The sequence below is a fragment of the Bradyrhizobium nivariense genome (assembly GCF_029846695.2).
Classification (GTDB): domain Bacteria; phylum Pseudomonadota; class Alphaproteobacteria; order Rhizobiales; family Xanthobacteraceae; genus Bradyrhizobium.
Window position 1 is genome coordinate 1 of the sequence record NZ_JARWCR020000058.1, and the last position, 57,671, is coordinate 57,671.

The 57,671-nt window shown below is 64.7% G+C and carries 46 protein-coding genes and 1 pseudogene (1 of these 47 running past the window's edge); 27 read left to right on the top strand and 20 right to left on the bottom strand.

Annotated elements, in window-relative coordinates:
* Positions 1 to 167 precede the first annotated feature (167 nt).
* The 5 genes from QCM77_RS33625 to QCM77_RS33645 all read left to right on the top strand — a co-directional run bounded on the left by QCM77_RS33625 (position 168) and on the right by QCM77_RS33645 (position 5,435).
* Entirely contained in the window at positions 168 to 662 is a 495-nt protein-coding gene (locus QCM77_RS33625) for a tripartite tricarboxylate transporter TctB family protein (protein WP_279686341.1), read from the top strand.
* Positions 663 to 666: 4 nt separating this feature from the next.
* Positions 667 to 2,181, top strand: coding sequence for a tripartite tricarboxylate transporter permease (locus QCM77_RS33630; protein WP_279665036.1), 1,515 nt, complete (start codon positions 667 to 669; stop codon positions 2,179 to 2,181).
* 51 nt (positions 2,182 to 2,232) lie between these two features.
* Positions 2,233 to 3,222 carry a methylmalonyl Co-A mutase-associated GTPase MeaB gene (meaB, locus tag QCM77_RS33635; protein ID WP_279665034.1) on the top strand — a complete coding sequence of 330 codons (990 nt, stop codon included), beginning with the start codon at positions 2,233 to 2,235 and terminating at the stop codon, positions 3,220 to 3,222.
* Entirely contained in the window at positions 3,219 to 3,866 is a 648-nt protein-coding gene (locus tag QCM77_RS33640) for a pyroglutamyl-peptidase I (protein ID WP_279665032.1), read from the top strand. The genes meaB and QCM77_RS33640 overlap by 4 nt, the downstream gene beginning before the upstream one ends.
* A gap of 198 nt (positions 3,867 to 4,064) precedes the next feature.
* Positions 4,065 to 5,435 carry a TIGR03808 family TAT-translocated repetitive protein gene (locus QCM77_RS33645; protein WP_279665030.1) on the top strand — a complete coding sequence of 457 codons (1,371 nt, stop codon included), beginning with the start codon at positions 4,065 to 4,067 and terminating at the stop codon, positions 5,433 to 5,435.
* 131 nt (positions 5,436 to 5,566) lie between these two features.
* On the opposite strand, the gene QCM77_RS33650 is transcribed toward QCM77_RS33645, so the two are convergent.
* From QCM77_RS33650 to QCM77_RS33665, 4 genes are all read right to left on the bottom strand, one after another.
* A complete protein-coding gene (locus tag QCM77_RS33650) occupies positions 5,567 to 6,181 on the bottom strand; it encodes a TIGR03809 family protein (protein ID WP_279665120.1) in 615 nt (204 codons plus the stop codon).
* Positions 6,182 to 6,691: 510 nt separating this feature from the next.
* Positions 6,692 to 8,398 carry a S8 family serine peptidase gene (locus QCM77_RS33655; protein ID WP_279665028.1) on the bottom strand — a complete coding sequence of 569 codons (1,707 nt, stop codon included), beginning with the start codon at positions 8,396 to 8,398 and terminating at the stop codon, positions 6,692 to 6,694.
* A 15-nt stretch (positions 8,399 to 8,413) separates the two neighbouring features.
* A complete protein-coding gene (locus QCM77_RS33660; protein WP_279665026.1) occupies positions 8,414 to 9,109 on the bottom strand; it encodes a hypothetical protein in 696 nt (231 codons plus the stop codon).
* Complete coding sequence (locus tag QCM77_RS33665; RefSeq protein ID WP_247349887.1) at positions 9,106 to 9,675, bottom strand: sigma-70 family RNA polymerase sigma factor; 570 nt, start codon at positions 9,673 to 9,675, stop codon at positions 9,106 to 9,108. The genes QCM77_RS33660 and QCM77_RS33665 overlap by 4 nt, the downstream gene beginning before the upstream one ends.
* Positions 9,676 to 10,110: 435 nt before the next feature.
* Here QCM77_RS33665 and QCM77_RS33670 point away from each other — a divergent pair, with 435 nt between their 5' ends.
* Positions 10,111 to 11,268, top strand: coding sequence for a GGDEF domain-containing protein (locus QCM77_RS33670; RefSeq protein WP_279665024.1), 1,158 nt, complete (start codon positions 10,111 to 10,113; stop codon positions 11,266 to 11,268).
* 63 nt (positions 11,269 to 11,331) lie between these two features.
* Positions 11,332 to 12,435 carry a DUF2336 domain-containing protein gene (locus QCM77_RS33675; protein WP_279665023.1) on the top strand — a complete coding sequence of 368 codons (1,104 nt, stop codon included), beginning with the start codon at positions 11,332 to 11,334 and terminating at the stop codon, positions 12,433 to 12,435.
* A gap of 42 nt (positions 12,436 to 12,477) precedes the next feature.
* Here the strand turns inward: QCM77_RS33675 and QCM77_RS33680 are convergent, their stop codons facing one another.
* From QCM77_RS33680 to QCM77_RS33710, 7 genes are all read right to left on the bottom strand, one after another.
* A complete protein-coding gene (locus tag QCM77_RS33680; protein WP_279665022.1) occupies positions 12,478 to 16,419 on the bottom strand; it encodes an autotransporter outer membrane beta-barrel domain-containing protein in 3,942 nt (1,313 codons plus the stop codon).
* 501 nt (positions 16,420 to 16,920) lie between these two features.
* The gene (locus QCM77_RS33685) at positions 16,921 to 17,652 is read right to left on the bottom strand and encodes a sulfite exporter TauE/SafE family protein (RefSeq protein ID WP_279665021.1); all 732 of its coding nucleotides are present in this window, start codon (positions 17,650 to 17,652) and stop codon (positions 16,921 to 16,923) included.
* Positions 17,653 to 17,741: 89 nt separating this feature from the next.
* Positions 17,742 to 18,095: a hypothetical protein gene (locus tag QCM77_RS33690; protein WP_279665019.1), complete on the bottom strand. Its 354-nt coding sequence runs from the start codon at positions 18,093 to 18,095 to the stop codon at positions 17,742 to 17,744.
* A 128-nt stretch (positions 18,096 to 18,223) separates the two neighbouring features.
* Positions 18,224 to 19,993 (bottom strand): hybrid sensor histidine kinase/response regulator, encoded by a 1,770-nt coding sequence (locus QCM77_RS33695; protein WP_279665018.1) that lies wholly within the window; start codon positions 19,991 to 19,993, stop codon positions 18,224 to 18,226.
* A 57-nt stretch (positions 19,994 to 20,050) separates the two neighbouring features.
* Entirely contained in the window at positions 20,051 to 20,701 is a 651-nt protein-coding gene (locus QCM77_RS33700) for a response regulator (RefSeq protein WP_279665017.1), read from the bottom strand.
* Between the two features lie 199 nt (positions 20,702 to 20,900).
* Positions 20,901 to 21,539, bottom strand: a complete 639-nt coding sequence (locus QCM77_RS33705) for an NrsF family protein (RefSeq protein ID WP_279665016.1) — start codon at positions 21,537 to 21,539, stop codon at positions 20,901 to 20,903.
* A gap of 2 nt (positions 21,540 to 21,541) precedes the next feature.
* Complete coding sequence (locus QCM77_RS33710; protein WP_279665015.1) at positions 21,542 to 22,087, bottom strand: sigma-70 family RNA polymerase sigma factor; 546 nt, start codon at positions 22,085 to 22,087, stop codon at positions 21,542 to 21,544.
* A gap of 290 nt (positions 22,088 to 22,377) precedes the next feature.
* On the opposite strand from QCM77_RS33710, the gene QCM77_RS33715 reads away from it, so the two are divergent.
* The 6 genes from QCM77_RS33715 to QCM77_RS33740 all read left to right on the top strand — a co-directional run bounded on the left by QCM77_RS33715 (position 22,378) and on the right by QCM77_RS33740 (position 27,993).
* Positions 22,378 to 23,043, top strand: coding sequence for a hypothetical protein (locus QCM77_RS33715; protein ID WP_279665013.1), 666 nt, complete (start codon positions 22,378 to 22,380; stop codon positions 23,041 to 23,043).
* Between the two features lie 147 nt (positions 23,044 to 23,190).
* Complete coding sequence (locus tag QCM77_RS33720; protein WP_007608148.1) at positions 23,191 to 23,970, top strand: enoyl-CoA hydratase; 780 nt, start codon at positions 23,191 to 23,193, stop codon at positions 23,968 to 23,970.
* 188 nt (positions 23,971 to 24,158) lie between these two features.
* Positions 24,159 to 25,589 (top strand): TolC family outer membrane protein, encoded by a 1,431-nt coding sequence (locus tag QCM77_RS33725; protein ID WP_462676055.1) that lies wholly within the window; start codon positions 24,159 to 24,161, stop codon positions 25,587 to 25,589.
* Positions 25,590 to 25,614: 25 nt separating this feature from the next.
* Positions 25,615 to 26,172 (top strand): P-loop NTPase family protein, encoded by a 558-nt coding sequence (locus QCM77_RS33730; RefSeq protein WP_279665011.1) that lies wholly within the window; start codon positions 25,615 to 25,617, stop codon positions 26,170 to 26,172.
* Positions 26,173 to 26,218: 46 nt separating this feature from the next.
* Positions 26,219 to 27,181, top strand: coding sequence for an amidohydrolase family protein (locus QCM77_RS33735; protein ID WP_279665009.1), 963 nt, complete (start codon positions 26,219 to 26,221; stop codon positions 27,179 to 27,181).
* 488 nt (positions 27,182 to 27,669) lie between these two features.
* Positions 27,670 to 27,993: a LysE family transporter gene (locus tag QCM77_RS33740; protein ID WP_279665007.1), complete on the top strand. Its 324-nt coding sequence runs from the start codon at positions 27,670 to 27,672 to the stop codon at positions 27,991 to 27,993.
* A gap of 9 nt (positions 27,994 to 28,002) precedes the next feature.
* On the opposite strand, the gene QCM77_RS33745 is transcribed toward QCM77_RS33740, so the two are convergent.
* From QCM77_RS33745 to QCM77_RS33755, 3 genes are all read right to left on the bottom strand, one after another.
* Complete coding sequence (locus QCM77_RS33745; protein ID WP_279665006.1) at positions 28,003 to 31,119, bottom strand: efflux RND transporter permease subunit; 3,117 nt, start codon at positions 31,117 to 31,119, stop codon at positions 28,003 to 28,005.
* 29 nt (positions 31,120 to 31,148) lie between these two features.
* Entirely contained in the window at positions 31,149 to 32,393 is a 1,245-nt protein-coding gene (locus tag QCM77_RS33750) for an efflux RND transporter periplasmic adaptor subunit (RefSeq protein ID WP_279665005.1), read from the bottom strand.
* A gap of 173 nt (positions 32,394 to 32,566) precedes the next feature.
* Complete coding sequence (locus QCM77_RS33755; RefSeq protein WP_279665004.1) at positions 32,567 to 33,979, bottom strand: CoA transferase; 1,413 nt, start codon at positions 33,977 to 33,979, stop codon at positions 32,567 to 32,569.
* Positions 33,980 to 34,033: 54 nt separating this feature from the next.
* Here QCM77_RS33755 and QCM77_RS33760 point away from each other — a divergent pair, with 54 nt between their 5' ends.
* Complete coding sequence (locus tag QCM77_RS33760; RefSeq protein ID WP_211379005.1) at positions 34,034 to 34,321, top strand: hypothetical protein; 288 nt, start codon at positions 34,034 to 34,036, stop codon at positions 34,319 to 34,321.
* A 196-nt stretch (positions 34,322 to 34,517) separates the two neighbouring features.
* Entirely contained in the window at positions 34,518 to 35,288 is a 771-nt protein-coding gene (locus tag QCM77_RS33765) for an SDR family NAD(P)-dependent oxidoreductase (RefSeq protein ID WP_279665003.1), read from the top strand.
* A gap of 184 nt (positions 35,289 to 35,472) precedes the next feature.
* On the opposite strand, the gene QCM77_RS33770 is transcribed toward QCM77_RS33765, so the two are convergent.
* The 3 genes from QCM77_RS33770 to QCM77_RS33780 are packed head-to-tail and all read right to left on the bottom strand — an operon-like array spanning position 35,473 to position 41,118.
* Positions 35,473 to 38,847, bottom strand: coding sequence for an error-prone DNA polymerase (locus QCM77_RS33770; RefSeq protein WP_279665001.1), 3,375 nt, complete (start codon positions 38,845 to 38,847; stop codon positions 35,473 to 35,475).
* Positions 38,844 to 40,433, bottom strand: coding sequence for a Y-family DNA polymerase (locus QCM77_RS33775; protein WP_279665000.1), 1,590 nt, complete (start codon positions 40,431 to 40,433; stop codon positions 38,844 to 38,846). The genes QCM77_RS33770 and QCM77_RS33775 overlap by 4 nt, the downstream gene beginning before the upstream one ends.
* Entirely contained in the window at positions 40,324 to 41,118 is a 795-nt protein-coding gene (locus QCM77_RS33780; protein ID WP_279664999.1) for an ImuA family protein, read from the bottom strand. Before QCM77_RS33780 ends, QCM77_RS33775 begins: the two co-directional genes overlap by 110 nt.
* A gap of 165 nt (positions 41,119 to 41,283) precedes the next feature.
* On the opposite strand from QCM77_RS33780, the pseudogene QCM77_RS33785 reads away from it, so the two are divergent.
* A pseudogene (locus QCM77_RS33785) lies at positions 41,284 to 42,693 on the top strand (UdgX family uracil-DNA binding protein).
* 98 nt (positions 42,694 to 42,791) lie between these two features.
* On the top strand, positions 42,792 to 44,420 hold the full coding sequence (locus tag QCM77_RS33790; RefSeq protein WP_279664997.1) for an inorganic phosphate transporter: 1,629 nt from the start codon (positions 42,792 to 42,794) through the stop codon (positions 44,418 to 44,420).
* A gap of 75 nt (positions 44,421 to 44,495) precedes the next feature.
* On the opposite strand, the gene QCM77_RS33795 is transcribed toward QCM77_RS33790, so the two are convergent.
* Positions 44,496 to 45,668: a M20 aminoacylase family protein gene (locus tag QCM77_RS33795; RefSeq protein ID WP_279664996.1), complete on the bottom strand. Its 1,173-nt coding sequence runs from the start codon at positions 45,666 to 45,668 to the stop codon at positions 44,496 to 44,498.
* Between the two features lie 175 nt (positions 45,669 to 45,843).
* On the opposite strand from QCM77_RS33795, the gene QCM77_RS33800 reads away from it, so the two are divergent.
* From QCM77_RS33800 to QCM77_RS33835, 8 genes are all read left to right on the top strand, one after another.
* The gene (locus tag QCM77_RS33800; protein ID WP_279664995.1) at positions 45,844 to 47,463 is read left to right on the top strand and encodes a GMC family oxidoreductase; all 1,620 of its coding nucleotides are present in this window, start codon (positions 45,844 to 45,846) and stop codon (positions 47,461 to 47,463) included.
* Positions 47,464 to 47,475: 12 nt separating this feature from the next.
* The gene (locus QCM77_RS33805) at positions 47,476 to 48,363 is read left to right on the top strand and encodes an alpha/beta fold hydrolase (protein WP_279664993.1); all 888 of its coding nucleotides are present in this window, start codon (positions 47,476 to 47,478) and stop codon (positions 48,361 to 48,363) included.
* Between the two features lie 151 nt (positions 48,364 to 48,514).
* Positions 48,515 to 49,459, top strand: coding sequence for a metallophosphoesterase family protein (locus tag QCM77_RS33810; RefSeq protein WP_279664992.1), 945 nt, complete (start codon positions 48,515 to 48,517; stop codon positions 49,457 to 49,459).
* Between the two features lie 23 nt (positions 49,460 to 49,482).
* A complete protein-coding gene (locus QCM77_RS33815) occupies positions 49,483 to 49,821 on the top strand; it encodes a cupredoxin domain-containing protein (protein WP_279664991.1) in 339 nt (112 codons plus the stop codon).
* Positions 49,822 to 49,936: 115 nt separating this feature from the next.
* Entirely contained in the window at positions 49,937 to 50,485 is a 549-nt protein-coding gene (locus QCM77_RS33820) for a sigma-70 family RNA polymerase sigma factor (protein ID WP_279686342.1), read from the top strand.
* Positions 50,482 to 51,246: an anti-sigma factor family protein gene (locus tag QCM77_RS33825; RefSeq protein ID WP_279686343.1), complete on the top strand. Its 765-nt coding sequence runs from the start codon at positions 50,482 to 50,484 to the stop codon at positions 51,244 to 51,246. Before QCM77_RS33820 ends, QCM77_RS33825 begins: the two co-directional genes overlap by 4 nt.
* Positions 51,247 to 51,318: 72 nt before the next feature.
* Positions 51,319 to 51,600, top strand: coding sequence for a type II toxin-antitoxin system RelE/ParE family toxin (locus QCM77_RS33830; RefSeq protein ID WP_279664987.1), 282 nt, complete (start codon positions 51,319 to 51,321; stop codon positions 51,598 to 51,600).
* Between the two features lie 11 nt (positions 51,601 to 51,611).
* Complete coding sequence (locus QCM77_RS33835) at positions 51,612 to 51,917, top strand: HigA family addiction module antitoxin (protein WP_279664986.1); 306 nt, start codon at positions 51,612 to 51,614, stop codon at positions 51,915 to 51,917.
* A 9-nt stretch (positions 51,918 to 51,926) separates the two neighbouring features.
* On the opposite strand, the gene hpnO is transcribed toward QCM77_RS33835, so the two are convergent.
* Entirely contained in the window at positions 51,927 to 53,318 is a 1,392-nt protein-coding gene (gene hpnO, locus QCM77_RS33840; RefSeq protein WP_279664985.1) for an aminobacteriohopanetriol synthase HpnO, read from the bottom strand.
* 141 nt (positions 53,319 to 53,459) lie between these two features.
* Between hpnO and QCM77_RS33845 the strand changes: the two genes are divergently transcribed.
* Positions 53,460 to 54,092, top strand: a complete 633-nt coding sequence (locus tag QCM77_RS33845) for a DUF2147 domain-containing protein (protein WP_279664984.1) — start codon at positions 53,460 to 53,462, stop codon at positions 54,090 to 54,092.
* Here QCM77_RS33845 and hpnN read toward each other — a convergent pair.
* Positions 54,060 to 56,648: a hopanoid transporter HpnN gene (gene hpnN, locus QCM77_RS33850; RefSeq protein WP_279664983.1), complete on the bottom strand. Its 2,589-nt coding sequence runs from the start codon at positions 56,646 to 56,648 to the stop codon at positions 54,060 to 54,062. The two genes, QCM77_RS33845 and hpnN, sit on opposite strands and share 33 nt — an antisense overlap.
* 467 nt (positions 56,649 to 57,115) lie before the next feature.
* Between hpnN and ispH the strand changes: the two genes are divergently transcribed.
* On the top strand, positions 57,116 to 57,671 hold the 5' portion of the coding sequence (gene ispH / locus QCM77_RS33855) for a 4-hydroxy-3-methylbut-2-enyl diphosphate reductase (RefSeq protein WP_279664982.1). It continues 371 nt past the right edge of the window; 556 of the gene's 927 nt are visible here — the first part of the coding sequence; it begins with the start codon at positions 57,116 to 57,118; its stop codon lies off the right edge, out of view.

Below are 57,671 nucleotides of genomic sequence, written 5' to 3' on the forward strand. Positions count from 1 at the left end.
GCTGCGCACTCACCTCCGGCCAATGATCCAAAATCTCAGGACGAATCTTCATCCCAAGCTTGAATCATATCGAGATTCTTTGTGTCCAGAGCTAAACCTAGCGCGAATGACCCCAACCCTCTCCCCGCAAGCGGGGCGAGGAGAACAGACTTCACAGGATTTCTCCCATGCGCCTTCCCGACTCCGTCACGGGATCGTTTCTCGTCGTGCTCGGCGCAGCTTCTGCCTATGGCGGCTGGCTGCTGCCGCCGGTGCCGGGGCAGCCGGTCGGCCCCAATGTGTTTCCGCTCGTGATCGGCACGAGCCTTGCGCTGTGCGGGCTCGCGATCGTGTTCGGTATCGGCCACACCTTCGAGGAGGCGGAAGAGCTGATCCCGCTCGAGGATGGCCAGGCAGCGGCTGCCCCGTCGCCGCAAGGAAAGTTCTACGGACTGCGCGCGCTGCTGCCGCCGGCGCTGCTGCTGTTCTACGTGGTCGCGGCCGACCGGCTCGGCTTCATCATCACCGCTGCGATCATGGTCTACGTCACCTCGACCGCGTTAGGGGCGAAGTGGAAGCTGGCGCTGCCGCTCGCAGCGCTGTCGCCCTTCGCCATCCACCTCATCTTCGGCAAGCTGCTGCGCGTGCCGCTTCCCGCTGGCCTGTTGCCGACGCCCTGGTGATCCGATGCTGAAAACCCTGATCGAAGCGTTCGCGCTGATCTCCACCTGGGAGGTCATCATCGCGATGTTCGCAGCCTCCGTGTACGGGCTCGTGATCGGCTCGCTGCCAGGCCTGTCGGCGACGATGGCAACCGCCCTGCTCGTCCCCGTTACCTTCTATCTCTCCCCGATCGCGGCGATTGCGACCATCGTGGCGGCGTCCTCGATGGCGATCTTCTCCGGCGACATCCCCGGTGCGCTGCTGCGCATCCCCGGTACGCCAGCCTCCGCCGCCTATGCGGACGAGGCTTACGCCATGACCCGCAAGGGACAGGCCGAGCTGGCGCTCGGGGCCGGCGTGTGGTTCTCGGCCGTCGGCGGCATCGCCGGCGTGCTGTCGCTGATGATCCTGGCGCCGCCGCTGGCCGAGATCGCGTTGTCGTTCTCGACCTTCGAATATTTCTGGCTGGCGCTGCTCGGCCTGATGTGCGCGACGCTGGTGGCGCGCTCCTCGCCGGTGAAGGCGATCGCGGGCATGTTCCTCGGCCTGCTGGTCTCCTGCATCGGCATCGAAAATCCCGGCGGCGTGCCGCGCTTCACCTTCGGCCTCACCGATTTGTTCGGCGGCATCGAGCCGATCCCCGCGCTGGTTGGCGTGTTCGCGGTGGCCCAGGTGATGCGCGCGATGCTGACGCCAGAGCCTCCGCCGCTGCCGCGGCGAAAATTCGGAAGCATCATGGCCGGCCAGTGGATGCTGACGAAGAAGTATCATTGGCAGATGACGCGCGGAAACATCGTCGGCATCATCATCGGCGTGCTGCCCGGCGCCGGCGCCGACATGGCCGCCTGGGTCTCCTACGCGATGTCAAAGCGCTTCTCCAAGGAGCCGGAAAAGTTCGGCACCGGCCATGTCGAGGGCCTGGTCGAAGCCGGCGCCAGCAACAATGCCAGCATCGCCTCGGGCTGGGTGCCATCATTGCTGTTCGGCATCCCCGGCGACACCATCGCCGCGATCGCGATCGGCGTGCTCTACATGAAGGGCCTTAACCCGGGGCCGACGCTATTCACCGAGAAAGCGTCGAGCATGTACGCGATCTACCTGATGTTCATCATCGCGAACATTTTGATGATCCCGCTCGGCATCGCCATGATCCGGATCGCCGCCTACATCCTGCTGGCGCCGCGCTCCGCCATCATGCCGATCATCATGCTGTGCTGCGCGGTCGGCTCGTTCGCGATCGGCAACAACATGTTCGGCGTCGTCACCGTCGCCGCCTTCGGCATCATCGGCTATGTCATGGAGGCGAACGGCTATCCCGTCGCCGCGATGGTGCTCGGCATCGTCATGGGCACCATGGTCGAGCAGGCCTTTGTCACCTCCCTGATCAAGTCCGACGGCAGCATCCTGCCGTTCTTCGAACGCCCGGTCGCCGCCATCCTCGCCGCCATGGCGATCGGGGCGCTGCTGTGGCCGGTGATGGTCTGGGTGTGGCGGAAGGTGAAACCGGTGCGGACGGGGGCGGCGGCGACATCCCGGTGATATCGGGCGAGCAACCCTCGCCTGCTCCGCGCGGGCGTTGTAAAGCAGGGCATGGTTGAGAAAAAGCCTTCGCTGGACATCAAATCCCTCGCCCGCGACCTCCGTGCGGGCAGCCGCGCGGCGCTGGCGCGGGCCATCACGCTGGTCGAGAGCCGGCGCGGCGACCACCAGGCGCTGGCACGCGAGCTGGTGCAGATGCTGTTGCCCGACACCGGCAAGGCGGTCCGCGTCGGCATCACTGGCTCTCCCGGCGTCGGCAAATCCACCACCATCGACGCGCTCGGCACCCATCTGATCGAGCAGGGCCACAAGGTCGCGGTGCTCGCGGTCGATCCGTCCTCGGCGCGCAGCGGCGGCTCGATCCTCGGCGACAAGACGCGGATGGCCCGGCTCTCGGCTTCCGACGACGCCTTCATCCGCCCCTCGCCGTCGTCGGGCACCCTCGGGGGTGTCGCGGCGAAAACGCGCGAGGCGATGCTGCTGTGCGAGGCAGCCGGCTTCGACGTCGTGCTGGTGGAAACGGTCGGCATCGGCCAGTCCGAGACCGCGGTCTGCGACATGACCGATTTCTTCCTCGCCCTGATGCTGCCGGGCGGCGGCGACGAGCTCCAGGGCATCAAGAAGGGGCTGGTCGAACTCGCCGACATGATCGCGATCAACAAGGCCGACGGCGACAATCTCAAGCGCGCCAACATCACCGCCGCGGACTATCGCGGCGCGCTGCATATCCTGACGCCGCGCTCCGAGCACTGGCATCCGCCGGTTGAGACCTATTCGGCGCTGACCGGCGACGGCATCGCGAAGATCTGGCAAAAGGTCCTCGATCACCGCAAGGCCATGAACGCATCCGGCGATTTCGCCGCGCGGCGGCGCGAGCAGCAGGTGAAGTGGATGTGGTCGATGCTGGAGCAGCGCATGCTGGCGCGGTTGCGCAGCGAGGCCTCGGTGCGGACCAAGGTGCGGAAGATCGAGATTGAGGTCGCCGATGGCCATCTCACGCCGGCCCTCGCCGCCGAAAAGATTTTGGAGTTGCTGCAATGAGCGACAAGCTCCGCATTCTCCTCACCGGCTTCGGCCCGTTCCCCGGCGCGCCCTACAATCCGACCCAGCCGCTGGTTGCCCGGCTGGCGCAATTGCGCCGTCCCGCACTCGACGATGCCGAGATCTCCAGCCACATCTTCCCGGTCACCTATGCCGCGGTGGACCGGCAATTGCCGGAGGTGCTCGCGAAAGAGAAGCCGGATGCGCTGCTGATGTTCGGCCTCGCGGCACGCACGCCCTATCTGCGCATCGAGAGCCGCGCGCGCAATGCTGTCACCATGCTCTGGCCCGATGCCGCCAACACCCGATCGAGCAAGCGCGGCATCGCCGCCAATGCGGAGACAATGACGTTCGGGCCGCACACCGCAAGGCTGCTGCGCGCCGCGCGCCTCACCGGCATCGACGCACGCGCCTCGCGCGATGCCGGCGCCTATCTCTGCAATTATCTGAGCTGGCGCGCGATCGAGAACGTCAGGGCCGGCGGGCCGAGGCTTGCGGTGTTCATCCATATTCCCCTGCTTGCACGCAGCGGCGCCGTGCGCCGCAAGGGGGCGCCGAGGATCACGCTGGAGGAACTGGTAGATGCCGGCGAGGCGATGCTGATGGAAATGGTGCAGTTGGCACGGAAGAGACGCGCTTCGTAAGGTGGGCAAAGGCGCTCTTCCGCCGCGCCCACCATGTATCCGCATCCGTGAGGACGGTGGTGGGCACGCTACGCTTTTGCCCCCTACGGCACTTTCGCTTGCGTAAACATTTAACCCTACCGCAAACAATCCTCACGCGACCAGCCGCCCTGCGCTACCTAACCGTCGCGGACCCCCGCGTCCGCCGGAGGACGCATCATGGACCTCAATCGCCGCCATCTCATCGGAGCTTCGACCGCAGGCATCGCCGGCGCGCTCGCGATGCCTGCCGACGCCGCGCGTGCGGCGCCGCTGACGTCGCTGCTCGGCCGCGATGCCACGCAATATGGTGTCCGACCCGGCAGCAGCGAGGATCAGAGCCGCGCGCTCCAGCGTGCGATCGATGAGGCCGCGCGGGCGCAGATGCCGCTGGCACTGCCACCCGGCATCTACCGCGCCGGACTGTTGCGCTTGCCAAATGGCGCGCAACTGATCGGCGTGCGTGGCGCGACCAAGCTCATCTTCACTGGCGGGGCCTCGGCAATCCAGAGCGACAACTCCGATTCGATTGGCCTCACCGGCATCACCTTCGATGGCGGCGGCATTCCGCTGCCGACGCGGCGCGGGCTGATCCATGTCCTCGGCGGACGCGACGTCCGCATCACCGATTGCGAGATCACCGGCTCCGGCGGCAGCGGCATCTGGCTCGAGCAGGTGTCCGGCGACATCTCCGGCAACATCTTTACCAAGATCGCGGTGACGGCGGTGGTGTCGTTCGACGCCAGGGGTCTCAGCGTCTCCCGCAACACCATCACCGGCACCAACGACAACGGCATCGAGATCCTGCGCACCGCCATCGGCGACGACGGCACGCTGGTCACCGACAACCGCATCGAGGACGTCAAGGCCGGCCCCGGCGGCTCCGGCCAGTACGGCAACGCCATCAACGCCTTCCGCGCCGGCAACGTCATCGTGCGCGGCAATCGCATCAAAAACTGCGATTACTCCGCCGTGCGCGGCAACTCGGCCTCGAACATCCACATCACCGGCAACAGCGTCAGCGACGTGCGCGAGGTCGCGCTCTATTCGGAGTTCGCGTTCGAGGCCGCGGTGATCGCCAACAACATTGTGGACGGCGCCGCCGTCGGCGTCTCCGTCTGCAATTTCAACGAAGGCGGCCGCATCGCCGTGGTCGAGGGCAACATCATCCGCAATTTGATCCCGAAGCGGCCGATCGGCACCGCGCCGGATGATGATGCCGGCATCGGCATCTACATCGAGGCGGATTCATCGGTCACCGGCAACGTGATCGAGAACGCGCCGTCCTACGGCATCGTCGCCGGCTGGGGCAAATATCTGCGCGATGTCGCGATCACGGGCAACGTGATCCGCAAGGCAATGGCCGGCGTCGGCGTGTCCGTCGTGCCCGGCGCCGGCACCGCGCTCGTCAACAACAACATGATCTCGGAAACCCCGCGGGGGGCCGTGGTCGGGCTCGATCACGCGCGCGCCGTGACGTCTGACCTGTCGGCGGACGGCGCCCAGCGGTTTGCGCAATTGGTGGTCGGCGGAAATGCGGTGCGGCGGTAGCTGCCGCTCCTCGCCTCTGGCTCCCAAACGCTAAAGCACGATCCGGAAAAGTGCGAAGCGGTTTTCCGAAAAGATCATGCTCAAACAACAACCTAAAGCGCGATGATGATTCATCCTCATCTCATCGCGCTTTAGAACGCGTTCCGCAGCAGCGGGTACTTCGCTTGGAGGCCGTCGAGGCTGAAGGTGAACTCAACCAGGCGCTCGGGGGCTGCGACAATTTCGCCGGCGGGCGGAGAGAACTGCGGCAGAAGCGCCGCCATCGCGGCAGGCGCCTTGGGCCCTGTCATCGCAGCGGGCGCGGTGGGCGGCGCCATGGCAGCTGGCACTTTGAGCGGCGCCATCGCGGCAGGCGCGGCGACCGGCGCGATCGGGGCTTCGGAGATTTCGGCGAGAACGCCCGGCTTGGGATCGAGCCTGACCGGCACGGCGGTCTCCGGGGCGATGTGCACGGCCTTCGGTTGCACGGTCTGCGCCTGCTGCTCGCGCGGAAACAGGCGGGGCATCGTCGCCGGCGACCAGCCGAATCCGGGCGACACGCTGGCGGCCGCCGTGGCGACATCAGCGCCGGTGGCAAGCGCGCGCCAGGTCTGGACGGCGCGCTTGGCTTCCTGGATGTTTTCGAGGAATGCGAGCTCGGAGTGATAGCGGCGCCAGCGCCCGGTCTCGAACATTTCGGAGAGATGCACCAGCCGCTGCTCGGCGAGAGCGCACCAGCGTGCCGCAATGTCGCGGCCAATAGCCACGTCGCGAACAGCCTCTTGGCGATGTGTCATAAACCAGCCCGTCAGGAGATAAATACGGACGCGACGCAACGCACACGAATCAATTTAGACGCGACATGAATATTTTGTGGAAAAGTTTTGACTTGTCCAGCAACGACAACGTTTTCGTCGTCAAACTCCGTAGTGGTGCGGAGATTCAAGGGGTTTTCGAGTCAAGCTTCGCACAAGCATAGCGCGCCTGCGGGGTGCCGGCAGAGCGATGGCGATGAGCGAGACGCGACCTCTCAACCAGAAGCTGATCTTGCGCAGGGCTTCGAGGAATCGGATGCCCCAAAAGAAAAGACCCGTCCGGGGGGACAACCGGACGGGTCGAGCCATATGGGCGCTTGGGGTGGATGGGCGCTCGCGCCTGATATGACTTATGGGGAGGGATAACCGCTCCCACATAATTTGGTCGTTGCAGCCGGCTGAACGTTCAATGCGGCGTCTGATTTTTCGACCTTCGCGCCACGCGCAAAGTTGCCGCAGCCGTTATCGCCTCGCCGGCCTATCCGCCTGAGAAACCGTGGATTTATCGCCGGTGCTCGACAACGAGGGTTGCTCTATTGCGCGGATGCCAGGCTCGTCGCGACGCTTCTCGAAATCTTCACGTTTAGTTGTACCGGACGCGGCAGCGACTGGCGTCGCGCTGTCGGCGGGAACGGCCATGACTGCGGCAAATGCATCGGCCTCGCCATCGCCGAAGAGATCATCACGCCCGGGTGAACCGAGGTCGCGTGCCGTCTTCGCCAGCGTCATACGCAGCGCTTCCGGCTTCAATGCATAGTTGCGCTCGAGCAGCAGCGCCGCGACGCCGGAGACATAGGCCGCCGAGAACGAGGTGCCCGACGTCATCTGGTATTTGCCGTCCGGCGCCGGCAGGAAGATATCGACCCCGGGCGCCGCGACCGCGATGTAGTTGCCACGGTTGGAGGCGGCGAACAGCCTGTCCTGCTGGTCGGTCGCGCTGACCGCGATCACGTTGGGGTTGGCGGCCGGATAGAGCGGCGGCGACTTCGCGCCGGCATTGCCGGCGGCCGCGATCAGCACCAGGCCACGCGCGGCGGTCGCCGCGATGGCCCGCTCGATCACCGCGTCTTTCGGGCCGGCAAAGCTCATGTTGACGATCTGCGCACCGTGCTCGGCGGCATAGTTCAGCGAGCGCAGGATGATGTAGGACGAGCTCTCGGCCCCTCCGGTGGTGCCGCCGAAGGCGCGGATGGCGATGATGCGCGCCTCGGGCGCGCTGCCCATCAGCTTGGCGTGCGCCACGATGGCGCCGGCAATGCCGGTGCCGTGAACGTGCGGCCCCTCGGCGCTGCCGAGCGCATCGAAATTGTCGGCAATGGAATTGGCAAGTTCCGGATGTTGGGCGTCGATGCCGGAATCGATCACGGCAACCGTCACATTGGCGCCATGCGCCAGCGTATGCGCCTGCGGCAGGCGGAGCTTGGCCAGCGCATATTGCGCGGGATCGCCCTCGGTCGGCACCGACGATTTCTGGTCCTGGAGCACGTAGCGGAAGTTCGGCTGGACCGAGCGCACGCTGCCGTCGGCGGCGAATTCGCGCCGCACCGTCTCGGAGGGCCGGCCGTCGGCGATGCGGAACAATCCGAACATTGCCCCGATCAGCGGAAAATTCTCGGAGGACACGCGCGTCAGGCCATGGCGGCGCGCAAGCTCGTCGGCCTCGGCCAACGACAGCCCGCCGTCGATCTCGGCGACGAATTCGTCGGCGAAGGTGCGCAAGTCCACGGCGACCGGCGTGTTGTTGCCACGCCCCTTGCCGGCGGTCTTCTTGCCCGATTTGCCCGAACCATCGCCGCCTGCGTTCGGCTGCGCCAGGCATTCGCCGGCGGCGTCGCGATAGGGCGCGGTACAGGCCGGATAGAGGTTCGGGGAGTAGCGCGCATAAGGCAGCACCGGCGTCGGCACCATTCGCGCCGAGATCCGTGCAGTCGTAATCGTTCGCGGACCGCGATCGACGCTCACGACCCTGGCGGCAACGCCCGGACTGACGCGCGCGGCGACGCTCGGAGAGATGGTCGGCGTGCGCGAGGGCACGCTGATCGCGGGCGTCCGCATGATCGCCTGCGCGTGCGCGACCTCGACGCCGAGACAGCCGGCGAGCAGGAGCGCGGCTCCGACCGACGAAGCATAGGCCCCGGCTCTTACCCCACTCTCGGACTTGCGCGTCATGATCTCGGAGGCGCCTTACGGCGCCGCAACGGCGAGGTTGACGAACTTTTCGCGCTGCATCTTGCCGAGCAGCGAGGCGAGTTCGTCCTGGCTCATCGCCTTGTCGAACTGGAGGCGGAACATGCCGCCCTTGGCATCACCGATGATCGAAGCCTGGTAGCTGTCGAGCAACGCAGTGATGTCGGCGACGCGCGCCTCGGGCGTGAAGCGCACCAGCGCGCGCGACGGCGCGGCAGTCGCTCCGAGCTCGCGCGTGATCGGCGCGCTGGTCGAGAGCGAAGCGGTCTGGAAGGTCGCCGTCTGGGTCTTCGTCAGCACGGCACCGATGATTCCGGCCTGCAGCACCAGCGCGATGGCGCCAAGGCTCGCCGACCAGGCCAGCGTGCGCGGCGACAGGCTTGCGAAGAAGGTCGAGATGCGCGCCGACAGCGGCAGCGAACCGGCCGCCCGCGCCGGCTCGGCGTCGATCGCGGCGAACAGCTTCTGCATCGCGCGCGCCGACGGAGCACCCAGGCTCTCGTTCAGATGGATGGTCTCTTCATACTCGCCGCGGATCGCGGCATATTGCTTTGCAAGCTGGGGATCGCCCGCGAGCGCTTCTTCGACGCGGCGCGCATCGCGCGCGTTCAGCGTGCCGGCCGCGTGCCACGGCAGCAGCAGTTCAATTTCACTGGGCTCTTGCTCCAGCATCTTCTTGCTCAAAGCCATCATGGCCAGCCTCGCTCAATGCCGGCTGCCTTCAGCAGTTCGGCCAATTTCTTGCGCGCATAGAACAAGCGCGTCTTCACAGTGTTCTCCGGGATGCCAACGATTTCGGCCACCTCTTCCACGGACTTTTCGTGGTAGTAGACGAGATCGACGATTTCCCGATGGTCCGGCGAGAGGCCCGTCAGACACTCCCGCAACGCTTCACTGGTATCCTTCTTCTGCACCACCGTTTCCGGATTGTCGGACGTGTCCTCGATCGCGTTCGCGGCGTCGTCGTCCAACTCAAAATCCTTCCTGCGCCGGAGCGCAGACAGGGCCTTGAATCGGGTGATTGCCAGCAGCCAGGTGGAAACGGCGGATCGGCCCTCGAACTTGCCGGCTTGACGCCAGACGTCGAGAAACACCTCGCTGATGAGGTCTTCCGCCGCCTGCTCGTCCCGCACGAGCCTGAGGCCGAACCGATACACCCTGACGTGGTGCCGCCCGTACAGCACCTGCATGGCGAGCCGGTCGCCTTGAGCGATCCTGGCGATCAGGACCTCGTCCGAAGCTGCTTGTGTCACGCTCAAAGGCCGTCTCGCAAGGTTGGTCGGGTCGATGCGGCAGACGGTTCGACGGGAGGGGCAAAATTGTTCAGCCTACCGCACTCATACGGGGGGCTGTGTGATCTACCCCACATACGCGAAATTTCCTTTTGCCACCCGCGGCTGGGCGCCTCGCTCAAGAACGGTAACATGGTAATGAAGCACTTTCCTGCGCAATGCCGTCCCAGCATAGACGGCCCGACGTGCATGGAACCATAGCAGCCTAGCACGACGTATGTCTTCCGAAGCCCTGCTTTGGCTCGACCGCATCGCACACGATGCCTAATCGCCGGCAAATTCCGCGGCCCGATCGACGTCCCCCACCCCGCGCTGCACATGTGCGAATTCGGCTTCGAAGGATACCAAACCTAAAGGCTTGCCACGTAGATTTTTGGGCTGACATCTACCATTGGCGGGACCATGAGCACGGCCGCGACGTCCTTTCCCGAGAGGAATGCCGCTGAGGTCGCGGATCTCGTCCTCACGCCCGAGGTGGCGGCACCCGAAGTCCTGGTGCGCCGGGTCCGGCAGCGCCGCCAGATGTATATCGGCCAGGTCGCGAGCTACTCGCTCGGCGCCTCCGTCCTGCTGCTCTACGCCTTTGACGGCGTGATCTCGATCGACATTGCCTCGCTGTTCTGGTTCGGCGGCCTGTTGATCATCGGCACCTTCGCCGTGCTGTCGGAAGCCGGCGTCGGTGACAGATTCACGGATCACTATCTCACCGTGTTCCAGATCTCAGCGCATATGGCGCTGCAATTCGTGTTCCTGCTGTCGGTACCGGTCATCGGCGTCGCCTTCATCAGCGTGCTGTTCCTGATCTTCGCCTTCGGCACACTGCGCATGACCTCGGCCCAGGCGATGCTGACCTGGGCGATCGCGACAGCCGGCCTCGCCGCCGTCTTCCTCGCCTCCGACCTGCCGATCGGCATGCCCGTTGCAACGCGGCTGCAGCGGAGCGCCTCGATGCTCTGCTTCGTGCTGGTGATCGGCCAGTGCGCCTTCCTCGGCCTGTTCGGCGCCACGCTGCGCAAGATCCTGTACCGGCGCAGCATCGAGCTGAAGGCCGCCTATCAGCGCATCGAGGAGCTGGCCGAGCTCGACGAGCTCACCGGCTCCTACAATCGTCGCTGCATCATGCGGCTTCTCGACGCCGAGGTCGAAAAATCGCGGCAGACATCGACGCCTTGCGCGATCGCACTGATCGATCTCGACTGGTTCAAGCGCATCAACGACGCCCACGGCCATCCCGTCGGCGACGAGGTGCTGCGCACCTTCGCGATCACCATTTTCGCCAATATCCGCCCGGCCGACTGCTTCGGCCGCTACGGCGGCGAGGAATTTTTGCTGCTGCTGCCGGGAACTGACGGCGAGGCGGCGTCGCGCATGCTCGATCGGCTGCGCGGCATCGTCGCCGATCTGGACTGGAGCGCATTCTCCCTGGGCATGCGCGTGACTATTTCCGCGGGCGTCGTGACGCTGCGCGACAACGATACTGCCGACACGTTTCTCGTGCGCGCCGACAGAGCGCTTTATTCCGCCAAGGCGCAAGGGCGCAACCGCATTGCAACGAGCTGACCAATCCATTTTCTCCCGGCGCGACAGAAGCCGCCGCCGGGCCGAACGCTCCAGGACAGGGCAATGAGATCAAAATCCGCAAAATCATCCGAGAATCTGCTCGAGGAATTGCAGGCTGCGCTCTCGCACGGCACCGTTGCGCACCGGGTCGAGACGCTGCGCCGCGTCACCGATCTCTTCGTGGGCAACGCGGTGGACTATTCCGACGACCACGTCCGCGTGTTCGACGACGTGTTCCAATGCCTGATCGAGCAGATCGAGACGTCTGCCAGGGCGCTGCTCGCCGACCGCCTCGCACCGATCGCGGCTGCGCCGCCGAAGATCATCCGCACGCTCGCGCTCGACGAGGTGATCGAGGTCTCCGGCCCCGTGCTGTCGAAATCGGAACGGCTGGACGAGGCGACCCTGATCGAGATCGCGCGCACCAGGGGGCAGGCGCATCTCAAGGCGATCTCGCTGCGGCGGGTGCTGTCGGAAGCGCTGAGCGACGTGCTGGTGACCCGCGGCGACGAGGGCGTGGTGCAATCGACCATCAGCAATCCGGGCGCGCAGCTGTCCGAGGGAAGTCTCACCGATCTCGTTACCCGCGCCGAACGCGACGACGACCTCGCCGCCTGCATCGGCATGCGGCCCGACCTGCCCCGCCACCATTATTTGAAGCTGGTCGCGAAGGCGTCCTTGACCGTGCGCAGGAAGCTGGAGGCCGCGCATCCGGAGCTCGCGGACGACGTGTCCAGCGTGGTCCAGGAAGCGGCCCAGCGGGTCCGCGCCGCCACCATGACCAGGCAGACCGAGATGGCGCGGGCGCTGGTGAAGTCGCTGCACGAGGACGGCCGCCTCACCGAGCTCCAGGTCGCCACCTTCGCCGAGCAGGGCAAGTTCGACGAGACCAATGCGGGGCTCGCTGCGCTTGCGGGCGTCGCGGTCGAGACCGCCGAGACCATGATGATCGAAAGCCGGACCGAGGGCGTGATGATCCTCGCCAAGGTCGCGGCCATGCAATGGTCGAGCGTGCGCGCCATCATCGCCCTGCGCGAGAAGCTCTCAGGCGGCTCGCAGACCGACATGCTGACGCTGCGCGACGCTTACGAGGCGCTGCGCGGCTCGACCGCGCAGCAGGTGCTGCGCTTCCACCGCATGCAGCAGGGCGCGACGCCGGCTGCCTGAGGCATTAGCGTCCCCGCATCGAGGACAACAATCGCCCGGCCTTCACCAGGCGTACCGCACCACGCCCTTGCCGGCGTAGCTGCGGCTGACGTCGGAGAACTCGCCTTCGAAGGTGGCGGCCAGCGACAGGCCGTTTCTGAATTTCATTTCCGCTGATGCGGTGGCGAGCGCCAATTCGTGCGCCTGCGCCGCGCCGTTGACCACGAAGCTCGCGCCGGGCAGCGCCTGGAAGGTGGCGGCGGCGATGCGGTCGGTGTTGAAGTCGTGCGCCCACGCCGCGCGACCGCGCAAAGTCAGAATCGCATCGTTCACCACGAAGGATCTATCGGCGCGCAGGCCGAGTTCGCTGCGGGTATCGGTGACGCTCTTCGAATTGTAAGCGAGCGCAAAGATGTTGCTGCCGACGATCGCCTGCTCGGCATAGCTCGGCAGCTCGAAGGTCGTGAACTGACCGGCGGCATAGGGCGCGAGGCCAAAACCTTGCGTCACAAAACGGTATCCGCCTTCGAGCCGGCCCGACCAGGCATTGGCCTTGAACTCGGCGCGCAGCCGATCGGCGCCGGCGACTGTCACCGTGCGGTCCGTGGTGATGTCCTGCCAGCCATAGGCCAGCGCGCCGGTGAGATACGCCGCGCCGGCATTGTGACGAATGAATGCGCCGGCCTGGAACAGGTCGGAGCGCCCGCCGCCGAGATTACTTGCAACCGAGAAATTGGTGCCGCCGCCGGCGATCGCAAAGCCGGCCAGCGTGTCCGGCGAGACGCGATAGTCGGCGCCGACAGCCGTGCCATAGATGCTGCTGGTGGTGTTGTTCGATCCGAGTGCCGCATTGCCGTCAGTGCTCTGTGATCCGCCAAATGCTGCCGCCCACACGCTCCATCGTTGTTCGAACGCAGGCGCGGTCAGCGGTGCCTTGGTGTAGATCGCAGCCAATGCGTCACCCGGCTTGCGCTTTTGCGCGTAGGCCAGGGCTTCCTCATCGGCGTAACCGGAGGCCGTGCCGCCGGCCGAGACCCCATCGGCGCGTCCGGCGACGAACGGGTCGGTCATCACGCCGATGAACTGATTCATCGCATTGAAGGTGGTCTGCTGCGAGCCGGTGCCGGCTTCGCCCGAAAGCTGCGTCAGTCCGGCCGGCGTCAGGGAGCCGAACACGATCGGAATGCCGCCAGTGCTGTTGAAGAAGTTGACGATGGCATTGCCGACGTTCTGCTGGTTGGTGTTAAGACCTGTGCCCGGCGGAACGAAGCTGAGCGCGAGATCGAGATACGCGTCGTCGATGCCATAGCTGAGACTCGCCGTGAAGCCCGACGGCAGATCGGTGTTGACCAGCGACGAAAACCTATCGTGCACCCCGGCATCCGCATGGACGATGGTGTATTGCTTCGCGACATAGGCGCCCGGCGCAAAGCTCGCATTCACCGTCGCGCCGCCAAGCGTCGCGGCACCCGTCACGTTGGTGCGATCGGCGCTGGCAGGTGAAACCTGCACCATGTAGCTCGCGGCCGCGTTGAAGGTGAGACTGCCCTGCACGGTGAGCAAGCCGATCGAATTGCCGGGCGCCAGCGCGCCGCCATTGATGGTGGTGTTACCGACGATACCATTGCCGCCGAGCGTTCCGCCGGCATTCACGGTCACGTCGCTGACGATCGAACCGTTGACCGACAACAAGCCGCCATTCACGATGGTGGCACCGGTATAGGCATTGGGGCCGGTCACGGTGGTGACGCCGCCAGTCGTCGTCAGGCTCATGCCGCCGCGGAGGCCGTCCAGCGTGCCTCCGGTCGAGGTCACCGCGCCGTTCAACAAGCCACTCTTCAGCGTCCCGCCCGCCAGCGCCACCGCGTTGATCGTCTGCGCGGTGCCGCCGAGATTGAGGGTGCCGCCGGTGTTGATCGTCATCGCGCTGGCGGCGCTGAACGAATTGTCGACGACGCTGAACAGGGTGGCTCCGTTGTTGACCACGGTGGCGCCGGTATAGGTGTTGACGGCGAGGAACATGGTGGTGCCGCCATTCGCGGTCAGGTTCATGCTGCCGCCAACGCTGGCGATCGCGCCGCCGGTCGAGGTCACCGCACCGGTCAGGAATCCGTTGCTCAGCCTGCCGCCCGCCAGCGCCACCGAATTGATCGTCTGCGCAACGCCGCCGAGGTTGACGACGCCGCCGATGCCGATCGTCGTCGAACTTGCGGCGCTGAAGGCATTGACACCCGAACCCGTCAGGGTCGCGCCGTTGTTGACCGTGGTGGCGCCGGTATAGGTGTTGGTGCCGCTAACGGTGGTGGTGCCGCTGTTCGTCGTCAGGCTCATGTCGCCGCCGACGTTGACCAGATCGCCGTCGATCGAGATCACCGCGCTGGTCAAGGCGCCGTTGCGCAAGGTGCCGCCTGCCAGGGCCACATTGTTGATGGCCTGGCCAAAGCCGCCAAGATTAACGGTGCCGCCGGTGTTGATCGTCGTCACGCTGGCGGCGCTGAACGCATCGGGGCTGGCGCCAAGCAAGGTTGCGCCGTTGTTCACCGTGGTCGCGCCGGTATACGTGTTGAGGGTGATGATATGGGTGACACCCCCGTTCGCCGTCAGGCTCATGCTGCCGCCGACGCGGCTCAGCGTGCCGCCGGTCGAGGTCACCGCGCCGGTCAACGCGCCGTTGCTCAACACGCCACCCGCCAGCGCCACATTGTTGATGGTCTGCGCAGTGCCGCCGAGGCCGACAGTGCCACCGTTGATCGTCATCGCACTGGTGGCGCTGAACGCGCCGGCGTTGCCGGCGAGCAGGGTCCCGCCATTGACGACCGTCGAGCCGCCAAAGGTGTTCGTGCCGGTCAGCGTCCACGTGCTGGAGCCTGCTTTCTCGAAAATGCCGAAGCCGCGATACTGGGCTGCCGCACCCATCGTGGACACGTCAAACGTCGCATTCGTGCTGCCGCCGAGCCGGAGCGTATCGGCGCTGCTGAACGCCACCACGTTGCCGGTGATGGTCGATCCCGCGCGCAGTTCCAGCGTATTTGTGCCGCCGGTGAAGGCGACGGCAAGTCCGCCGGAGCCGCCGGCGATCGTCCCGCTATTGACGACCGTGATGTTCGCGCCCGAGGCTCCGGTGCCGCCGACACCACTGACGCCATTGGCGCCATTGAAGAGCCCCGCTCCGCCAAGTCCGCCCGCACCGGCCGCACCGCCGGTGATCGTGCCTGCGTTTGTCAGGGTGCCGCCACTGACCATCAGCACGCCCGTACCGCCGTTGCCGCCATTGCCACCGTTGCCGGCAACGTCGTTTACGGAGAAACCGGCGGCGCCGCCGGCACCGCCGGCGCCGCCCTGAACCGTTGCCCCCGCACTATTGGTGAAGTTCGCGCCAGCGGTCAGCGCCACGCCCACGCCGCCGGCGCCGCCGCTGCCGCCCGAACCCGAAGTAAAAAAACCGTCGCCGGTATCGCCGCCGTTGCCGCCATTGCCGCCGGCAATGATCGAGGCGTTCGAGCTCGCGGCGCCTCCCGTAAACAGGAGGCCGCCACCGCCTTCGCCGCCGCCACCGCCACCGCCGCCACCAGGGGCACTGTTCCCGCCGGCGCCGCCGACCGTTCCGGACACTGAACTCACGTTCGGCGCCGATGGTATGACCAGGCCGAAATTGCCGCCGCTGCCACCATCGCCGCCGGCCGAACCGCCGCTACCGGACTGGACGGTGCCGCCGGTGCCTCCAGCGCCGCCAGCACCCGTGCTGAGGCTGACGCCGCCGCCACCACCACCGCCGCCGCCAAATATGGTTACAAGGTCCTCATCGCTTCCATGACCGCCAGTTGGAGCTGTCGCGGTACCGCCGGCGCCGCCAGAACCGCCGAGCGCTGGCGCGCCGCCTTGGCCGCCATCGGCAAACGCCGGCATGATCGCGAGAGGTGCCGCAACGAATGTGCCGGTGAGGGTCAGCCCCACCACCCCGGCCCGCATGATGGCCGAGCTCGCCAGCGCCGCCTTGATCGACAAACGGCGATTTCTTTGCCCTGAGGCATGGGGACGCAAGCGGAGCGCGCGTATCGGCTCATTCATCTCTCTATCAGAACCCTTCAGCTTCACCGCCACGTACGAGACTTCCCGAAGCGAAGCTGCTCGTCTTGACAGGCCCGTTGATGGCATGCTCCTGCACCAACTGCCGAATTCAAGACCGGCTGTTGTTCGAGCGCGTCCTGTTGGGGTGAAAGATATCGCCGGGTCGATTCGCGAGCGATACGGCAGATGTCGTATTTCGTCGTTGGTAAGGAGACTAAAAGGCCCCACGCCGCCAAGGGCCTCGATTGCGTCCAGGCCGGTCGTACCATCTCCGAAACCGATAGTCGGCGATGATCAGATCGACCGGCGCATCGCCGGCCACCGTCGCCTCCGCATGAATCTGCTGCACCTCGGCGGCCTCATCGTATGAAATGGCTACTCTCGCGCTCTCAGATGATGTTCAGCCCGAAACCACTCACACCTTTCCAAAGACCCGATCTAGATCACAAGGCAAAGTCCCGAAAACAGCAACAAGCCCAGGATAATTCGTTTGAAGGCTGCTTCGTTGATCCGTCCGAACAGGACGATACCTACAGCCGTTCCAGCAACTAAGGCGGGCAGAGAAATGCCAAAGTCGATCAAGACCTTTAACGAGAGGCTTTGGTGCGAAAGCATAAGAGCGAGGGCAAAACACTGCATGACCGCTATGTAGGGTTGAACCAGGCCGCGCTGCTGATTTTTCGGGAAACCATGGATGTCGCACCAGATCGCAGGAAGTGCCCCGGGCATCGCGGTCAACCCGCCGACCAGTCCCCCACCAAACCCTACCAGCGCGTTCCTGCTCTGGCTCTCCATCTGACGCAAGTAGGCAGCCGTTGGCCGCAACAAGGCATATGTCGCGTAAAGCGATACGAGTGCTCCAAAGCCCAGTCTGAAGGTCGCAGTATCCACGTTCTGCAGGAGATAGATCGCGATCGGAATGCCTAACAATCCACCAGCGATGAAAACGAGGCTGGTTTTCCATTGCATGCTTTTGCGTAGTACAAACAAATTGGCCGCTTGCACGATGATGCTGCAAGCCATCATCAATGGCACAGCCTCTGTAGGCGGAAAAACGTGTAGCAGGATAGCGCCGGCGACCGCCGAGAACGCAAACCCAGCAAGGCCGGAAACGACCGCCCCCGCAAAGACCGCCCCACTTAGCGCCAGATAAGCCGCTATGTCTGACATGATATCGCTTCCTGGAAAACGGTGATTGCCATCAATAGCCGGAGAGCATGGGCTCGTCCGACCTATGCAGGTGAAGACAGCCAATCGATCTAGTCGCCGTCGGTCGCGATTGCTGCCGTCTCGGTGGGTCGGATATTCGCAGCGTGATCCAGCATGTATCCTCCGGCGACGTGCAAAATGCCGAAGCCAGCCAAGACAGCGATTGCCCACGCCTTGAAAGGTGGCGATGGTCGCCGGGCGTGGGAGCGATCGGTAATTGCCATATCCAAATTACTTTCCAGTACGCGTTCGAAGCGAAGGTGCTCGTCTTGATAGCCCCTGCGGATGGCACTGCTCCCAACTGCCGGATTCAAGATCGGCTGCTGTCCAAGCGCGTCCAGGCTGGGTGAAAGATATCGCTGGGTTGATTCACGAGCGATACGGCAGATGTCGTATTTCGACATCAGCAGGGAGGCCAATGTCGAAAGGCCCTGCGCCGCCGCAGGTGATGGCGCAGTGGGAGATCAGCGCCGAGACACAATCTCGACCATGGCCGGATGATCGTCAGTCCGGGGGGAAGTCGCACATCCCTTTAGCACCCACGATCGATTGATTCCGTGGCGCCGACACAGGCAGCAACGATCGCTTCGTGCAATTCCTCGTCGGTGATCGGCTTGTGCAGAATACGATGACCGCTGGCGGTGGCCTCCTTGATGCGCGACGGCGAGGTATCGCCGGTCACGATCACGGCAGGGAGCGGGCGGCCGACGTGGGTACAAAGAGCCTCGATTGCGTCCAGGCCGGTCGCGCCATCGCCGAGCCGATAGTCGGCGATGATCAGATCGACCGGCGCATCGCCGGCCGCCGTCGCCTCCGCATGAATCTGCAGCACCTCGGCGGCCGATCGGCCGGCATAGACGCGATGCCCCTGCAGCGTGAGCAACTGCACCATGACATCGAGAACATCGCTCTCGTCTTCCACGACCATGATGCTGACGGTGATGCCTGCGGGTAATGCCCTGTTATCGGGCAAGGGAACTGCCATCGCACTGGCTTTCGGAACCGTAACGGAAAACATCGAGCCGCGCCCAGTAACGGAGACCAGCTTCAGCGGATGCTGCAGCAGCGCGGCGGTGCGGCGAACGATGGCGAGGCCGAGGCCAAGGCCTTGCGTACGATCCCTCGCCGGGTTGTGCAATTGAACGAACTCCTCGAAGACCATTGCCTGCTGATCTGCCGGGATGCCGGGGCCGGTATCCCATACCTGGATTTCCACCGAAGCGCCGCGCCTGCGGCAGCCGAGCAGAACGCCGCCGGATCTCGTGTATCGAAAGGCGTTCGACAGCAGATTGTCCAACACCTGTTTCAGCATCATGGGATCGCTGTCCACCAGCAGACGGCTTTCGACAACACGCCAATCAAGGCCGCGATCCTTCGCCGCCGAAGCGAATTCATTGCTTAGCTGCGAGAACAGTTGGAACAGATTCACCGTCTCCCTCGCAACAGTGACGACGCCGGCATCAAGCCGGGAGATGTCGAGCAGTCCATTCAGAAGGGCGCTGAGGTTGCCGACAATGGATTTTGCCTTGCCGGCCAGATCACGTGCATCGCCGGATTGGACGGCGCCGCGGTGACCCAGCGCCGCGAGCGTGGCGATCAGCAGGCTCAAGGCATGGATCGGCTGGCGCAGGTCATGACTGGCGGCCGCAAGGAAACGCGTTTTCGCACGATCGGCCGCCTGCGCGCGGTCGCGTTCTTCCTGCAGGTGGCCGACCAGCTCGACATTTTCCAGGCGCAACCTGATGGTCTCACGCAGCATGCGGTGCGTTGTGCGGCAGTAGTAGAAGTTGATGGCCACAAGCCCTGTAAGCAGGGCGAGATATGCGCCGGAGGTATCACCTCCATTGATAAAGGAGCGCGCCATGACCGGCAGCACCGTTGCGATGATCGAGCCGACCAGAGCCGGTGGAAAGGCCGAGAGCGACGGAACCGTGCCGCAGACCAGACCGGTCAAGGCAACAGCGGTGAATAAAAAAGGAACGGGCTGTTCAGGAACGAACCCAACCCAGCCGAGCATTCCCCACAGCAGGCCCGACACGCAGGAAAAAGAAGCCGCCAGCCACGCCCATCGCAACACAGACGCTGGTTCTCGATTCCGGCTGAAGAACTGGCGCGCCGCCAGGACGCGTATCGCGGTGAGCAGATACAGCGCACCGAGCCATCCGACCAACCAGCTCGCCGGTACGGTCTTCCTCAGGACGTACGCCGCCGCCAGGGAGATCAGGACGTTGGAGGCCACCACCCCATAGGAATTGCGATACAAGAGCTCGACGAGCGCCGCGCGGATCTTGTCTTCTTGCATCGAAACCTCTCCGCGCGCCGGCAAGTGCGGCGGCTTCGTTCGCGAATTGCGATTGCGCTAGCCCGCCGGAAGGCCGAGCCGAATGGCGTAGGCTGTCAATTCAGCACTGCTGTGCAGATCAAGCTTCCGCATCAGATTCTCACGATGTTTCCGAGCGGTCAGCGGGCTGATGCCGAGGCGGCTGGCGATGTCGCGGCTGGTGGCACCGTGGGGGATCATCCCCAGGATTTGCCGCTCACGCCTTGTGAGCGTGACCGGAGACATTATCGCCGCCGTGGGCTCCGGCGCCTCGTTCGGGCCGTCATGCCGGTCCACCGCAAAGCGAACCTCCTCCGCGACATAGGCGGTGCCATTTCTGATGGCATCGATTGCAGTGATAAGTTCGGATGGATCGCCGCCCTTGGTCAAATAGCCGTTTGCGCCCGCGGAAAAAGCTGCCCGGACGGAACGTGGCTCAACGTTGGCGGTGAGGACAAGAATGCGCAGCTCCGGCCATTGGGTTCTCAGGTCAGCTATGAACTGAAACCCGCTGACGCCCGGCATGCCGAGATCGAGTATGAGAAGATCGGCGGAGGTTTCGTTCAGCAGCCGATGAACAGCTTCAGCGTCCGCAGCTTCTCCACTGACAGTAAGCTCGTCCACGGTCGAAAGAAGCTGTTTCAGACCTTCCCGCATGATGGCGTGATCGTCGGCAATGATCGTCTTCACCAGCCCGCACCTTTGTCGCACCCGGCAATGGCGGTATTAGGGTATCAGTCACCTCTAATCAAGATTGCACCGGTCGAGATCGGCGGTCACAGGCCGAAGGCGATTTCGGCTGAGCACGCGGTTGCTTCGAAAGGCGGCAACCCGGACGGTCGAGGCGGTCCGCGCTGCAATCGGTAAGGATCTTCGCGAAGCCGTCGCGTCAGTACCGAAGGACCCTCGCCCCCACCAGCGCGCCAATCGCCGTCACCAACGCGGTCGCGAGCGTGTACCAGGTCGCGACAAACAGCGGCGAGTCATCGGTGCAATGTGAGGCATACAGCGTCGCGGCAAGCCCGGCCGACACCAGGCCGGCGAGCGCGCCTGCGAGCGCGGGGCGCGACGGCGCGCCGTGGCGAAGGCCAAACAGCACACCCGCAAGCAGCGGCAGCGACATCGCCGGGATCGCGAACAGGCACACCCTGGAATTCTTGCCGACCATCCGCATCGTCATCGGCATCGCCGGCGCCATCATCGCCTCACTGCCGATCGCGACCGCGAGCAGCCCGACGGGAAGCAGCAGCAGCCAGCCCCAGCCGCGCATCAGGGCTTCGGGCCGCGACAGATGCAGGCTGATGATGAACGCCGGGATCGCGAGCGACAGCGTGACCGCGAACTTCATGTCGAAGAACGGATTGTGCATCGCTGTCATCACGTCGTGACGCACACCGAGGAAGGTGGCGAAGATCAGGATCGACAGGGGCGCGGCAACCAGCAGCGCCATGGTCAGCACCGCCCCGACGCGCGGCGCCCGATGGGCGTTGTCGGCCGCGAGCGAGCGAATGAGTTGATCGGTATCCATGACTAGTGGTCCCGCAGTTTGGCAGTCAGCGCCGCAAGTCCACGATGCAGCGCGACCCGCACCGCACCCTCGCTCATCGAATATTTCACCGCCGTATCCTTGATCGAGGTGCTGTCGACCGCGATCGACTGCAACACGTCGCGCTGGCGCTGCGGCAGCGTATTGAGCTGGCTGGCGACCTCGCCTGCCGAGGCCGTCTCCTGCGGCACCTCGCCTGGCAGGATCTCGGCGAAATCGTCGATGTTGACGAAGACCCGCCTGCCCCGTCGCCGCAGCATGTCGATCAGCTTGTTGCGGCCGATCGCAAACAGCCACGGGGCGAAGGGGGCTCCGCTGTCCCAGGTGTGCCGCTTCAGATGCACCGCCAACAGAATCTCCTGCACGATATCCTCGGCCTGGTCGGGAGGCTGCCCGGCCCGCGCCAAGCCGCGCCTCGCGGCAGCGCGCAGCACAGGCGTGACCGCCTTCAACAGGCGATGATACGCCGCGTCATCGCCTGCCATGGCCGACCGCATCAGGCCGGTCCACTCGTCCTCACGTCCGCGCACGCGCGCCCTCACCATGCAATTCGGCCGCTCTTTCAATTTGTTACGCGGGCACCCGCAGGATCACGAATTCGTGATATATGCCGGGCCACGCGACCGATACGGCCGTAAAGATCTGGGACGGCTCATAACACCGATCGGTCCCGTCCGCACCGGCGGCCGGCCGCGACGGAAGCGGTTTGCCGCGTTTTTGCCCGGTCTAGCCCGAAGATTCCCATTTTCTGCCCCGCTGTGGTCACGCCCCGGGGTCTCTGTTCGGTCCTGGGACTGGCGGAATTGGGGAGATCGTCAACATGATGAAAGCCAGCGGGCGCGCGGCGCTGATTCTCCTGGCCGGACTTTTCTTGCTGTTCGGGGGCGTTGCACTGGCGGCGCCGAGTTCAGCCGCAAGCAGCAATTCGGACAGCGCAGGCAAACAGGCCGACGCGGTCAAGCCGAGCAAGCAGCGGCGCCACACGTCGCGTCATCGCGACAGCACCAAGACGGTGCAGAAATCCGACGACAAGGCCGACAGGACGGACGCCGTGGCAACGGTCGACGAGGCGAAGGCCGACAATCGTGACGTGCCGGCCTCGAACCAGATGGCGCCGGAAGTCGCCAACGCCAATGCGCAGCTCGCCGCCGCCGCTACGCCGACCGCGGCCGCCGCCTCCGCAATGACGGGCCGCGCCAACGACAACGTCCAGGCAGCGGCCGATAATACCGCCGGCCCGGACGCCGAGAGCCAGGTCGTCGCACCCGACCAGATCAACGACATCGACCGCGCCCTGCAACAGGACAACGCAGCGGCGCAGAAGGCGGTGATTGCCGCAACCGACGCGCAGCCCCGGCCGGCGCCAGTGATGGCAAGCAGCCAGCAGAGTACGGCCTGGGACCAGAGCTCCCTGATCGGCAAGATCTTCATCGGTGTCGGCACGCTGCTGACGCTGGCCTCCGCCGCGCGCATGTTCATGGCTTGATCTTGGCCTGATTGCCGGCCCGCGGGACCTCGTCCGGAACGCGCCTCTCGCCGCGTGTTCCGGCCGCCTCTTTCCGACAGCTTTGGCCCTTGAAGCCCACCGCGCCAGCGGGCACATTGCCCGCCCAATCAAAAGCGTGGGTGGAGCATGAGCACGTTCGAACACATCATCGTCGAAAGCAAAGGCGCGGTCGGCATCATCAAGCTGAACCGGCCGAAGCTGCTCAACGCGCTCTCCTTCGGCGTCTTCCGCGAGATCGCCGCGGCAGTCGACGATCTCGAAGCCGATGACGCCATAGGCTGCATCGTCGTGACCGGCAGCGAGAAGGCCTTTGCCGCCGGTGCCGACATCAAGGAGATGCAGCCGAAAGGCTTCATCGATATGTTCTCAGAGGATTTTGCCGCGATCGGCGGTGACCGGGTGGCGCGCTGCCGCAAGCCGACGATCGCCGCGGTCGCAGGCTATGCGCTCGGCGGCGGCTGCGAGCTCGCGATGATGTGCGACTTCATCATCGCCGCCGACACTGCCAAATTTGGCCAACCCGAAATCACGCTCGGCACCATCCCCGGCATCGGCGGCACCCAGCGCCTGACCCGTGCGATCGGCAAGTCCAAGGCGATGGACCTTTGCCTCACCGGCCGCATGATGGATGCAGCCGAAGCCGAGCGAAGCGGCCTCGTCAGCCGCATCGTGCCGGCCGACAAGCTGATGGACGAGGTGATGGCCGCGGCCGAGAAGATCGCCGCGATGTCGCGGCCCGCAGTCGCGATGGCCAAGGAAGCGGTCAACCGCGCCTTCGAAACCACGCTCGCCGAGGGCATGAGCGTCGAGCGCAACCTGTTCCACTCGACTTTCGCGCTGGAGGACCGCTCCGAGGGCATGGCGGCGTTCATCGAGAAGCGCAAGCCGGTGAACAAGAACCGGTAAGGCAGGCGAGCGGTCAGGCTGGTGTAAGGCTCTGCCGCTTTCCCGCAGGAGCCCTGTGACGCACCTGCAACAAGCACGGAATACATGGGGGTTTTCCCCGCGGCAGTTTGCCTGCGGGACCTCGGCTGGTTAAACAGTTAAGAGAGCCGCCGTCGGCGGGGGCGGACAGCCGGGATTTGCGGGATTACATGATTGGGCGTGCCGCCAGAGCTGGTCGCGTGATGACGCGGCATCGATCGGGCGTGGCTCCCGTGCTCGCGACATGGACCACGCTGGCGCTCTGTTGCGCCCTGCCTTCCGCCGCATGGGCGGAAGCCCTGCCGGAGGCGCTGGCCAAGGCCTACCAGACCAATCCGCAGCTCAATGCCGAGCGTGCGCGGCAGCGCGCCACCGACGAGAACGTACCGCAGGCGCTCGCCGGCTATCGGCCGCAGATCGTGGCAAGCCTCAGCGCCGGCCTGCAATCGGTGCGCAATCTGCTGCCCGACAACACCATCCAGACCGCCAATCTGAAGCCGTGGATCATCGGCGTCACCGTGACGCAGACCCTGTTCAACGGTTTCCGCACCGCCAACAACGTCCGCGCCGCCGAACTCCAGGTGCAGTCGGGTCGCGAGGCGCTGCGCAATGTCGGCCAGGGCGTGCTGCTCGACGGGGTCACCGCCTACACCAACGTGCTCGCCAACCAGTCGCTGGTCGAGGCGCAACGCTCCAACGTCGCGTTCCTGCGCGAAACGCTTTCCGTCACCCAGCGCCGCCTCAACGCCGGCGACGTCACGCCCACCGACAGCGCCCAGGCCGAGGCGCGGCTCAACCGCGGGCTCGCCGACCTCAACGCCGCGGAAGTCGCGCTGGCGGTGAGCCAGGCGATCTACGCGCAGGTGATCGGCAATGCGCCGTCGCAGCTTCGGGCCGCCGAGGTCGTCGACCGCTATTTGCCGAAGAGCCGCGAAGACGCGCTGACGATGGCGATCCGCCAGCACCCGGCGGTGATGGCGGCGGGCTTCGACGTCGATGTCGCCTCCACCAACATCCGCGTCGCCGAAGGCGCGCTGCTGCCGAGCGCCAGCATCCAGGGCAGCGCCAGCCGCAGCCGCAACAACGACCCGACGCTCGGCACCTTCGCCGAGGACCAGGCCTCGATCGTCGCCAATGTCACCGCGCCGATCTACGACGGCGGCCAGGCCGCCTCGCAGACCCGGCAGGCCAAGGAGATCACGGCGCAGAGCCGGCTCGTGCTGGATCAGGTGCGCAACCAGGCGCGCACCGCGGCGACCAGCGCCTGGGTTGCCAACGAAGGCGCCAAGATCGCGGTCTCCGCTTCCGAGTCCGAGGTGAAGGCGGCAACCGTCGCGCTCCAGGGCGTGCAGCGCGAGGCCGCCGGCGGACAGCGCACCACGGTCGACGTGCTGAACTCGCAGGCCGATTTGATCCAGGCCAAGGCCCGCCTGATCGGTGCGCTGCGCGACCGCGTGATCGCCTCCTACACGCTGCTCAGCGCCGTCGGCCATCTCGACGTCAAGACCTTGAGCCTGAACACACCGGACTATCTGCCCGAGGTGCACTACCAGCAGGTCCGCGACGCCTGGCACGGCCTGCGCACACCGTCGGGGCAGTAGTTTCAAATCGTCTGGCTTGGTGCCGATGAAGAGCCGCCGCATCCATCTGATGGGAGCTTCAGGCTCCGGCGTGACGACGATCGGTCGCGCGCTCGCCGGCCGGCTTGCGCTGCCGCATCACGACACCGACGATTATTTCTGGCTGCCGACCGCGCCGCCCTACCAATCGACACGCCCTGCCGCAGATCGTCTGCGCCTGATGCGCGAAATGTTTCTGCCGCGTCTCGATTGGGTCTTGAGCGGATCCGTCACCGGCTGGGGCGACGAGCTTGTTCCGCTTTTCGATCTGGTCGTCTTCATGAGCACGCCGCGCGAAATCCGGCTGACGCGATTGCGCGCCCGCGAGGCCGCCCATTTCGGCGCTGACGCCGTCGCGCCGGGCGGCTGGCGTCATGAGGAGGCGGAGTCGTTCGTCGATTGGGCCTCGCACTACGAGGCGGGCGATCGCGAGGGCCGCAGTCTCGCAAAAGATGAGGCGTGGCTCGCGAACCTGCCCTGCCCGGTGGTGCGCGTTGACGGCTCACGCCCGCTTGCGGACCTCGTCGAGCAGCTATGCAGCGAAGGGGAGCGGCTGCCGGGCTGATGTGGTACTGTCACCACCTCCAAATAACGAAGCAGGGAGAGAAAACATGCTCAGCCGACGCAGCGTCCTGCTCGCCTCCCTTGCCGCCGGAGTTGCCATGTCCAACAAAGCCCACGCCCGAGCGGCGCAGCCCGCGACGCCGGTCAATTTCGACGTGCCGGCGCAGGCCTGCGACTGCCACACCCACATCCATGGCGACGTCGAAAAGTTTCCGTTCTTCGCGGGGCGCGTCTACACGCCGGAGCCGGCAAGCCCTGAAGAGATGGCCGCGCTGCACAAGGCGCTGCATATCGAGCGCGTGGTGATCGTGACGCCGAGCGTCTACGGCACCGACAATTCCTCCACCCTGTTCGGCATGAAGGCGCGCGGCGCGACCGCGCGCGGGGTGGCGGTGATCGATGACAACACGACGGAGGCCCAGCTCGACACGATGCAGACGGACGGCTTCCGCGGCATCCGCATCAATCTCGCAACCGGCGGCGTCAGCGATCCAAATATCGGCCGGGCGCGCTTCACGGCCGCCGTCGAGCGCATGAAGGCGCGCGGCTGGCACGTGCAGCTCTACACCACGCTGCCGATGATCTCGGCGATCAAAGAGCTCGTGCTGGCTTCGCCGGTGCCCGCCGTGTTCGACCACTTTGGTGGGCTCGAGGCTTCGCTCGGGCTCGAGCAGCCGGGCTTTGCCGACCTGATCGAGCTCGTCAAATCCGGCAAGGCCTACGTGAAAATCTCCGGCGCCTACCGCTCATCGAAGCTCGCACCCGATTATCAGGACATGGTACCCTATGCGCGCGCGCTGATCGCGGCCAACGCGGACCGCGTCGTCTGGGGCACTGACTGGCCGCATCCGGATTCGAGCCGCGTCGAGGGACGCAAAGCCACCGACATCGCGCCCCTCTATCAGATCGACGACGGCCGCCTGCTCAACCAGCTTCCGGTGTGGGCGCCCGACGCAAATCTGCGCAAGAAGATCCTGGTCGACAATCCGGCGCGCCTCTACGGATTCTGAGTCACGTCATCGCTCCCGGCTGGCGTGGCGTGGAACTCATTCCACACCGCGCCATGGAACCGTTGGCGCGTGGAGAACTATCTCACACAAACGTGTTTGTGTTCCCGGTCGCTTCTCACCCGTTTGGACGAAGCGGCGATTCAACTTCACCGGTACGTACGCGGTCGCAATTTATTTTTGTGCGGTCGCATGTCTTTGTCACATTACCTTGCCGCGCTTGTCTCCGGCATTGGAATTGGTTTCACCGTCGCCGCTCCCATCGGACCAATGGGCATGCTGTGCATTCAGCGCACATTGGCATCGGGCATGGCCCCGGGCCTCGCAACCGGCTTCGGTGTGGCGACCGTGCATCTCACCTACAGCCTCCTTGCGGTTTTGGGACTGGGCTCACTGGCACAACCCTGGGTCGAGGCCAATGCCGTCGCTTCGGCATCGTCTCGGCGCTCACGCTGCTGTGGTTCGCGATCCGGACTCACCGCAGTTCCATCGTGCTTCAGGAAGGTGAGATCGACGAAGTACGCCTGATACGCGCCTATCTCAGCGCCATCGCGCTCGGGCTGACCAATCCACTGACGGTCATCCTGTTCCTGGCGGCGCTGCACGCGTTCTCGACACAATCCGCCGCACCGCCGCTGGTCGCGGGCGTCTTCGTCGGATCCGCGATCTGGTGGACCGTGCTCAGCACGATGGTGGCAACGGCGCGGTCACGGTTGACGCCGCGGATGCTGGCGATGAGCAGTCGGTTGGCAAGCTTGATGCTGCTATGCCTCGGCACCATGATGCTCGTGCGGATCGCGCAGCGAATGCTGTGACAGGCGGCGTCAGCGCGCGCGACGGGAGAAGAAGGAGATCAGGACCGGCAGCGTCACCAGGATCACGACCGGTGCCAGCATCATGCCGGTCACCACGACCACCGCGAGCGGCTTCTGCACCTGCGAGCCGATGCCTTCCGACAGCGCCGCCGGCAAGAGGCCGACGCCGGCGACGACGCAGGTCATCAGCACCGGCCGGAGCTGAAGCTCGCCGGTGCGGATCACCGCGCTCACGCGGTCCATGCCCTCTTCGATGAGCTGGTTGAACTGCGAGATGATGATGATGCCGTCCATCACGGCGATGCCGAACAGCGCGATGAAGCCGATCGCCGCCGAGACGCTGAAGGCGGTTCCGGAGATCAAGAGCCCGAGCACGCCGCCGAAGATCGCCATCGGGATCACGCTCATGGCGAGCAGCGTGTCGGTCATCGAGCCGAAGTTGAACCAGAGCAGGACGCCGATCAGCGCCAGCGAGATCGGCACCACGATCGACAGCCGCCGGATCGCGTCCTGGAGATTGCCATACTCGCCGACCCAGTCCATGTGCGCGCCGGGCGGCAGCTGCACCTGATTGGCGATCTTCTGCTGCGCCTCGCGGATCGCGCTGCCGAGGTCGCGCTCACGCACCGAGAACTTGATCGGCAGATAGCGTTCCTGCTGCTCGCGATAAATGTAGGCCGCACCCGAGACGAGGCTGATGGTGGCGACCTCGCTCAAGGGTATCTGCGTGACGGCGCCGTTCGGTCCGGGCGCGCCGATCCGCAAATTCTGGATCGCCTCGGCGCTCCTGCGGAATTCCGGCGCAAGCCGAACGATGATCGGGAAGTGGCGGTCGCTTCCCGCCTCGTAGATGTCGCCGGCGGTGTCGCCGCCGATCGCGACCTTGATGGTGGCGTTGATGTCGCCCGGCGCGAGGCCATAGCGCGCGGCCTTGGCACGGTCGATGTCGATCTGGATGGTCGGCTGCCCGAGCGAGGTGAACACCGCAAGGTCGGTGACGCCCTGCACGGTGGCCAGCACCGACTTGATCTTGTTGGCGGTGTCGGTCAGCGCCTGGAGATCGCTGCCGAACAGCTTGATCGAGTTCTCGCCCTTCACGCCGGAGACGGCTTCGGAGACGTTGTCCTGGAGATATTGCGAGAAGTTAAACTCGACGCCGGGGAAGCGATCGTCGAGCTGCTTGAGCAGTTGCGCGGTCAGCTCTTCCTTGTCGTGGGTGCCGGGCCATTGGCTCGCGGGCTTGAGCGGGGCGAAGAACTCGGCGTTGAAGAAGCCGGCGGCGTCGGTGCCGTCATCGGGGCGGCCGTGCTGGGACACCACGGATTCCACTTCAGGCCGCGCGCGGATCACCTTGCGCATTTCGTTGACGTAGGAGTTGCCTTCCTGGAGCGAGATGGTCGGCGGCAGCGTGGCGCGGATCCAGAGATTGCCTTCCTCCAGCTTCGGCAGAAATTCGAGGCCAAGCAGCCGGCTGAGCGCAACCGTCATCAGCACGAGGCCGACCGCGCCGCCGAGCATGATGCCGCGGTTGGCGACGGCCCAATTCAACACCGGCATGTAGACGCGGTGCAGGATCAGCATCACCCTGGTCTCGGTCTCCCTCACATGCGCGGGCAGGATGATCGCGGACAGCGCCGGGGTGACGGTGAAGGTCGCAAGCAGCCCGCCGGCCAGTGCGTAGGCATAGGTGCGCGCCATCGGTCCGAAGATGTTGCCCTCGACACCCGAGAGCGTGAACAGCGGCAGGAACGCCGCGATGATAATCGCCGCGGCGAAGAAGATCGAACGTGAGACGTCGGCCGCCGCGCTGAGGATGGCGTGGCTTTTCATGCCGAACAGCGTCTCGGACGACATCTGCTCGGATTCCGACATCGGCGTCGTCTGCGTCAGGCGCCGGAAGATCGCCTCCACCATGATGACGGTGGCATCGACGATCAGGCCGAAATCGATCGCGCCGACCGACAGCAGGTTGGCCGATTCCCCGCGCAGCACCAGGATGATCACCGCGAAGAACAGCGCGAACGGAATGGTGGCGCCGACGATCAGCGCGCTGCGGAGATCGCCGAGGAATATCCACTGCAGCAGCACGATCAGCAGAATGCCGATCACCATGTTGTGCAGCACGGTGTGGGTGGTGAGGTCGATCAGGTCGCCGCGGTCGTAGATGCGCTCGATGCGCACGCCGGGCGGCAGGATGCTGGAGTCGTTGATGGTTTGAACGAGCTGGTGGACGCGCTTGATGGTTGGCGAGCTCTGCTCGCCGCGGCGCATCAGGACGATGCCTTGCACGATGTCGTCGGACTCGTCGAGGCCGGCAATGCCGAGACGAGGCTTCTGGCCGACGGTGACGGTGGCGACGTCCTTGACCAGCACCGGGTTGCCGTTGGTCTGCGAGACCATGGTGTTGGCGAGGTCGTCGATCGAACGGATCAGGCCGACGCCGCGCACCACGGCCGATTGCTGGCCGATATTGACGGTGTTGCCGCCGACATTGACGTTCGCATTGCCGACCGCCTGGAGCAATTGCGGCAGCGTCAGGCCGTTGGCGACCAGTTTGTTGAAGTCGACCTGGAGCTCGTAGGTCTTGCTCTTGCCGCCCCAGCCGGTGACGTCGATCACGCCGGGCACGGCACGGAAGCGCCGCTGCAGAATCCAGTCCTGGATGGTCTTGAGGTCGAGCACGCTGTAGTTAGGCGGACCGACGAGACGGTAGCGGAAGATTTCGCCAATTGGGCTGAGCGGCGAGATCTGCGGCTGCACGTTGCCGGGCAGCGGCGCGAGCTGCGCCAGGCGGTTCAAGACCTGCTGCAACGCCTCGTCATAGGTGTAGGCGAAGGAGAACTGCAGTTTGACGTCGGAGAGGCCGTAGAGCGAGATGGTGCGAATGGTCGTCAGGTTCTTCAGACCTGCGACCTGGGTCTCGATCGGAATCGTGATGTAGCGCTCGATCTCCTCCGCCGACAGGCCCGGGCTCTGCGTCACGATGTCGACCATCGGCGGGGTCGGATCGGGGTAGGCCTCGATGTTGAGCTGATTGAACGCGATGAGGCCACCGATGAGCACGGCGACGAACATGCCGACCATCAGGAAGCGCCGGTTGACGGCAAGGGCGACGAGGCGATCCATTCAGGTCTTCAATTTTCTTGGGTCGTCGATCAGCTGCCGGACGCGGCGCGGTCGATGAACAGGCTGCCTTTGGTGACGACCTGCTCGCCGGGCTTCAGATTGCTGGTGACCTCGACGAGGTTGCCATTGATGAGGCCAATCTTGATCTCACGCAGCTCGACCGACTTGTCCTCGCGTGCGACCCAGAGGCGGACCTTGTCGGCTTCATAGATCAAGGCCTGCTTCGGTACCGCCGGCGCGGCGCGGTCGCCGGCCGAATAGATCGTGACGTTGGCGAACATCTCCGGCTTGAGCAGGCCGTCCTTGTTGTCGATGGTGGCGCGGACCAGCAGGCGGCGGGTGTTCGCATCGATCGCGGCGGCGACGTAGTTGATCCTGGCGGTCAAGGGGCGGCCCGGCAGCGCCATCACGTTGACGGTGATGTCCTGCCCGATGCACACGGCGGCCGCGTCGCTCTCGCGCACGAAGGCGGTGAGCCAGACCGTGGAGAGGTCGCCGACCACGAAGACCGGATCGCTGGCGCCGGAATTGACGTATTGGCCGGGGCCGATCTTACGCTGCACGACCGTGCCCGCGATCGGCGAATAGATCGTGACTTCCGGATTGATGGCGCCCTTGTCCTGGAACGCCTTGATGGTCTCGTCGGTGAAGCCGAGGATGCGCAGCTTGTTGCGCGCGGCCTCCAGCGCCGTCGCGGATGAGCGCATGTCGTTCTGCGCCTGAACCTGGGTCGCTTCCGCCTGCTGATAGTCCTTCAGCGGGATGGCATGGCCCTCGTAGAGGTCCTTGGCGCGCCTGAACTGGATGTCCGCAAGATCAATCGCCGACTTCGCCTTGTTCTGCGAGCTCATCGCCGCAATGAAATCGTTCTGGGCCTGCACGGTGTCGGCGGCCTCAATTGTGAATAGCGGTTGACCTTGCTTCAGCATCTCGCCCGGCTTGGCGAGCAGCTTGGTCACCCGGCCCGCATAGGGCGAGAACACCGGCGTCGAACGGTCCTCGTCGACCGCGACCTTGCCCTCGGTGACATATTCGGCCCGGAAGGTCTTGGCCTTGACCGGCTCGATCGTCAACGTCGCCCATTCCGACGGCGTCGGCGTGAAGTTCTGCGCATTCCTGCGCGACTGGCTGGAGATCTCGGAGTGGCTCTTCTCCTTGGCTCCCGCATAGAGGAAGCCGTAGGCTCCGGCACCGGCAAGAGCTAGTAAAACTACGGATGTGATCACCCGCTGTTTTGTAAGCACCTGCAATCGCTTGGTATTTTCAACTACCATGGGGTCCGGTCATATCTGCGATGATACCGGCGGATGCCTGCCTCATCGGTCGCGCTAATAGTGCTGAATTGTGATTTCAAACAACCTAAAAAACGCGGGCCGCCTTTCGGTTTGCGTTAAAATTTTGCGACCCGTCAGCTCCAAGTAAGCTCCTTCTCCAAGTAAGCTCCTTGTCAGCTTCTCACCGGCCACTGTGCCGGATGACTGCCGAGCGGCATCGCCGGACGGCTCCATTGCGCCGGCGTCTTCGACAGCAGTGCTGAATGGCGCACCGCCTTCAACGTGCCGAAGCCAGATGGCATGCTCTCGATGAATGCAGCAAGTACGGTCTCGCCCGTAATATCCGGGGTGTTCAGGCCACCTTCGAGCCGTCCGAGATTCCACAGCCAGCGTCCGGTCTGCGCCAGCGACACGCGCACGTGCCAGCTGCCGCCTTCGCGGGCCTGGCGCGCCCTAGCCATCATCGCACCGAACGCCATCAGATAACCGGTGGCGTGGTCGAGCATCTGCGCCGGCAATTCCTTCGGCCCGTCGAGGCCCGCGGCCTGCCCTTCGGCATGGTTGAAGCCGGTCGTGGTCTGCACCAGCGAATCGAAGCCGCGCCGCTCCGCCCAGGGGCCGGCATGGCCATAGGCCGACAGCGTCACGTAGACGATGCCAGGATTGATTTTCGCGGCGTCCTCCGGCGCGAAGCCGAGAGCGGCGAGCGCGCGCGGGCGATAGCCTTGCGAGAAGATGTCGGCGTCCTTCAACAGCGCGCGCATCTGGGCCCGCCCGGCCTCGCTCTTCAGCTCGACGAAGCTGGTGAGCTTGCCGCGGCCGGTGTCGATGGTGAGCCAGGGAATGGCGGGCAGCTCGGGCCCGGAAACAAGAAGCACATCCGCGCCGTGCGCGGCGAGCGTGCGGCCAGCGACGGGGCCCGCGATGACGCGGGAGAGATCGAGCACGCGCAGGCCTGAGAGCGGGCGATCGCCGTTCGACAGTTCTTGCAGCCACGGCTTTGGCGGGGCCTCGCCGATCTTCTCGATCGAGACCAGCGGCAATTCGGCGAGCGCGCGGGCCTGCGGCAGCGCCGACCATTCGTCGTAGGAGCGCATCAGGGCAACGACGCCGCCCGCGGCATAGGCCGCAGTCTCGAAATCCTCGCCCTTCCATTGCATCAATGCGGCCTGCACCTTCTCGCGCTGGGGTTCGCAGCCGAGCACCTTGCAGACGGCGTCGCGATGATGCGGGAAATTGGTGTGGCAGCGGACGAAGCGGTTGTCGCCGGTTCTGTAGACCCCGGCTATAGCGTCCCAGGCGGGTGGCGGCGGCTTGTCGTCGACGCGCAAATAGCGCTCGGAGCGGCATTCGGCGACGGCGTGGCGCATGTCGACGGAGACGCCCTGAGGCTCGCCGCTGCGCATCCTCCAGATTTCGGCAGCGGCAAGACCGGCCGCGGCGATCGTCGTTTGTCCGGCAACGGCAACGCGAAACGAGGATGGGATCTGCGGCTCCTCGCCCGTCAGCCGCACACGGCCGAGCGCGGCAGGATCGCCGCCGACGGAGGTCCAGATATCGCTGAGAATGCCGGCGGGGCTTTGCATGTCCGCTTCTCTCCCTTAGCCTTGCGAGCTTCCATTAGCACACAAAGGAACGCAATGGCCGCCATCGATCCCCTCACCGCAGGCGCCGTGTTCATCGCAACGGCAGCCACCGACGCGGTCTATGTCATGTTTACCTCGGCCGTGATCGCGCGCAAGCGCGTGCCCGCGGCGAACTGGAGCGCGGTCTGGTACCTGCTCTCCTCCTACGCCGTGATCAGCTACACCGAAAATGCTTTCTATGTCGCTTTCGCGGCGATCGGCTCCTGGGCCGGCGCCTACGTCTCGCTGACCTTCCTGCACCGCCCGCCCGGCGGCCCGCCGGTGGGGGCGGCACCGGAGTGAGGGCGCACTCTTCCGTCGCGCGCGGTGTCATCATCCGCGAAGGCGGATGATCCAGTATTCCAGAGACGCTGGTGATGGAGCCGAGACGTCAGGCGTACTGGATACCCCGCTTTCGCGGGGTATGACACCGAGAATGAATTCGACATCCTCGCTCAAACTACTAGGTTCCGCACGATCAACAAAAGGAAAACCAACAATGGATCTCGGTCTCAAAGGCAAGAACGCCGTCGTCCTCGGCGGCACGCGCGGCATCGGGCGGGCGATTGCAGCGACGCTGGCCGGCGAAGGCACCAATGTTGCGGTGTGTGCACGCAACGCCGATCAGGTTGCCGCCACCGTTGCGGAGTTGAAGGCCAGCGGGATCCGCGCGACCGGCGCTCCGGTCGACGTCACCGACGGCACGGCGCTGAAATCCTGGATCGAGAATGCTGCAAAAGAGCTTGGCGGCATCGACATGCTGTTCTCCAACGCGGGCGCGATGGCGCAAGGCCATGATGCCGCATCGTGGGAGCAGAATTTTCGGCTGGACCTGCTCGGCGCCGTACATGCGTTCGAGGCCGCGCGGCCGTTCCTCGAGGCCAGCGGCGACAAGAACGGCGACGCCGCCTTTGTCATCATCTCCTCGATCTCAGCGGCGCAGGCCGATCTCGCGAGCTCCTACGGCCCGATCAAGGCGGCACTGATCCACATGGCCAAGGGGCTGGCGCGGCAATACGCGAAGAAGAAGATCCGCGTCAACGTGGTCTCGCCCGGCACGGTCTATTTTAAGGGCGGCGTCTGGAATACGATCGAGCAGAACATGCCAAAACGCTATGAGGATGCGATGAGCCGCAATCCGACCGGCCGCATGGCGACGCCGCAGGAGATCGCGAGCGCGGCGGTGTTTCTGGCAAGCCCGGTGTCGGGGTTCACCACGGGCTCCAATCTGGTCGTGGACGGCGCGATCTCGAACCGGGTGAATTTTTAGGGCACGCGCGTCCCTGCCAGTTCCGTCATCCTGAGGCGCGAAGCTTGCGATGCAAAGCAACGCAAGGTGAGCCTCGAAGGATGCGCGGCCCGGATACGGCCCGGGCCGTCGCCCTTCGAGGGCCGCTGAAGAAGCGGCCGCCTCAGGGTGACGGTGCGAGAGCGGCGCTGCGCAGCCCACACCCTCAATGAAAATCCCGCGACGGCGGCAGGATGCGGACGTTGCGGGGATGGCGGATTTTTTGCGCAGGCGCATCCGTGTGGGCGCGGGGGTCGTCGTTGAGCGGCTCGATCAGGGCGGCGCCTGATGGCACCGGATGCTTGCGGCTCAGGGCGTCGTTGGCGAGGCTGACCAGATCGTGCGAGCGGTCGATCATGCGCTGGGCGATGAGATGCGTCACCTTTTCGGGGCTGCTCTGGATGTAGCCCTCGACCAGGATGAGGCGTGCGCCCATCACCTCTTTGCGGTACTGCTCCATGATCTTCGGCCACACCACGACATTGGCGATGCCGGTTTCGTCCTCCAGTGTCATGAACACGACGCCGCTGGCGCTGCCCGGCCGCTGCCGTACCAGCACGACGCCGGCACAGCGGACGCGGCGCCGCTCGTTGTCATGATTGATGTCCTTGCAGGCAACGATGCGCTCGCGCGTAAACATCTCGCGCAAAAATTCCATCGGATGGCCTTTGAGTGACAGGCGAATGGTCTGGTAGTCCGCGACCACCTGTTCGGCGCGCGGCATCACCGGCAACGGCTTGGCGTGCTCGTCCGGCTGCTCGCGCGCGGTGGCTGCTTCGAACAGCGGCAGCGGCACATCGTCGGGCAGACGCCGCACCTGCCACAGCGCCTCGCGGCGGTCGAGCCCGAGCGAGCGGAACGCGTCGGCATCGGCAAGCAGGATCAGCGCGCGCTTGGGCAGTCCGGTGTCGCGGGCGAAGTCTTCCAGCGAGGTGAAGGGCCGGCGGTTGCGGGCGGCGACGATGCGGTCGGCCCAGTCTTCCTGGCTGACGTATTCCTTGCCCTGCCGCTCTGCCTGTTGTTTTTTGAGTGCCTCCTCATCCGGATCGAGCCAGTGAAATCCGTCGATCTGGCGGAAGCCCAGGCGCACGGCGCAATATTTGCCACCCCCCTCTTCCAGCGTGTTCTGCGCAAAGCTGTAGGACACGTCGATGTCGCGCACCTCGACGCCGTTCTTGCGGGCGTCGCTGACGATCTGCGCCGGGGCGTAAAAGCCCATTGGCTGCGAGTTCAGGAGGCCGCAGCAGAATGCATCAGGGTGATAATGCTTCAGCCATGAGGAGATGTAGACAAGCTGCGCAAAGCTTGCAGCATGGCTCTCCGGAAAGCCGTAACTGCCAAAACCTTTGATCTGCTCAAAACAGTTTCTGGCGAAATCAGGCGCATAGCCGCGCGCGATCATGTTACCGATCATCTTGTCTTCGAACTTGCCGATGGTGCCGACATTGCGGAACGTCGCCATCGCGCGGCGCAGGCCGTTGGCCTCCTCGGCTGTGAACTTCGCGGCTTCGATCGCGATTCGCATCGCCTGCTCCTGGAACAAGGGCACGCCGAGCGTCTTGTGCAGCACTCTGTAAAGCTCGTCCTTGTCGCCATGCTCCGGCGACGGCGATGGATAGTTCACTTTTTCCAGGCCGTTCCGCCGCCGCAAATAGGGATGCACCATGTCGCCCTGGATCGGTCCCGGCCGCACGATCGCGACCTCGATGACGAGATCGTAGAAGGTCCGTGGCTTCAACCGGGGCAACATGTTCATCTGCGCGCGGCTCTCGACCTGGAACACGCCGAGCGACTCTCCATCGCACAGCATGTCGTAGACTTTGGAATCATCCTGCGGGACGCTCGCCAGCATCCAGCGTTCACCCTTGTGCTGGTCGATCAGATCAAAGCACTTGCGGATGCAGGTCAGCATGCCCAGCGCGAGCACGTCGACCTTCATCATGCTGAGCGCGTCGACATCGTCCTTGTCCCATTCGATGAAGGTGCGATCGTCCATCGCGGCATTGCCGATCGGCACATACGTGTCGAGCCGGTCTTGCGTGAGCACATAGCCGCCGACATGCTGGGACAGATGACGCGGGAATTCGATCAACTCGGTCGCGAGCTCGACCGCGAGGTTGATCATGGAATTTTGTGGATCGAGGCCGGCCTGCCTGACCTGCATGTCGTTGAGGCCCTTGCCCCAGCTTCCCCAGACGGTGTCGGCGAGTGCCGCGGTGACGTCCTCGGTCAGGCCCAACGCCTTGCCGACGTCGCGGATGGCGCTGCGCGGGCGATAATGAATGACGGTGGCGATGATCGCGGCGCGATGGCGGCCGTAACGGCGATAGACATATTGCATCACATCCTCGCGCCGCGAATGCTCGAAATCGACGTCGATGTCGGGCGGCTCCAGCCGCTCCTTGGAGATGAAGCGCTCGAACAGCAGATCGACCTTGGTCGGGTCGACCGAGGTGATGCCGAGCACGTAGCAGACCGCCGAATTCGCCGCCGATCCCCGCCCCTGGCACAAAATGTTCTGGCTGCGCGCGTAATGCACGATGTCGTGCACGGTGAGAAAGTAATGCGCGTATTTCAGCTCGGCGATCAGCGCGAGTTCTTTCTTCAGGGTGGCGCGCAGCTTGTCGTCGATCTTGCCATCGAAATATTTGTCGACACCGGCCCAGGTCAGATCCTCCAGATGCCCTTGCGCGGTCTTCCCCGGCGGCACCGGCTCGTCCGGATACTGGTATTTGAGCTGGTCGAGCGAGAAGGTGATCTTGTCCGCAAAGCGCATGGTCTCCGCGACAGCCTCAGGGAAATCGCGGAACAGCCGCGCCATCTCCCTGGGCGTCTTCAGAAACCGCTCTGCATTGGCTTCCAGCTTCCGTCCGACGGCCTCGATCGTGGTTTTTTCCCGGATGCAGGTCAGCACGTCCTGCAGGGGACGACGCGCGGGGTGGTGATAGAGCACCTCGTTGGTCGCAAGCAGCGGCACTTTTGCTTTTGCGGCGAGATCATCGAGCTGCGCCAGGCGGCGGCGGTCGTCGCCGCGATAGATCAGGCTCGCCGCCAGCCACACGCCCTCGGCGCGACTTGCCTTCAGCTTGGCGAGAATGTCCTGCGCTTGCGCCGCATCGAAGCGATGCGGCAGCGTCAGGATCAGGAGCTGGCCTTCGGAAAACGCAAGGAGATCGGACAAGGTGAGATGGCACTCGCCCTTCTCGATCCGCGCGAAGTCGTCGCCGCGCTTGCCCCTGGTGAGAAGCTGGCACAGCCGGCCATAGGCGGCGCGGTCGCACGGATAGACCAGAATATCGGGCGTACCGTCGATGAAGACGATGCGCGTGCCGATCAGAAGCTTCGGCTTGTGCAGCACCTCGTGATTGTCGAGCTCCTTGTAGGCGCGCACCACGCCGGCGAGCGTGTTGTGATCGGCGATGCCGATCGCGGGAATGCCGAGGATACTGGCCTGGTGCACATAGGCGCGCGGATCCGAGCCGCCGCGCAGGAAGGAGAAATTCGTGGTGATGCCGATCTCGGCATAAGCGGGGGTGTTCATGCGAAGAGACCGTGCACATACCAACCGGGAGGAGCGGGCTTGCCGTCGGCGTCGAAGCATTCCCCCTCGTAAAGACCGTCGCGAAAGATCCAGAAGCGAAGGCCCTCGGCATCCTCGATACGGAAATAGTCCCGCGTCAGTTGCTTGCCGTCCTGCCGCCACCATTCCATCGCGATGCGCTCGGGCCCTTCCACCCGCACCACCGCATGCCGCGCGCGACGCCAGGTGAATTGATGCGGCGGGCCGTCGGGCACGGTCGCGAACGGCACCTTGATCGGCTCGGGCTTGTCGAACAGCCGCAACGGGCGCAGCGGCGGCTCACTCTCGGTGCGCACGGGCCATTCGGCCTGCATGGCCACGGCGAGATGATGCTGCGCCGGCGCGGCCAGCACCGCACATTCAGGGATATGCGTGTCCTGCGGCAGATGCACGACGACGCGCTTGCCGCCGATGCGCGCGGCGATGCGGTCGATCAGTGCGGCAAGCTCGTCATTGTCGTGGACATGGGCGTCGAGATCGCGCTGCTCCTGCACCACGATCTCGGTGCGGCTCGCCGACAGCCGCACCATGTCGAAGCCGAAACCGGGATCGAGGGGATCGGCAAGCGCATCGAGGCGCTCGCGGAACAGCCGGTCGATGACCGCGCTTCGCGTCACGGGACGTCCGGTCTCGACCATGATTGCGCGCACCACGCCGTCGGTACGGAAGAAGGCTGCTTCCAGGCGGCGCGCGCCCTTGCCCTGCTTCTCCATCGACGCGATCAGCGTGTCAGCGAGGCGCGACAGCGTCATCGCGATCATAGTGTCGGTGGCGATCGGTTCGGCAAAGCGTTTTTCCACGATGTAGTCGGGCAGCGGCTTTCGCGGGCTGATCGGCGCGTCGCCTTGCCCCAGCGCATGCCCGAGCAGCGTGGAGAACCGCGCACCGAACCGAGCCGTGATTTCATGCGGCTTGCGGGAAGCGACATCGCCGATCGTCTTCAGCCCGGCGCGACGCAAACCCGTGGTGATAGCCTCGCCTGCACCAAGCGCGGACACCGGAAACCGGCTGATCGCCGCCGCCTCCCCGCCATCGGCGACGATGGTGCCCGTGACCTGCCGCGTCAGCGTGCGTGCGCAGACCGAGGTGCCGGCGATCGCCGCGCTGACGGCAAAGCCCTGGCGATCGAGGGCATGGACGAAGGTCTGCAACAGCGCAGCCTCTCCGCCGAACAGATGCGCGCAGCCGGTGATGTCCAGAAACAGCCCGTGCGGCGGATCGAGCGCCACCAGCGGCGTAAAGCGGTCGCACCAATCGGCGATGTCGCTGAGCGTCTTCGCATCGGCCACGGCATCGGCGTCGAACACTTTTAAATCCGGGCACATCGCCCGGGCATTGGCCAGGGGCTGGCCGATATGCAGGCCGAGGCGCTCGGCGGCCTCGTCCAGCGCATGGATCACCAGCGCGTTGTTGTCCTTGGCAACGACGATGCTGGGCTCATCCTGCGCGCCGCTGCTCGCCCGGAAAAACCGCTGAATCCGGTCGATGGGCAGGCGCGGCAACCACAGGCTGAGGATACGACGACGGTTCAGAGAATTGGCACTCATCACATTTCCATTCCATGATCCACCGGCCGCACGGGCCATGGCGATTGCGCAAGAGCTCGGCATCGAAGCGCGGCGCGCCCCAGGCACTCCACACCGGTCCCGGTGGCGAATGCGCCGCGCGCAGCATCCATCTGGTCTCCGCGGTCGAGGGCAGCGGCTGCGCAGCCATGCGCAGCAAGAGCCCGGTCACACCTGACGCTTGTGCGGCGAGCGTCAGCTTGCGGCTCGCCACGAGATCGAACTGCCTGGTCTCGCCCCAGAGCTCGAGCACGACGGCACCCAGCGCGTCGCAGGCGAGCGCATCGGCCGACGTGCGCAGCGCACTCTCCACGTCGGCGGCGCGCACCATCACCACGCGGCACGGATCGAGGCCGAGCTCAACGAGCCCGTGCATCGACAGCGCGCCGGTTTCAATTTCCGAAAAATCCTGCCGCACCCACAGCAGCGGTTTGCGGGCCGTCATGCGGCCCGCAAGTCCCGTGACAAAACCCGTCGCGGCCGTGCCCTGACGTCCCTCGCAAAACACCTCGTGGATCGCCGCGCGCGCGAGCCCGCCCTTCAGCGCGCTGTCGGCCTCACCGTGGCCAAGCGCGACGCGATCGCGCTGATGCACGACCTCCGCCGTCTCGATGCGCTCGATCTGGCCCCGCAAGGTCGCAAGCGCGCTTCTTCGTGCGCCGCTCATATACGCCGCTCCTCAAGGGTGATTGCCGGTGGCTCTCAAAAAGAGAACCAACGGCTGGCTCAATTGTTCATGGTATGTTCTAATATAAAGCTAACGGCGCCCTAGGAGTCAATCGAATTGCGGCGCCCATGGATTCATGAGCGAAATCAATAGGATTCGAGTACCATGTACCTCATCACCCTGGACAGCGAGACCGATTTCGACGGCTGGCGTAAAACCGCACGCACATTCGCGCTGCATCAAGTCGCACCGGCGGACGTGGTGTGGCACGTGCGAGGCCAAACGAAAGACCAGATGCCACCCGGCCTGTCCGAAGCGCCACGCCTTCCGCCGATCGAGACCGAGAGCACGTTCACCGTGCCGGCCAATTTCATCGAGCTTGCCCGCGTCGCGATCCTGCATCGCGACGGTGAGCGTTTTGCGCTGCTCTATCGCCTGCTCTGGCGGTTGAAGGCCGATCACTACCTGCTCGCAACGATGAGCGATCCCGACGTGGCGCAGGCAACCGCGATGGCAGGCGCGGTGCAGCGCGATGCTCAGCGGATGCGCGATCTCGTCCGCTTCCGCGAGATCGGACGCGAGCAGAAAACGCATTACGCCGCCTGGTTCGAGCCGGAGCATCATATCGTCGCATTCGCCGCGCCGTTCTTCGCGCGTCGTTTTGCCGATATGCCTTGGTCCATCCTCACGCCTGACGTTTGTGCCCATTGGGACGGTCACGCGATCTCCTTCACGCCCGGGATCAGCCGGACGGAGTGGCCGGCCCCAGGCCGCCTGGAGGAAACCTGGCGGAGCCATTTTCAACCCGGCCGGCTGATGACGACTGATGCGCCGGTGAAGCCCCGGAGGAACCTCCAGGACACATCGATACTTGGATCGATACTTGGACCTCTGCTCGCCGATGCCGAACGCTGGACCGGCGGACGGATCTCCCCACGTCCGGAAGCCATCATGGGACGCAAAGCTGCTGCCGACGACCTCGAAGCGCTCCGCGAGGAGGCCGCGCATTGCCGGGCCTGTCATCTCTACAAGGACGCGACCCAGACCGTGTTCGGCGAGGGCCCGAAGTCCGCCAACATCATGCTGGTCGGCGAGCAGCCCGGCGACAAGGAAGATCTCGCCGGCCATCCCTTCGTCGGCCCGGCCGGCTAGCTGCTCGACCGCGCGCTGGAGGAAGCCGGCGTCGACCGCAAGAAGGTCTATGTCACCAACGCGGTGAAACACTTCAAATTCGTGCCGCGGGGCAAAATCCGCCTGCATCAGAAGCCGAATACGCCGGAGATAAAGGCCTGCCGGCAGTGGTATGAGCGGGAAGTCTCCGTAATCCAGCCCGATCTCATCGTCGCGATGGGCGCGACCGCAGCACAGAGCGTGTTCGGCAAGATCACCCCGATCGGCAAGACCCGCGGCCGGCTGATCGACCTTCCCGACGGCCACAAGGCACTGGTGACGGTGCACCCGTCCTATCTGCTCCGGCTGCCCGATCCGGAAGCCAAGGTCTTGGAATATCAGCGCTTTGTCGAAGATTTGAAGATCGTCGCCGGCTTGCAGAAGAAAGCGGCGCGCGCCGCCTAAATACAGGCGGGAAAGCGGCTTTCAAGCGCTGGTTGTCATCCAGCCTTCAAATCCATCGGGGACAATAGCCCTTACAGAAAGTTAAGGGGCGTCCAGACATGACCGATGTTGCATTCGACCGCGCGGTAGCCGATCCCGCGCCGATCCAGCCGGCTTCGCGGCCAAATCTCGACAAGGGTTTTAACCCGCTGACGATGATCCTGTTCTTCGGCATTCTTGCCGCTGGCCTGCTTTATGTAGCCTACAGCATCTATTCCGATGTCGATGCGACCGGTACCAGGGTCACGAGCTACCTGCCCTATCTCCTTCTTATCGTTGCGCTCCTGATCGCGCTCGGCTTCGAATTCGTCAACGGTTTCCACGACACCGCCAACGCGGTTGCGACCGTGATCTACACCCACTCGCTGCCGGCCGAAGTCGCAGTGATGTGGTCGGGCTTCTTCAACTTCCTCGGCGTGCTCATGTCCTCCGGCGCGGTCGCTTTCGGCATCGTCTCCCTGCTGCCGGTGGAGCTGATCCTGCAGGTCGGCTCAAGCGCCGGTTTCGCGATGGTGTTCGCGCTGCTGATCGCCGCGATCCTCTGGAATCTGGGCACCTGGTATTTCGGCCTGCCGGCCTCCTCCTCGCACACGCTGATCGGCTCGATCATCGGCGTCGGCGTTGCCAACGCGCTGATGCGCGGCCGCGACGGCACCTCGGGCGTGGACTGGGGCAAGGCCACGGAGATCGGCTATGCGCTCTTGCTGTCGCCGCTGGTCGGCTTCGTCTGCGCCGCCGGCCTGCTGCTGCTGCTCAAGGTGATCATCAAGAACCCGGCGCTCTATGCCGCCCCTGAGGGTAACAAAGCCCCGCCGATCTGGATTCGCGGCCTGCTGATCCTGACCTGCACCGGCGTCAGCTTCGCCCATGGTTCGAACGACGGCCAGAAGGGCATGGGCCTGATCATGCTGATCCTGATCGGCACCGTGCCCACCGCCTATGCGCTCAACCGCGCATTGCCGGAGTCGCAGGTCGCCCAATTCGCAAAGGTCTCGGAAGCCGCCTCCAAGGTGGTTGCGGCCAAGGGCGCCGGCCATGCGATCATCGGCGATCCCCGTCCTGCGGTGACGCAGTACGTCACATCGCATCACATCAGCGAAGGCACCTACCCTTCGCTGTCAGTGCTGGTGAAGGATGTCGGCGAGCAGGTTGCGAAATACGGCTCGCTGAACAAGGTGCCGGCGGAAGTCGTCGGCAACACCCGCAACGACATGTACCTGACCTCGGAAGCGATCCGCTTCCTGATGAAGGACAAGGAAAACGACCTCAACAAGGAAGAGGTCGCGACCTTGAACGCCTACAAGGGCGGGCTCGACAGCGCGACCAAGTTCATCCCGACCTGGGTGAAAGTGGCGGTCGCGATCGCGCTCGGCCTGGGCACCATGATCGGCTGGAAGCGCATCGTCGTCACCGTCGGCGAGAAGATCGGCAAGACCCACCTGACCTACGCGCAGGGTGCCTCCGCCGAGCTCGTCGCCGCCGCCACGATCGGCGCCGCCGACGTGTTCGGCCTGCCGGTCTCGACCACCCACGTGCTCTCGTCCGGCGTCGCCGGCACCATGGCCGCGAACGGTTCGGGTCTCCAGGTCGCCACCATCAGGAACATGGTGATGGCCTGGGTGCTGACCCTGCCCGTCGCCATCCTGTTGTCGGGCACGCTGTACGTGATCTTCTCGCGGATCTTCTGAAGCCGATCACATCACTCAAAGACAAAGGGCCCGTGCGATGCACGGGCCCTTTTCATTGGTGCTTTCGGCTCAGCCTTACGATGCCGCGAGCGATTCCTCGACCAGCTTGACCCAGTACGAGGTGCCGTAAACGATCGCCTCGTCGTCGAAATTGTAGGCGGGGTGATGCAGGCCGGCGCTGTCGCCGTTACCGCAGAAGATGAAGGCGCCGGGGCGCGCTTCCAGCATATAGGCGAAATCCTCGCCGCCCATCAGCGGCGACATCTCGTGCACGTTGGCATCGCCCGCAACCTGCCCGGCGATGCGACGCGCAATCTCGGTCTCCGCTGCGTGGTTGTTCACCACGGGATAATTCCGCTTGTAGTGCAGATCGATCTTGGCGCCGGTGATCTGCGCCACGCCCGCCACAACCTCGCGCACGCGCTTCTCGACCAGCTTGCGCACCTCCGGCGACAGCGTCCGGATAGTGCCCCTCAGCGTCGCAGTCTGCGGAATGACGTTGCGGGCGTTGCCGGCGTGAAACTCGCAGATCGAGATCACGGCCGATTCCAGCGGATCGACGCTGCGCGCGACGATCGACTGCAGCGCCGTGATCACCTGCGCGCCGACCAGCACGGAATCGACGCATTTGTGCGGACGCGCGGCATGGCCGCCGAGGCCCTCGATCATGATATCGACCTCGTCGGTCGCCGCCATGATCGGACCCGGTCGGATCGCGAACGAGCCGATCGGAATGCCGGGGCCGTTGTGCATGCCGTAAACCTGCTCGATGCCGAAGCGCTCCATCATTCCGTCCTTGACCATGGCCAAGCCGCCGGCACCGCCCTCCTCGGCCGGCTGGAAGATCACCACCGCATCACCGGCAAAATTGCGGGTCTCGGCGAGGTAGCGGGCCGCGCCGAGCAGCATCGCGGTGTGGCCGTCATGGCCGCAGGCGTGCATCTTGCCCGGCGTCTTCGAAGCGTAAGGCAGGTTGGTCTGTTCCTCGACCGGCAGCGCATCCATGTCAGCACGCAGGCCGATGGCCTTGAGGCCCCCGCCGGCCGGCTTGCTGCCCTTGATCACGCCGACCACGCCGGTCTGGCCAAGGCCGGTCACGACCTCATCGCAGCCGAATTCGCGCAGGCGGTCCGCGACGAATGCTGCGGTGCGGTGGACGTCATACAGCAGCTCAGGATGCTCGTGGATGTCCCGGCGCCAGGCCTGAATGTCGGGTTGAAGGTCGGCGACACGGTTCACGATGGGCATGGAGGGTCTCAAGCTTTGTTGAAAATACAGGACTGTCTACCATGCAAGCACCAGTCCACCCAACTGCCGGGGATCGAGGTCTTGCCCTGCTTGCTCGGCATGGCCGGGCTTGTCCCGATCCTCCGCGTCTGCCTATTAGGACGGAACGCTAAGTGACCATCCGGGTGGAAACAGAATGCCAAGGCGGCTCGAAGGTGAGTTTGACTATATTGTCGTCGGGGCCGGCACGGCGGGCTGCATCGTCGCCAACAGGCTGTCGGCCGCGTCAGGCAACCGCGTCCTCGTCCTCGAAGCCGGTGGCGACGACAACTGGATCTGGTTCCACATTCCCGTCGGCTATCTGTTCGCCATCGGCAATCCGCGCTCGGACTGGATGTTCAAGACCGAGGCCGAGCCCGGCCTGAACGGCCGCGCGCTCGCCTATCCCCGCGGCAAGGTGATCGGCGGATCCTCGGCGATCAACGCCATGATCTCGATGCGCGGACAGGCCGCCGATTACGATCACTGGCGCCAGCTCGGCATGACCGGCTGGGGTTATGACGACGTGCTGCCGCTGTTCAGGCGGCTCGAGGATCATTTCCTCGGCGCGAGCGAGCATCACGGCACCGGGGGCGGCTGGCGCATCGAGGCGCCGCGGCTGTCGTGGGACGTTCTCGATGCCGTGGGCGATGCGGCTGAGGAGATGGGCATCAAGCGCATCCCGGATTTCAACACCGGCGACAACGAAGGCACGAGCTATTTCCACGTCAACCAGAAGCGCGGCCGGCGCTGGTCGTCGGCGCGCGGCTTCCTCAAGCCCGCGCTGAACCGCCAAAATCTGCGGCTCGAAAAGCATGTGCTGGTCGATCGTCTCATCATCGAGCAGGGCCGCGCCGTCGGCGTGCGCTTCATCCAGAATGGCGAGATCATCGAGGCGCGTGCGAAACGCGAAGTGATCCTCTCGGCAGGCTCGATCGGCTCGGTGCAGGTGCTGCATCGCTCCGGCATCGGGCCTGCGGAATGGCTGTCGCCGCTCGGCATCGAGATCGTGATGGACAAGCCCGGCGTCGGCCGCAATTTGCAGGATCATCTCCAGCAGCGTGCGATCTACAAGGTCGAGGGCGTGCGCACACTGAACGAGACCTATTACAATCTGGTCCGCCGCGGCCTGATGGGGCTCGACTACGCCTTCCGACGCCGCGGTCCCCTGACCATGGCGCCGTCGCAGCTCGGCATCTTCACGCGCTCAGATGCAACGCGCGCGCGGGCGAACATCCAATTCCATGTGCAACCGCTGTCGCTCGACAAGTTCGGCGATCCCTTGCACCGCTTCCCCGCGATCACGGTGAGCGCCTGCAATCTCCAGCCGAGCTCGCGCGGGACCGTACGTCTTCGCTCGGCATCAGCAGACGAGAAGCCGATCATCGCACCAAACTATCTGTCGACCGACGACGACCGCCAGGTCGGCGCCGATGCCATCCGCACCACGCGCCGCCTGATGCAGCAGAAGGCGCTCGCAAAATATCGCCCGAGCGAATATCTGCCCGGCCCCACCGTCGGCGACGACGATGCCTCGCTCGCGAAGGCTGCCGGCGATATCGGCACCACCATCTTCCATCCCGTCGGCACCGCGAAGATGGGCGCGGTGAACGATCCGATGGCGGTGGTGGACGAGCGGCTGCGATTCTACGGCCTCGAAGGCTTGCGCATCATCGACGCCTCGATCATGCCGGCGATCACCTCGGGCAATACAAATACGCCGACCGCAATGATCGCCGAAAAGGGGGCGACGATGATTTTGGAGGATGCGAAGTAGCATCCCGTCACCATGATCAGTCAGCGCTTTTCAATCGGCCCGGCCGACGCAGAGATCGCCATGTTGCAATGGGGCGATAGCGGGAAACCGCCTGCCCTGCTCGTGCACGGCACCGGTTTCGTCGCCGATGTCTGGGACGAGGTCGCCCGCGAGCTTGCATCGGCCTACACCGTCTATGCGCTCGACCGCCGCGGCCATGGCGCCAGCCACAAGCCCGGCGCCTATCATTTTCTGGATTACGCCGAGGACGTCTGCCGGGTGATGGATGCGCTCGAGCTGCGCGAGGTCTACGGCATCGGCCACAGCGCCGGCGCGACCGATCTTCTGCTTGCGGCGAAACTCTTGCCCGGACGCTTCACACGCCTGTTCGTGATGGAGCCGACCGTCATGGATCCGCGCGCAGCGCGCTCCGGCGGATTGGGCGAGGAATCCCTATCGCAAGTACAGGGCACGCTGCGCCGGCGCGCCGGGTTCGACAGTGCTGACGCGGTCTTCGAACGCTACCGCACAGCGCCAACGTTTGCGGATTGGACCGAGACCTCGCTTCGGGCCTATGTGCGCCACGGCTTCGTGCCGCTCGGCGATGGCCGGGTGCGGCTCTGCTGCACACCGGAGATCGAGTCGGCGATGCTGCGTCCGATCTACGAGGCGATGGAGCAGGTCTACGTTGGCGATGCCCGCGGCAATCCGTTTGCCTCGCTCACCGAGATCGACTGCCCGGTACGCATCACGACAGCCGCGAAGTCGGGGCCGATCTACAAGGAGATGGCGTCGCGCGCGGTGTCGCTGATCCCGCGCGTCAGCACGCTGGTTTTTAAGGGCGCCGGGCATTGCGTGGCGCAGGAAGCGCCGGCAGCCGTGGTGGAAGCGGTGCGGGAGTTTTCGAAGTTCGTTCCGTAGCCCGGACGGAGCGAAGCGCAATCCGGGAATAGCCACGCAGCTGGCCCCGCATTCCCACCACCTCACGAAAACGTCATCGCATTCGGGAATAAACCCACCCCTCCTCCGATCACCGCCCCGAAGCCCAATTCCGGGCGAGAGGAGACGCGCGATGAGCGGACACAATCACGGGGACGACGGCGTCAGCCGCCGCAAGGTGCTGGAATGCATGACCTGGGCCGGCACCGGGGTGCTCTGGACCATCACGGGCGGCGTGCCGCGCTCGCTCGGCATCATCGATTCCGCGCAAGCCGCGACCGCGGCCGCGCCCGGCATGACCTTCCTCCAGATCAGCGACAGCCATGTCGGCTTCGACAAGCCTGCCAATCCCAACGCGCTCGGCACGCTCGAGGAGGCCATCAACAAGATCAACGCGATGCCGGCCAAACCTTCCTTCATGATCCATACCGGCGACATTACCCATTTGTCGAAGGCCGCCGAATTCGACAACGCCGATCGCATCATCTCGCAGAGCAAGCTGGACGTGCACTACGTGCCCGGCGAGCATGACTTCCTCGACGAGGAAGTAAAATTCTATCGCGAGCGCTACGGCCGCGGCACCAAGGGCCAGGGCTGGTATTCGTTCGACGCCGGCGGCGTTCACTTCATCGGCCTCGTCAACGTCGTCGACCTCAAGGCCGGCGGTCTCGGCAATCTCGGCGCCGAGCAGCTCGCCTGGCTCGAGGACGACCTGCGCGGCAAGTCGAAATCGATGCCGATCGTGCTGTTCGCCCACATCCCGCTCTGGACCGTCTATCCGGAATGGGGCTGGGGTACCGAGGACGGCGGCCGCGCGCTGGAATACGTCAAGGGTTTCGGCTCCGTCACCGTGCTGAACGGTCACATCCATCAGGTGATGCAGAAGGTCGAGGGCAACGTCACCTTCCACACCGCGCGTTCGACTGCATTCCCGCAGCCAGCGCCGGGGGCCGCTCCATCGCCCGGACCGATGAAGGTCGAGGACGCAAAGCTGCGCGCCATGCTGGGCGTTGCCAGCGTCAACTTCAAGCAGAACGAGCAGCGGCTCGCGATCATCGACACGCCGCTCCAGGGCTGAGCAGGACGGAACGGAAGCTGACAATGAAGACACTCAATCGCCGCGACTTCGGTGTCGACCTCGGTCTCGCTTTGGCCGCGGCCGTCCTGTTGCCCGCGACAACCGCCCGTGCCGACGACAATATGGAGGTGCATATCGACAATTTCGTCTTCCAGCCGGCCGAGCTCAAGATCGAGCCCGGCAGCACCGTGACCTGGACCAACCGGGACGACATCCCCCACACCGTGGTGTCGGCCGGCAAGTTCCGGTCCAAGACCCTGGACACCGACGACAAGTTCTCGTTCACCTTCACCAATGCGGGCGACTACAAATATTTTTGTTCGTTGCATCCGCACATGACGGGGATGATCAAGGTTGAGTAACATCTCGAACCAAGGCATCTCTGTCTTGCCCGGCCGGCGGTCCCACGCTGGCCGGGCTTGCGCGTCTTCAGCCGTGTCGGGGGAAGAAACGAAACAAGAGGCAAAGCGAGAGGCGATGCCCGTCAGCGACGATTTCCAGAAGGCGCAGCGTTTCCGCGAGGCGGCCCTGCCCCATCTCGACGACGTCTACACGCTCGCGCGCTATCTGCTGCGCGATGCCTCCGATGCCGAGGATGCGGTGCAGGAATGCTATCTGCGCGCGCTGAAGCATTTTGACAGCTATCGCGGCCCTGCGATGAAGCCCTGGCTGTTCGCGATCCTGCGTAACGTCTGCAACGCCGAATATGCACGACGCGCGCATTCGCACGCCGCCATCGAGGACAAACCCGGCGCCCCCGAGCAGACGCCGATATGGCAAGAGACCGAGGCGAGCCCGGAGACGGAAGTGCTGCGCAGCCGCGACGCCGGCGCGATCCGCAAGCTGATCGACGCCCTCGCCGAGCCGTTCAAGGAAACCTTCGTGCTGCGCGAGATCAGCAACATGTCCTATCGCGAAATCGCCCAGGCCGTCGGCGCACCCGTCGGCACCGTGATGTCCCGCCTCGCACGCGCCCGCGCCATGCTGCGCGCGGCCTGGATGGCGGAAGAGGAGCACTCGAAATGAACTGCGACGAAGCAAAAATGCTGCTTCACGCGCTGCTCGACAACGAGCTCGATGCCGGCCACGCGCGCGAGGTCGAAGCGCATATCGCAAGCTGCCCGGCCTGCGCCGCCGAGCTTGCCTCACAACAGGAAATGAAGCGCGTGCTGGCCGACGCCAACTTGCGCTATACCGCGCCCGCAAGCCTGCGCGCACGGATCGAAGCGTCTCTGCCTGGGCCACAGCGCCAGCCCAGCCGCCGCTCCGTGCTGCGCGGCTTCGCGATGGGCTCTGCGGTCTCCGCGCTCGCCGCCTCCGGCGTCGTCGCCGTGGTGTTGCGCCAGGACGACCAGCAGCGCATCCTGTCCGAGGTCGTCTCCGCCCACCTGCGCTCGCTCCAGGCGGGCCATCTCACGGACGTGATCTCGACCGACCAGCACACCGTCAAGCCCTGGTTCAACGGCAAGCTCGACGTCGCCCCGCCCGTGATCGATCTCACCGCGCAGGGTTTTACGCTCGTGGGTGGCCGGCTCGACTATATCGACGCGCGCGCCATCGGCGCAGTGGTCTACCGGCGCCGGCAGCATGTCATCAACCTGTTCGTGGCACAGACCGTCAGCATCGAACATCGGCCGCTGAAGACCCAGACCATGCAGGGCTTCAACTGCCGCCGCTGGGGCGAGCGCGGCCTGAACTTCTGGGCCGTCAGCGATCTCGGCGCCGACGAGCTCGCCGAGTTCGTCGACAAGTTCGAGGCAGCGATGAAAGCGAATGTGGCGGGGTAGCGGCCTCAAGATGTATCATCTATTGATACACATGGCCTTGAATTGCGTATCAGACAATGATACATTGTTTGAGTGATCAAGACCTTCAGGGATAAGACGACTGAGGCGGTCTTTGACGGCGAAAGTCCTAAGGGCTTTCCGGCCGATTTGATCAAGGTTGCGCGCCGGAAATTGCGTTATCTGCACGCAGCAGGCGAACTCGGCGACTTAAGGGCGCCACCCGGCAACCGCCTTGAGGCCCTCGCCGGCGATCGCAAGGGACAGCACTCGATCAGGATCAACGATCAGTTCCGAGTGTGCTTCGTCTGGACAGCGCAAGGCCCCGCCGAGGTCGAGATTGTGGACTATCACTAGGAGACGCGACGATGGTCAAAAAACTAAAGCCCATGCATCCTGGTGAGGTTCTTCGGGAGGAATTTCTGGTTCCGCTAGACATGTCGGCTGGTGCCCTTGCGAGGACATGCGGCCTTCCTCGTACGCGAATCGAGCGGATCGCGAGCGAACAGACTGGGATCACCGCCGACACAGCACTTCGACTCGCCAAGGCCCTCGGCACGACGGCCGAGCTTTGGCTCAATCTTCAGAATGACTACGATATCCAGATCGCCAAGCGCGATCTCGGCAAGGCGCTCGACCGCATCGAGACTGTGAACAAGCCCAAGGCGGCCTGAGCGATCGGCCTACGCCGACCGCCTCACCGCGTTGTCGACCAGCGTCTTGCCGAGCGACCAGATCGCGCCGGGGACCTTGTGGCTGCCCGCGATGACGTCGTCGAAGGCGCGCTCGATCCAGCCGCAGTCTTCCTCGGTGATGGTGAGCGGCGGCAACAGCTTGATGGTGTGGCTGCCATGGCCGGCGACTTGCGTGAGGATCTTGTGGTCCTTGAACAGCGGCACGGTGATGAGCTGGCAGAACAGACCCTTGTTGGCGGCTTCCAGCACGTTCCAGGAGGCCCGGAGCCGCAGCGATTTCGGCGGACCGAACTCGATGCCGATCATCAGGCCCTTGCCGCGCACTTCCTTCAACAGCTCGTAGCCCGGCACCATGCGCGTGAGCGCGAGACGAAGCTCGGCGCCACGCTTGGCGGCGGACTCGACCAGCTTCTCGGACTCCATGACGTCGAGCGTGGCGATGCCGGCGGCCATCGCGAGGTCGTTTTTGGAGAAGGTGGAGCCGTGCACCACAGCGCGGTCCATCTGGTTGAATATCTTGTCGAAGATGCTCTTGCGCGTCAGCACGGCGCCGACCGGCACGTGGCCGCCCGACAGCGACTTCGACAGCAGCACCATGTCGGGCTCGACGTTCCAGTGCTCGACCGCGAGGAAGCGGCCGGTGCGGCCCATGCCGGTCTGGATCTCGTCGGCAACGAACAGAGTGCCGTATTTCTTGCAGAGCGCCGCCGCCCCGGGCAGGAACTCGTCGGTGGGCATGTTGACGCCCTTGCCCTGAATCGGCTCGACGACGAAGGCGGCTACCTCGCGCGATGCCAGCGCCTTTTCGAGCGCGGCGAGATCGTTGAACGGGATCGAGGTGCAGCCCGGCAGCAGCGGCTCGAAGCCTGTGCGGAAGTTCGAATCACCCGTCAGCGACAGCGCGCCATAGGTCAGGCCGTGATAGCCATGGGCACAATAGACGATGCCGGGCCGGCCGGTGGCACCGCGGGCGAACTTGATCGCGGCTTCGACGCATTCGGCGCCGGAATTGGCGAAGAACGCCTTGTCGAGATAGGGGACGTACTTCAAAAGCCGCTCGGCGAGCACGCCGGCGAGCACCGAGACGTCGAACTGGACGAGGTTGGGCAGCTCTGCATCGAGCACGCTCTTGAGCGCCTCGCGCATGACAGGATGATTGCGCCCGATCGCAAACACGCCAAAGCCGGACAAGAGGTCGAGATAGCGCGCGCCGTCGCGGTCGTACAGGTACTGCCCCTGCCCCTTCTGGAAGCCGACATCATAGCCGATGGTCTTCAGGACCCGAACGAACTGCTCGTTCAGATGCCGATTATGCAGGGCGCTGCGCTGGGCCTGACGGTCCGCGAATAGCTGAGACATGTCTGGATTTGGGCTGTGCATCCGCTACATACTTCGGTTGAGGGCCGTCTCGTCAACTGAAAACGGACCGTTGCCGAAAACGGTCTGTGCGGCCTTTTGCCCTTTTTCGGACCATCTTCGCAAGCACAGCTTTAGACCATGTTGCACGGCCAAGGAACTATCATGCGTTTAGCCCTTTACACCGGACTAATACTGGGTGGCGGTTTCACCTGCCTGACCCCGGCGCTCGCCGCCGATCCCACCGGCGACTGGCGGGTCGCCGACGGCGTCGCCAACATTCGTGTCGCCCAATGCAATGGCAGCATGTGGGGCGCGGTTTCCTGGGAAAAACAGCCCGGCGGCCGCGATGAATACAATCCGGACGCGTCGAAAAAGACCAGGCCCACGCTGGGCATGGCGACCCTGATCGACATGAAGAAAAAGCCCGGCGCCGATCAGTGGGAAGGTCAGGTCTACAACGCCAAGGACGGCCAGCTCTACAGCGCGACCATCACACCGGCGGGGACCGACCAGCTTGAAATCAAGGGCTGCGTGATGGGCTTCCTGTGCGGTGGCGAGACCTGGACCCGGGTCGGCCCCCCGATCCCTTTGAGCCCCGCCAACGCCATGGCCAAGGGCGCGCCGAAGTCCACTGGCGCGGCGCCGAAAGCCCAGGGAACGACGGGCGCTACAGCGGCACAGCCTGCGCCCGCAGCCCCGAAGGCCGTCGGCACTGCCAAACCCGGTCAGAAGGGCGCCGCCGACCCGGTCGGCGACATCTGCCTACTCCCTGAGATTGCGGGGTTTGCCCATTAGGGCCGGCTGAAACAGCAGCACGGCGGCGAGCGTCGTCACCAGCGAGAGCGCGAGCAGCTTGCCCATGCTGGACGTGCCGGGATGGCTCGACAGCCACAGGCTGCCGAACGCGGTTGCCGTCGTCAGCGCACTGAAAAAGATCGCACGTGTCAGGCTGGTCTGGAGCAGGTTTGTCCGGCCCGAGCGCCAGGCCACGACGTAATAGATCTTGAAGGCGACGCCGACGCCGAGCAGCAGCGGGAACGCGACGATATTGGCGAAGTTGAGCGGCAGGCCGATCAGCACGCAGATCTCGAGCGTTACCGCGCCGGCAACCAGGAGCGGCACCAGCGTCATCAGCACGTCGACGAACCGGCGCAACGTGATCCACAGCAAGAGGCCGATCACCAGCAGCGCGTAAATGCCGGCATGGATGAACGCCTTCACCACTGTGTCGCCCGACTTCAGGATCGAGACCGGGCCGCCGATCGCGGTCGGCTCGGCAACGAGCACCGCCGCCGCAAATTTGCGCAGGGTGTCGTTGTCGTTGGGATCGCCCTTGGGCAGCGCCTCGACGCGGATGATGCCGTCCTTGCTCTTCCACGCGCTGACGAGGTCGGGCGGCAATGACTTCAGGGTGACCGGCTCGGCCTGCATCGCGTTCCGGAGCTGGTCGAATACGATCTTCATCGGCGTGACGAACACGTCCTGCGCCTTGTTGCGCGTGGCCTCGTCGCCATTGGCGAGCTTTTCGAGCGCGTCCGCGAGCCGGCGCGAGGCGCCTGCACCCGGGCCGTTCGCGTCGCCCGCGGTCCGGCGCAGATTGTCGACCGAGGATTTCAGCGAATCGACGTTCTCCTTGTCCGACGGCGCCGCGTCGATCTGGTCCGGGTTGAGCGCGGGGTTCAGCACCTTGGCACCCTGCGCGAGCAGCTTCAGCTTCGGCGGCTGGTCTTCAGGAACGAAGCTGTTGAGCGACATCACGCGCAACACCTCCGGCACCTTCTCCAGCTTCGCCTCGACCTGCTTCGCCTGTTCCTCGGACGCCGTCATCACGTTGATGGCATTGGCGCCGGTGTTGGGATCCTTGCGCAAATCGAGGAAGGTCGCGATCGATTCGGCCTTCGGGTTGCGCAGGTTCATCGGGTTGAAGTCGAACTTCATGAAGTAGAGCAGCGGCAGGCCGGCGACCGCGAGAAGGATCGTGCCACCGACGACCAGCACGCGGTGCTTCTCCAGGAAGTGATCGAGCGGCGCCAGGAAGGCGTAGCCGACCGGCTCCTTCTCGCCGGGCGGGTTCAACAGCTTCAGCAGCGCCGGAAGGATGGTGATGCTGGTGACGAACGCGACCAGCATGCCGACGCCGGCGATCTGGCCGAGTTCGGCGATACCCTTGTAGTCGGTGGGGATGAAGCAGAGGAAGCCGGCCGCGGTCGCCATCGCCGCCAGCGACAACGGAATTGCCGAGCGCTTGGCGGCCAGCACCAGCGCACCCGAAAGGTCGTTGTGCTTGTAGCGCTCGGAGCGATAGCGGACGCTGTACTGGATGCCGAAATCGACGCCGAGGCCGACGAACAGCACGGCGAACGCGATCGACAGCAAATTGAGCGAGCCGACCATCATCAGACCGGCGGCGGTTGTCAGCGCAAGACCGACGAAGAGATTGACGAATACCGCGACGATGATCTTCGCCGAATGCAGCGCCAGCCACAGGATGAGCAGCACGACGAGGACCGTGCCGACGCCATTGACGATGGCGCCTTCCTGGACGGTGGCATATTCCTCGTTGGCGATCGGCACCGGACCGGTCAGCCGCACCCGCGCCTGGTACTTGGTCGCAAAATCCAGATCGGCTGCAGCCTTGCGGATCGCGTCGGTGGCGCCCTTGCCGGGCTCCAGCGCGTTGTAGTCGAGGATCGGCTTGAACTCGATGAAGGCGCGCTTGTCCGAATCCGTCAGCGGCTCGTCACTGACGAGCTCGCGCCAGGAGAAGGTCGCATTGCCCTTGTTGAGCACGGTCTCAACCGTCTGTGCGATCTGGTTGAAGGGCCGCTCGGTGTTGTCGAGCTTGACCTGGCCGCGCTTGACGCCGGCAAGTCCCGTTTCCAGCGCGCCGGTCAGGCCGCGGATCGAGGGATCGCCGGCCATGATCTCGATCAGGGGCGCGGCGGATTCGAACTCGCCGGTGACCTTGCCGACCTCCTCGGTCGGCAGAAACAGCAGGCCGTTCTTCTCGAAGAACTCGCCGGTGCCGAGCTGCTGCACCGACTGGAAGTTGATCTTGTCGTCCTTCAGCTTGGCATAGAGCGCGTCCGACGCCGCAGTCGCCATCTCCGGCGTTTTGGCCTCGACGACCGCCGTAATCGTCGCATCGCGGTCGAAGGCGCGATCGAACTGCTGGTCGCGTTGGCGCCAGTCCAGATTCTGGGCAATCAGCGAATTGATGTCGGTGTTGATGGCGAAGTGCCGGGACGTGTAATAGCCCGCCCCCACGGCCAGCAGGAGCCCGAGAACGACGACGAGGGAGGCAAACCGGGTGCAGGCCCTGACGATGGCAACGACTACGCTTTGCAGCACTTCTTTTCTTTCTGCGGTTAATAGCTTGCCGGAAACGCCCGCTGTTTATCGGAGTTCCCGGGTGAAACCTATTGCTGTTTTGAGTGGTTATTCCCGCCAGAAGGTTCGAGGTAAACGGCGGGAAGACCGTAGCAAAATCATGCGGGGCGGTCGGGTATAGCCGGGGAGTTGAGGCGGGAAAGTGACGAAGGGCGCGCACAAATGTCGCCCATTTTGCTGATGAGGGGTGTTCCCTACTATAATACCGTGAAATTGACCCAGCAGGGAACCAAAGTTCATTCGACCTTTCCTTGCTGCCGATTTTTTGACACAAAGTACTGCGCCTCCATGCACCGGAGCCCCAACGGGGGTGGGCGGCTACCGCGTGCGCGAAACCGATGGTGCGGATATTGCAGCTCATTGGTTAGTGTCGGGCGTCCCCGGAGACTTGAGAAGCGGATTGGTGCAACTTGCGTGATGGGCATCCAATGGAAGTTTATCTGGCGCAACCGCGCGGCTTTTGCGCGGGGGTGGTGCGTGCGATCGAGATTGTGGAACGGGCGCTGGAGAAGTACGGCCCGCCCGTCTATGTGCGCCACGAGATCGTGCACAATAAATACGTCGTCGAGAGCCTGAAAAACAAAGGCGCGATCTTCGTTGAGGAGCTGGCGGAGGTTCCGCCGAAGGCTGTGACGGTCTTCAGCGCCCACGGCGTCGCCCGCAGCGTCGAGGAAGAGGCCGCCGCGCGCGACCTTCCGGTGCTCAATGCCACCTGCCCGCTGGTCACGAAGGTTCACAATCAGGGGAAGCGTTACATCAGCAAGGGCCGCACCTTGATCCTGGTCGGCCATGCCGGCCACCCCGAGGTCGAGGGCACCATGGGCCAGATTCCCGGCCCCGTGCTGCTGGTCCAAAGCGTTGAAGAGGTTAAGGCCCTTGAGCTGCCCGCGGATGCGCCAGTGGCCTATATCACCCAGACCACCCTGTCGGTCGACGACACCAAGGACATCATTTCGGCTCTCCAGGCCCGCTTTACAGACATTC

Coding starts and splice junctions, on each gene's coding strand:
- QCM77_RS33695 (WP_279665018.1), bottom strand. CDS start 19,993: ATGCAAGAAGACAAGATCCGCGCGGCGCTCGTCGAGCTCTTGTATCGC.
- QCM77_RS33690 (WP_279665019.1), bottom strand. CDS start 18,095: ATGTCGAAATACGACATCTGCCGTATCGCTCGTGAATCAACCCAGCGA.
- QCM77_RS33750 (WP_279665005.1), bottom strand. CDS start 32,393: ATGGTAGTTGAAAATACCAAGCGATTGCAGGTGCTTACAAAACAGCGG.
- QCM77_RS33780 (WP_279664999.1), bottom strand. CDS start 41,118: ATGAGCGGCGCACGAAGAAGCGCGCTTGCGACCTTGCGGGGCCAGATC.
- QCM77_RS33725 (WP_462676055.1), top strand. CDS start 24,159: ATGATTGGGCGTGCCGCCAGAGCTGGTCGCGTGATGACGCGGCATCGA.
- QCM77_RS33820 (WP_279686342.1), top strand. CDS start 49,937: ATGCCCGTCAGCGACGATTTCCAGAAGGCGCAGCGTTTCCGCGAGGCG.
- QCM77_RS33805 (WP_279664993.1), top strand. CDS start 47,476: ATGATCAGTCAGCGCTTTTCAATCGGCCCGGCCGACGCAGAGATCGCC.
- QCM77_RS33815 (WP_279664991.1), top strand. CDS start 49,483: ATGAAGACACTCAATCGCCGCGACTTCGGTGTCGACCTCGGTCTCGCT.
- QCM77_RS33760 (WP_211379005.1), top strand. CDS start 34,034: ATGGCCGCCATCGATCCCCTCACCGCAGGCGCCGTGTTCATCGCAACG.
- QCM77_RS33770 (WP_279665001.1), bottom strand. CDS start 38,847: ATGAACACCCCCGCTTATGCCGAGATCGGCATCACCACGAATTTCTCC.
- QCM77_RS33705 (WP_279665016.1), bottom strand. CDS start 21,539: ATGGATACCGATCAACTCATTCGCTCGCTCGCGGCCGACAACGCCCAT.
- QCM77_RS33765 (WP_279665003.1), top strand. CDS start 34,518: ATGGATCTCGGTCTCAAAGGCAAGAACGCCGTCGTCCTCGGCGGCACG.
- QCM77_RS33660 (WP_279665026.1), bottom strand. CDS start 9,109: ATGATGGCTTTGAGCAAGAAGATGCTGGAGCAAGAGCCCAGTGAAATT.
- QCM77_RS33745 (WP_279665006.1), bottom strand. CDS start 31,119: ATGGATCGCCTCGTCGCCCTTGCCGTCAACCGGCGCTTCCTGATGGTC.
- QCM77_RS33825 (WP_279686343.1), top strand. CDS start 50,482: ATGAACTGCGACGAAGCAAAAATGCTGCTTCACGCGCTGCTCGACAAC.
- QCM77_RS33730 (WP_279665011.1), top strand. CDS start 25,615: ATGAAGAGCCGCCGCATCCATCTGATGGGAGCTTCAGGCTCCGGCGTG.
- QCM77_RS33720 (WP_007608148.1), top strand. CDS start 23,191: ATGAGCACGTTCGAACACATCATCGTCGAAAGCAAAGGCGCGGTCGGC.
- QCM77_RS33640 (WP_279665032.1), top strand. CDS start 3,219: ATGAGCGACAAGCTCCGCATTCTCCTCACCGGCTTCGGCCCGTTCCCC.
- QCM77_RS33655 (WP_279665028.1), bottom strand. CDS start 8,398: ATGACGCGCAAGTCCGAGAGTGGGGTAAGAGCCGGGGCCTATGCTTCG.
- QCM77_RS33630 (WP_279665036.1), top strand. CDS start 667: ATGCTGAAAACCCTGATCGAAGCGTTCGCGCTGATCTCCACCTGGGAG.
- QCM77_RS33755 (WP_279665004.1), bottom strand. CDS start 33,979: ATGCAAAGCCCCGCCGGCATTCTCAGCGATATCTGGACCTCCGTCGGC.
- hpnO (WP_279664985.1), bottom strand. CDS start 53,318: ATGCACAGCCCAAATCCAGACATGTCTCAGCTATTCGCGGACCGTCAG.
- QCM77_RS33670 (WP_279665024.1), top strand. CDS start 10,111: ATGAGCACGGCCGCGACGTCCTTTCCCGAGAGGAATGCCGCTGAGGTC.
- QCM77_RS33715 (WP_279665013.1), top strand. CDS start 22,378: ATGATGAAAGCCAGCGGGCGCGCGGCGCTGATTCTCCTGGCCGGACTT.
- QCM77_RS33625 (WP_279686341.1), top strand. CDS start 168: ATGCGCCTTCCCGACTCCGTCACGGGATCGTTTCTCGTCGTGCTCGGC.
- QCM77_RS33790 (WP_279664997.1), top strand. CDS start 42,792: ATGACCGATGTTGCATTCGACCGCGCGGTAGCCGATCCCGCGCCGATC.
- QCM77_RS33645 (WP_279665030.1), top strand. CDS start 4,065: ATGGACCTCAATCGCCGCCATCTCATCGGAGCTTCGACCGCAGGCATC.
- meaB (WP_279665034.1), top strand. CDS start 2,233: ATGGTTGAGAAAAAGCCTTCGCTGGACATCAAATCCCTCGCCCGCGAC.
- QCM77_RS33675 (WP_279665023.1), top strand. CDS start 11,332: ATGAGATCAAAATCCGCAAAATCATCCGAGAATCTGCTCGAGGAATTG.
- QCM77_RS33845 (WP_279664984.1), top strand. CDS start 53,460: ATGCGTTTAGCCCTTTACACCGGACTAATACTGGGTGGCGGTTTCACC.
- QCM77_RS33835 (WP_279664986.1), top strand. CDS start 51,612: ATGGTCAAAAAACTAAAGCCCATGCATCCTGGTGAGGTTCTTCGGGAG.
- QCM77_RS33810 (WP_279664992.1), top strand. CDS start 48,515: ATGAGCGGACACAATCACGGGGACGACGGCGTCAGCCGCCGCAAGGTG.
- QCM77_RS33735 (WP_279665009.1), top strand. CDS start 26,219: ATGCTCAGCCGACGCAGCGTCCTGCTCGCCTCCCTTGCCGCCGGAGTT.
- QCM77_RS33685 (WP_279665021.1), bottom strand. CDS start 17,652: ATGTCAGACATAGCGGCTTATCTGGCGCTAAGTGGGGCGGTCTTTGCG.
- QCM77_RS33795 (WP_279664996.1), bottom strand. CDS start 45,668: ATGCCCATCGTGAACCGTGTCGCCGACCTTCAACCCGACATTCAGGCC.
- QCM77_RS33800 (WP_279664995.1), top strand. CDS start 45,844: ATGCCAAGGCGGCTCGAAGGTGAGTTTGACTATATTGTCGTCGGGGCC.
- QCM77_RS33775 (WP_279665000.1), bottom strand. CDS start 40,433: ATGAGTGCCAATTCTCTGAACCGTCGTCGTATCCTCAGCCTGTGGTTG.